Below are 57,671 nucleotides of genomic sequence, written 5' to 3'. Positions count from 1 at the left end.
CCGAACGGAGCCCTCTGTAATGGGGAAAAGCTAGGCTTGTTGCGACAATTTAAACTGCTTAACTTGTTCTTTATAGGCGTCAATGCGATTCGGCGTGATCAGGTTACGCGCATCATCAAGCACGTTAGCGCCTAAGTCATCGGCAATTTGTTGAGCGGTTTTCAGCATCAACTTAAAGTTGTGCTCCGGATCGCCAAAGCACGGCATGGTCATGAAGAACGAGATACCTTTAGTGGTGAACTCAGCAGGATCATCATGTTTGAGTGTGCCTGGGTTCATCATATTGGCGACACTAAACAACACCTTGCCGGTGCCGGAGAGATCGGCATGACGATGGAAAATATCCATCTCGCCATAGATCAATCCATTTTGCTGCATGCTTTCAAATAATTTAGTGCCAATAAACGGCTCGTTACCAGAACAATGAACATTAATGACAATCACTTCGAGCGGTTGTTCTGATTCGGGTTCAGGCTGCGAGTCTGATTCAGCCGGCTTGGCAACATCAATTGGCTCATCAATAACTTGTGGCTCAATGTCTGTTTCTTCAACCGCACGGGTAGAAATTGAGGGAACGTCGACTTCGTCGTCCTCCACTAGTGGAGACTCTGCTTCAGTCTGAGATGGGTAGTTGTCTATAAGAGGATCGGCGACAATCTCATCTTCACCAACAAACCCGGGCTCTTTGCGCTCTTTTTTAATGATTTCAAAATCATCCTCTGGAGCAAAAGCTCGCTCAAGCGTAGCGTCTGTCTCATCCGCGTCATTTTCAAGCTTACCGATGGGTTTATTCCCAAACTTCGCTTTGCCTTCTTTTTTACTTGTCCATAAACCGTGAAACAGCAAAGCCGCTATCGCTATTGCTCCAACTATTATGAGTACAAATCGCAGTTCCTGCATTTTTAGCTCTCGTTGTGTTCGTTACAGCACGCTGATCAGCAGGCCGCAAAGATACGTTAAAACCTTAACTGTGAGTTACTCTACCAAAACTCTGCCCTGTTTTAGAACAACTTAATGTGAGAAGTTCCCCTAATGTTGTGATTTTGAACACGCTTTTTTCTTGTTAAGATACATAGCGTTCGTTTTTACAACAATTGACTTGATATGAATAGACAAACACAACAGCGTTCCGGATTTGGTTATTTCTTCCACGGCATCGAGCTGGCGTTGACTCCCGGCATACGCCGCTTCGTAATTTTTCCACTCCTGGCGAATATTGTCTTGGTGGGTGGGGCGCTATTTTACTTATTTTCAAATCTGGATAGCTGGATCACTCAGTTAATGGGTCAGCTACCCGACTTTCTCTCATGGTTAAGCTATCTGCTATGGCCACTTCTAGTGCTAACGATTCTCGCCACCTTTTCCTATTTTTTTAGCACCTTAGCCAACTTTGTCGCGGCGCCATTTAACGGTCTGCTGGCCGAAAAGGTGGAAGCACATCTGACCGGGCAAAGTGTCAACGATGACGGTCCACTTGCGGTGATAAAAGATACGCCCCGAGTTTTGGCACGCGAATGGCGCAAACTTATATACGTGCTACCTAAGACCATCGGGCTATTTTTGCTGTTGCTGATCCCTGCTTTGGGACAAACCGTCGGCCCTTTCCTATGGTTCATTTTCACCGCTTGGATTCTGGCGATTCAATACTGTGACTATCCGTTCGATAACCACAAAGTTTCGTTCAACGACATGCGTTACAATTTGAAACAAAAACAATCTAAGGCTTACGGCTTTGGCGCACTTATCTCTATCTTCACCACCATTCCGATTATCAATTTAATCGTCATGCCGGTTGCCGTGTGTGGCGCAACATCGATGTGGGTAGCGGAGTTTAAGAAGTAGCGAGAGGCGAGAGGCGAGAGGCGAGAGGCGAGAGGCGAGAGGCGAGAGGCGAGAGGCGAGAATACTATCTCTGCGCAGGCACAAGTCCTGTCAATGCCTTTGCACTAAAGGTTCCATCAACTCACTCCCCAACCCCACCTCTCGCAGGGCAGAGCCCGAGCTAAATTCTCGCAGGACGAAGTCCGGTCTCGGAGCGAAGCGTTCTTTAGGGCGTAGCCCGCTCCTTCCTCTCACCCTTTCATATCATATAACTATTTAATCCTTTTCTCGTTTTTGAAGCTGGCCTAATCTTCTACTCATCAATTATTTCCAACTCTGTTGTGTGTGCTACCGTTGAGCGCATACAAGTGAAACGAAGATGAAGGATCACACCATGAGCAAAATCTACGAAGACAACTCTCAAACGATTGGTAACACCCCGCTAGTACGCCTAAACAAAGTCAGTAACGGTAAGGTACTGGCTAAAATTGAAGCTCGTAACCCAAGCTTCAGCGTTAAATGTCGTATCGGTGCCAACATGATTTGGGAAGCAGAAAAAGCAGGTACGCTAAAACCTGGTGTTGAACTTGTCGAGCCGACAAGTGGTAACACTGGTGTGGCACTGGCTTTCGTTGCTGCTGCTCGTGGTTACAAGTTAACTCTAACAATGCCTGAGTCAATGAGTCTTGAGCGCCGCAAATTGCTTAAAGCACTGGGTGCAAACCTAGAGCTAACTGAAGCGGCGAAAGGCATGAAGGGCGCTATCGCTAAAGCAGAAGAAATCGTCGCGAGCAATCCAGACAAATACCTTCTTCTACAGCAGTTCAACAACCCTGCCAACCCACAGATTCACGAGAAGACCACTGGTCCTGAAATTTGGGAAGCAACGGATGGTGAAGTTGATGTGTTCGTAGCAGGTGTTGGTACTGGCGGTACACTAACCGGTACAAGCCGCTTTATTAAAGGCGAAAAAGGCAAGAACATTGTTTCTGTAGCGGTAGAGCCTGCTGAGTCACCAGTGATTGCTCAAGCGCTAGCAGGCGAAGAAATTCAACCAGCTCCGCACAAAATCCAAGGTATTGGCGCAGGTTTCATCCCTGGCAACCTAGATCTTGAGCTGATTGACCGCGTTGAACCAGTTACTTCAGACGAAGCAATCGCGATGGCTCGCCGTCTAATGGAAGAGGAAGGAATTCTGGCGGGCATTTCATCAGGCGCTGCCGTTGTTGCTGCGAACAGAATTGCAGAACTGCCTGAATTTGCTGGTAAAACTATCGTTACGGTTCTACCAAGCTCTGGCGAACGTTACCTCAGCACGGCACTTTTTGCTGGCATCTTTACCGAGAAAGAGAACCAACAGTAAACTGTGTCAAATCAATTTTTCGTTTAAAAAAGCCCCGTTCAGGGGCTTTTTTGTTGATCCCTGCCCCACCTTTGGTAATATCAGAACTGTTTTATTTCTAGCTGTAAAATAAAACAACATAAGAATTACTATCATTGGCGACAGTCAGCACAGACTGACATCGCGATTGAGATTTTTACAACCGGCTTCAGTTCTGACACGTAATCCACGTCTCGAGACTAGCAGAAACGTTTTTTTATGGTTAAGCTAAAACTGGTTAAGAAACTATCAAAATATAAATCAATTGGGGTATATAACATGTACGAGAAGCAAGTAGAAATCACTGCAGAAAACGGTCTTCACACTCGTCCAGCTGCACAGTTCGTTAAAGAAGCTAAAGCATTCGACGCGGACATCACTGTGACTTCTAACGGCAAAAGCGCTAGCGCGAAGAGCCTTTTCAAGCTACAAACTCTTGGCCTAGTTAAAGGTACAGTAGTTTCTATCTCAGCTGAGGGCCCGCAAGCTCAACAAGCTGTAGACCACCTAGTAGCTCTAATGGACAAGCTACACTAATCCGGTCTCCTATTTTCAAAGCCATTTTGTCAACGCAAAATGGCTTTGTTGGAAATAGGCCAATATATAAGCTACAACTATTCGTTAGCGCACTCATAATTCTCCCGTTTTAAAGTTGACCAATTTAAGGTAAGGCTATGATTTCAGGCATCCTAGCATCTCCTGGTATTGCTATCGGTAAAGCACTACTACTTCAAGAAGATGAAATTGTCCTAAACACAAACACTATTTCTGATGATCAAGTAGAAGCTGAAGTTGCACGTTTCTTCGACGCACGTAACAAGTCAGCGGCTCAACTCGAAACTATCAAGCAGAAAGCACTTGAAACCTTCGGTGAAGAAAAAGAAGCGATCTTTGAAGGTCACATTATGCTTCTTGAAGACGAAGAGCTAGAGGAAGAAATCCTAGCACTGATCAAAAATGACAAGATGCACGCCGATAACGCGATTTACACCGTTATCGAAGAGCAAGCATCAGCTCTAGAATCTCTAGACGACGAATATTTGAAAGAACGTGCGACCGACATCCGCGACATCGGCTCACGTTTTGTGAAAAACGCACTAGGCATCAACATCGTTTCTCTAAGCGATATTGACCAAGAAGTTATCCTAGTTGCTTACGACCTGACTCCATCTGAAACTGCCCAGATCAACCTTGATTACGTGCTAGGTTTTGCTTGTGACATCGGCGGTCGTACTTCTCACACTTCTATCATGGCTCGTTCTCTTGAGCTTCCAGCTATCGTTGGTACTAACGACATCACTAAACAAGTTAAGAACGGCGACATGCTGATTCTTGATGCGATGAACAACAAGATCGTTATCAATCCATCTGAAGCTGAACTCGAAGAAGCAAAAGCTGTTAAAGCGGCGTTCCTTGCTGAAAAAGAAGAGCTTGCCAAGCTGAAAGATCTGCACGCTGAGACGCTAGACGGTCACCGCGTAGAAGTTTGCGGTAACATCGGTACAGTGAAAGACTGTGACGGTATCCTGCGTAACGGCGGTGAAGGCGTTGGCCTATACCGTACTGAGTTCCTATTCATGGATCGTGACGCGCTGCCAACTGAAGAAGAACAGTACCAAGCGTACAAAGAAGTTGCTGAAGCAATGAACGGGGAATCAGTGATCATCCGAACTATGGATATCGGTGGTGACAAAGATCTTCCATACATGGACTTGCCACAAGAGATGAACCCGTTCCTGGGCTGGCGTGCTGTACGTATCAGCTTGGACCGTCGTGAAATCCTCCGTGACCAGTTGCGTGGTATTCTGCGTGCGTCTGCACACGGTAAGCTACGTATCATGTTCCCAATGATCATCTCTGTCGAAGAAATTCGCGAGCTAAAACAAGCGATCGAAGAGTACAAAGCAGAACTACGTGCTGAAGGCCATGCATTCGACGAAGAGATCGAAATCGGTGTAATGGTTGAGACACCAGCAGCCGCTGCTATCGCACCGCACCTTGCAAAAGAAGTGGCCTTCTTCTCTATCGGCACTAACGACCTGACTCAGTACACACTCGCAGTAGACCGTGGTAACGAGATGATTTCTCACCTATACAACCCACTATCTCCAGCAGTACTTACAGTGATCAAGCAAGTTATCGACGCTTCGCACGCTGAAGGTAAATGGACGGGTATGTGTGGTGAGCTTGCAGGTGATGAGCGTGCAACACTACTTCTGCTAGGTATGGGCCTAGATGAGTTCTCTATGAGCGGTATTTCTATCCCTAAAGTGAAGAAAGTGATTCGCAACTCTAACTTCGCAGAAGTGAAAGCGATGGCAGAACACGCGCTATCTCTACCAACAGCAGCAGAAATTGAAGCTGTAGTAGAAAAATTCATCGCAGAGAAAACTCAATAATCAGTTAATTCCAATAAGATAGGCGGCGAAATTTGTCGTCTATCTCGAGAGATTGGTATACTATAATTCGACAGAATTAAATTAAAACGTTAGGAGCATGACACAATGGGTCTGTTTGACAAACTTAAGAAGCTAGTATCTGACGACAGCGCTGACGCGGGTGCAATCGAAATCATCGCACCTCTTTCTGGTGAAATCGTAAACATCGAAGATGTGCCAGATGTTGTTTTCGCTGAGAAAATCGTTGGTGATGGTATCGCTATCAAGCCTGCTGGCAACAAGATGGTAGCTCCTGTTAACGGTACAATTGGTAAGATTTTCGAAACCAACCACGCGTTTTCTATCGAATCTGACGATGGCGTTGAACTGTTTGTTCACTTCGGTATCGATACTGTTGAGCTAAAAGGCGAAGGCTTCACGCGCATCGCTGAAGAAGGTCAATCAGTTAAAGCGGGTGACACTATCATCGAATTCGATCTAGCACTTCTAGAAGAAAAAGCGAAGTCGACTTTGACTCCTGTTGTTATCTCAAACATGGACGAAATCAAAGAGCTGAACAAGCTTTCTGGTTCTGTTGTTGTTGGTGAAACGCCAGTACTACGCGTCACTAAGTAAACTCACTTAGTACCGCATAAGAAAACGCAGCCTATGGCTGCGTTTTTTTGTTGTATAGCAATCAGCACAAATCGACTGGTGTAATTGATTTTATAAACCTAAAGCGTACTTAAGGACTTGAGTCTTAAGCGGGCTGTGTTCCGCGAACTTAAGCGCTGCATTGCGCACCAACTTCACTGGTGCAATATCATTGCTAAACCCTTTATAGAACAGATCCATTCCTGACTGCATTAACAAGTTATCTGGACGTCTGCGTTTTTCATAGTTCGCCAGCGTCTGTTGATTAAGCTCATTTTCCCCGTCACACACATCAAGTAAGGCCTCGACATCCTTGAAGCCGAGATTCACCCCTTGGCCTGCAAGCGGGTTAATGGTGTGCGCGGCATCGCCAACCAGCACGCAGTTATGACGCCAATAGCGCTGAGCGTGGCGCCTAGTTAAAGGGAACGAGCCATGCTGCAACACTTTGATATCACCCAGCTCTTGAGGGAACCCCGCTAGAATCTCTTGGCGTAATTGCGCTAAAGACATCGCAGAGAGCTGACGAATACGCTTCGGGGAATCGTACCAGACCAAAGAACCTTGCCCGACCCATTGCCCCTCTTTTTGCAATGAGCTCAGTGGTAAAAACGAACGTGGTCCGGATGGAGTAAACTGCTGCCAGGTAATGTCCTGTTGTTCGCGCTCTGTTTCCACATTAATTAGCATACAGTGCTGACGGTAGTCCCAAGCAGTGATGCCGATCCGTGCTAATTGACGCACTTTAGAATTAGCCCCGTCTGCGCCAACCACTAACTTGGCAGTCAACGACCCTCCCGAGGCTAAAGTGACGCGATTCACCTCTGCAAACTCAATCGATTCAAGCCTGTCGGGGCAATGAAGCGTGATGTTGTCAAACGAATGTAATTGTTGCCATAGCCCGAGCTGAATCAAACGGTTTTCCACAATAAACCCCAGCTGTTGCATATTGAGGCTATCGGAATGAAAACGAGTACGACACTCAGGGTGTTCCCAAGTTTCCAAGCGGCGGTAAGGACAAACGCGCATGTTGGCGATCGCCTGCCAAGCGCCAAGAGACTCTAAAATGGCCACCGAGTGCTGAGAAATAGCCGACACTCTGATATCTAGCGGTTGTTCCATGGCAAACGGCATAGGTTCCACACCTTCAACCACAACCACACGTCGCCCTTGCTGGGCAAAGCCAATTGCAGTTGCCGCTCCAACCATCCCGCCACCGATGACGGCAACATCAAAATCGCTCATAATTCGTACTTCATCATATTGATTCTTTAGCTATTTTTTATTGTACGTTTTCATCACTAAAATGTAACCAAAAACCTCAAGTCAAATATGGTCAAATCCCTTATGCAATAACGGTTATCACTGATTTCTCCCCAGTACTAGTCAGTCGGTTTTTAAAGCAGTACAATACGCCGCTCGCGAATAAGCGAGATATCAACACCATCAAAAACCTATTCAAGATGGTCCATTGTCACACTGGGCAATTTGCTCCCTTAATTTAAACTAACGATCGAGCGAAACAATGAGTAAGAAACTGCTAATTAAAACCTGGGGCTGCCAGATGAACGAATACGATTCATCTAAAATGGCGGATCTACTGAACGCGGCTAACGGCTACGAGCTAACCGAAGAGCCAGAAGAGGCAGATGTACTACTTCTCAACACCTGTTCTATTCGTGAAAAAGCGCAAGAGAAGGTGTTCCACCAGCTAGGTCGTTGGAAAACGCTTAAAGACAAAAAAGAGGGTGTGGTGATTGGTGTTGGCGGTTGTGTCGCGACCCAAGAAGGCGACCACATTCGTGAGCGCGCACCGTTTGTTGACGTCATTTTTGGCCCACAAACCCTGCACCGCTTGCCAGAGATGATCAAGCAATCTCAATCAGATGACGCGCCGGTTATGGATATCTCGTTCCCAGAGATCGAGAAGTTTGACCGCTTGCCAGAACCACGCGCAGAAGGTGCGACTGCGTTTGTATCGATTATGGAAGGCTGCTCAAAATACTGTACTTACTGCGTTGTGCCATATACTCGCGGTGAAGAAGTGAGCCGTCCTATGGATGACGTTCTATTCGAAATTGCCCAGCTTGCAGAGCAAGGCGTGCGCGAAGTAAACCTGCTAGGGCAAAATGTGAACGCTTATCGTGGTCCAACCCATGACGGCGAAATCTGTACTTTCGCTGAGCTGCTGCGTTTAGTGGCGTCTATTGATGGTATCGACCGTATTCGCTTTACGACCAGCCATCCGCTTGAGTTTACTGACGACATTATCGCGGTTTACGAAGATACGCCTGAGCTTGTGAGCTTCCTGCACCTACCAGTGCAAAGTGGCAGCGATCGCATTCTCACTATGATGAAGCGTCCACACACAGCCATTGAGTACAAATCGATTATTCGTAAGCTGCGTAAAGCGCGTCCAGACATTCAGATCAGTTCTGACTTCATCGTCGGTTTCCCTGGAGAGACAGATAAAGACTTCCAAGACACGATGAAACTGATCAAAGATGTCGACTTCGACATGAGCTTTAGCTTTATTTTCTCACCTCGCCCGGGCACACCTGCAGCAGACTACCCTTGCGACGTATCAGAAGAAGAGAAAAAACAGCGCTTGTACGAATTGCAGCAAACCGTCAACAGCCAAGCGATGCGTTATTCGCGCCTAATGTTAGGCACTGAGCAACGCGTGCTGGTCGAAGGACCATCGAAAAAGAATCTAATGGAGCTTCGCGCACGTACAGAGAATAACCGAGTGGTGAACTTCGAAGGCAGCGCAGACCTGATTGGTCAGTTCGTTGATGTGAAGATCACCGACGTATTTGCCAACTCGTTGCGCGGTGAGCTTGTTCGCACCGAGAAAGACATGGATCTACGTACCATTATTTCACCAACTCAAATGATGGCTCGTACCAAACGTGAAGATGAGCTAGGTGTAGCGACTTTTACACCTTAAGCTTGAAAATGCCTTTCTGAGTGACCATCTTAGATAAGGTATACAGGATCATTGGCCGTCCGGTCTCAATCGGACGGCCATAAATGAGAGGCAACTTTGAGCAATAAAATTGTAACGCTAGAGATCAATCTAGAACCTTCTGATAACCGCCGCTTAGCCAGCTTGTGCGGTCCTTTCGATGACAATATCAAACACTTAGAACGCCGTTTAGGTGTTGAAATCAGCTACCGTGGTAACTTTTTCACTATCGTGGGTAAACCGCATACCAGTGCCGCAGCGTTGGAAATCATCAAAACTCTGTATGTGAACACCGCTCCGGTGCGCGGCAATATCCCCGATATCGAGCCCGATGAAATCCACTTGGCCATCAAAGAGACGGGCGTGTTGGAGCAAGACTTAGGGTCAAGTATTGAGCATGGCAAAGAAGTCTTTATCAAGACCAAAAAAGGCGTAATCAAACCGCGTACACCGAACCAAGGTCAATACTTGATGAACATGGTCACCCATGACATCTCTTTCGGTATTGGTCCTGCCGGTACGGGGAAAACCTATCTCGCGGTCGCAGCCGCTGTTGATGCATTAGAGCGTCAAGAGATCCGCCGCATTCTACTCACTCGTCCAGCGGTCGAAGCGGGTGAAAAGCTCGGTTTTTTGCCTGGCGACTTAAGCCAAAAAGTCGACCCTTACTTGCGCCCACTGTACGATGCGCTATTTGAGATGCTCGGTTTTGAAAAAGTAGAAAAACTGATTGAGCGTAACGTCATTGAAGTCGCGCCACTGGCCTATATGCGTGGTCGTACTCTCAACGATGCGTTTATTATCTTGGACGAAAGCCAAAACACCACGGTGGAACAAATGAAAATGTTCTTAACCCGAATTGGCTTCAACTCGCGCGCGGTTATCACTGGAGATATTACCCAGATCGATTTACCTCGCGGCGCTAAATCTGGTTTACGCCACGCCATCGAAGTGTTGAGTGAAGTGGATGACATTAGCTTCAACTTCTTCCAATCTGACGACGTAGTGCGCCACCCCGTGGTTGCCCGCATTGTCAACGCTTACGAGAAGTGGGAAGCGCAAGACCAAAAAGAGCGCAAAGAGTACGAAAAGAAACGTCGCGAAGAGCGCGAGGCTAAATTGCTTGAAACGGCGAAAGCCGAGCTGTCGAAACAAGTTCAAGCAGAAACCACTGAAGGTAAATAATGACAATCGAACTCGACCTACAACTTGCTGTCGAAGAGCAAAGCGGATTACCAAGCGAGAGCGACATCCTAAACTGGTTGAGCACCACCATCAGCCAGTTTCAGCCCCAAGCTGAGGTGACAGTACGCATCGTGGACGAAGCGGAGAGCCAGCAGCTTAATCGGGATTACCGTGGAAAAGACAAGCCAACTAACGTGCTCTCTTTTCCGTTCGAAGCACCGCCAGGCGTGGAGCTGGACTTATTGGGTGACCTGATTATCTGTCGCCAAGTGGTTGAACGTGAAGCGGATGAGCAAAACAAGCCGCTGATGGCGCACTGGGCGCATATGGTTGTACATGGCAGCCTGCATCTGCTAGGTTATGATCATATCGAAGATGACGAAGCCGAAGAGATGGAGTCACTCGAAACAGAAATCATGCAATCTATGGGCTTTCAAGACCCTTATATTGCAGAGAAACAGTAGCCAACCGAAATCAATAGTGGAAAGCGCGCTTACCACTTTTGGTCTTTTTATTCGGGAGCTACGACGTGTGCTATCACACATCTGATAGCGTTACTAGTTTGAGAAACAATGAACGAAGACAATTCGCCCTCTTCTCTAGAAGGTAAGAAAGAAAAATCTGAAGGTCCGAGTAGAAAGTCCTTCTTCGGACGCCTAGGTCAGTTATTCCAAGGTGAACCTAAAGATCGCCAAGAGCTCGTGGATGTGATTCGCGACTCGGAAGAAAACGACCTGATCGACCATGACACTCGAGATATGCTCGAAGGGGTGATGGAGATCTCCGAAATGCGAGTGCGCGACATCATGTTGCCGCGTTCACAAATGGTCACCGTCGATCGCAGTGACGATCTCGACAACTTAATCAACCTCATCACTGATGCTCAGCACTCTCGCTACCCAGTGATCAGCGAAGATAAAGACCACGTGGAAGGTATTCTGCTTGCGAAGGACTTACTTAAATACTTAGGCTCAGACAGTGAACCTTTTGATATTGAGCAGGTCATACGCCCTGCTGTTGTGGTCCCTGAAAGTAAGCGTGTTGATCGCCTACTCAAAGAGTTCCGTCAAGAGCGCTACCACATGGCTATTGTGGTCGACGAATTTGGCGGGGTCTCAGGCCTGGTCACCATTGAAGATATTTTGGAAGAAATTGTCGGCGAAATCGAAGACGAGTTCGATGACGAGGAAGAGTTGGATATTCGTAAGTTGAGCAAACACACTTTCGCAGTGAAAGCGCTCACCACAATTGAAGAGTTCAATGAAACCTTTGGCACATCTTTCAGCGATGAAGAGGTGGACACCGTAGGTGGCATGGTCATGACCGCATTTGGTCACCTGCCTTCGCGCGGTGAAGTGGTCGGCATTGACGGCTACAACTTCAAAGTCACCGCCGCCGATAACCGCCGTGTGGTTCAGCTTCAAGTCACGATACCAGACGAAGAGTCGGTGCTAGATACCACCGACGAGTAACGCTCATCTCCTAATGGAGAATTCGATGATAAGTACACTGTTTCATCGCCTAAAACGGCCGCTCGCGGCCGTTTTTGTTGGCGCCTCAACCACCCTAGCCTTTGCACCATTCTCTTTATGGCCGCTCGCTATTATTTCCCCCCTGCTACTGCTGTTGCTTATCCACAAGCAGACGCCTAAATATGCGTTTGCCATCGGCTACGCATGGGGCCTAGGACAATTTGCGACGGGGATCAGTTGGGTACATGTCAGCATAGACAACTTTGGCGGCATGCCCAAACCCGCCAGTTTGTTTCTTATGGCACTGCTGGTCGGATACTTAGCGCTGTACAGTGCGTTGTTCTGCTGGAGCCTCAATCGCTGGTTCGCGACTTCAACTCGTACCCGCTGGCTACTTGGCGCCCCGGCCTTGTGGCTAATCTTCGACTGGCTGCGCGGCTGGGTAATGACCGGTTTTCCTTGGTTATGGCTCGGCTACAGTCAGATTGACAGCCCCCTTGGTCATTTCGCGCCAGTAGGCGGTGTCGAACTGATTACTCTGTTGGTGATAATCAGTGCAGCGGGTTTAGGTTATGCACTGCTGCATAAACGTTGGTCTACGCTGATTGTTCCTGCGGTGATTATTGCCACCGGTTTTGGCTTGACCTCCGCTCAATGGGTCACACCTGATACCAACCAGGTCACCAAGGTTGCCCTGATTCAAGGGAATATACCGCAAGCATTGAAATGGAAACCCAGCCAACGCTGGCCGACCATAATGAAATACACCGACCTGACCCGAGAGAACTGGGATGCTGACATCATCATCTGGCCAGAAGCCGCAATTCCCGCGTTTGAGTTCGAGATCTCCTCATTTTTAAGCAATCTCGACTCTGCCGCTGCGATGAATGACAGTGCAGTCATCACAGGGATTGTTAATCAAAGTGAAGATAAAAAGTTCTATAACAGCATCTTAACCTTAGGCAACAAAGCACAACCGGGGTATCGCTATGATATGAATGAGCGCTACCACAAGCATCACCTGCTGCCGTTCGGCGAGTTTGTCCCATTTGAAAGCATTCTACGCCCACTGGCCCCGTTCTTTAACTTACCTATGTCCTCGTTCAGTCGCGGTGAGTTCATTCAGCCAAATATTGAAGCGAATGGAAAACAGATGGCACCAGCACTTTGCTATGAGATTATCTTCAACGAACAAGTGCGGCAAAACATCGACGACGAGACAGACTTTATTCTTACTCTGTCGAACGATGCTTGGTTCGGCCGCTCTATCGGCCCTCTCCAACATATGGAGATTGCACGCATGCGCGCGCTAGAATTTGGCAAACCGGTTATCCGCTCCACCAATAACGGCGTCACGGCTATCACCGACCACATGGGCCGTGTTATCGCTGACATTCCACAATTTGAAACTGGGGTACTGCGCGCCGAAGTTACCTCGACTGAGGGGCAAACGCCATTCCACTTGTGGGGCAGCTGGCCGCTGTATCTATGGGTTATGTTGAGTCTGGTGATAGGTTGGAGATTGCGAGACTAAAGCGAGTGACGAGTGACGAGTGACGAGTGACGAGTGACGAGTGACGAGTGACGAGTGACGAGTGACGAGTGACGAGTGACGAGTGACGAGTGACGAGTGACAGTTTGGAAGGGTTGGCACATTGCGTCAACCCTTTCCTTTTAAGTTCAGATAATTCGTAGCCACACTACCTGCAACTTTTGACTCGCTCACCACAAGCGCCTCTCATAGGGCGCATTCCGAATTCGAAGCGCAGTGTACTCGCATCTCGCAGGGTGGAGCCCCTCTCTCAGCGTCCCTACGGTTTTAATGGCTGGCGACTAAAGCCTTTGCAGCCGCATTTGATGCACGGAATAATAACTGTTGGATGGTTGTACTGAGTCTTGTGGCCGCAGTCGTCACACACTAGGGTGCCTAAGCCGATCACTTCTCCGGCTTGATACAGCCCTTGATGCTCTAGATCTTGAAACAGCTCCACCCACTCAACTTTGGTTCTATCGGTGATTTCCAATAAACCTTGCCAAATCGAATCGGCAATCATCAAGTAAAAGGGGCCTTTTTTTGAATCTTCGTAGTTTTCCGCAAACTCTTTTAAATCAGATTTGACGTAGGCAGAAACCAAAGCCAGTTCGTCTTTGGTTAAGTCATTGGCCGCTTTCGCGACTTGGCCAGACTTCTCCAATACATGATTGACCTCTTCAGGACTGTGCTTCAAGGTTTCAACCACATCCTCAAGCATCTCTTCATACCCTGCTTTTCTTTTCGGCATAAACAACCTCCATAAATCCTTCGCACTGACCTGAACCAATTTGCCTCGTGAGCTAGAAACAACCTTGGGGAAAGGGACGAGACTTGGGATTGGCTATTGTTGTGTACCTTTCCTTTAGGTATTCTATGACGATCTATTAATGTCTGTTCTAACCGAACTCACAAATTCCAAGATAACCGGATATCATCGATGCAAGAGCAATACAACCCGCAAGATATTGAGCAAAAAGTTCAACAGCACTGGGACGACAACAAGACTTTTGTTGTAAGTGAAGACCCAAACAAAGAAAAATTCTACTGTCTATCCATGTTCCCATACCCAAGTGGCCGACTGCACATGGGTCACGTGCGTAACTATACCATCGGTGATGTGGTTTCTCGTTTCCAACGCCTGCAAGGGAAAAACGTGATGCAACCTATTGGTTGGGATGCGTTTGGCCTACCTGCGGAAAACGCAGCAGTGAAGAACAAAACTGCACCTGCACCTTGGACTTACGAAAACATCGAGTACATGAAAAACCAGCTTAAGTTGCTTGGCTTTGGTTACGACTGGAATCGTGAGTTCGCGACCTGTACACCTGAGTACTACCGCTGGGAACAAGAGTTCTTCACTAAACTTTATGAAAAAGGCCTAGTGTACAAGAAGACCTCTTCTGTTAACTGGTGTCCTAACGACCAAACGGTTCTGGCTAACGAGCAGGTGGAAGATGGCTGCTGCTGGCGTTGTGATACTCCAGTAGAGCAAAAAGAAATTCCTCAATGGTTTATTAAGATCACTGAATACGCTCAAGAACTTCTAGACGACTTAGACAACCTAGACGGTTGGCCTGAAATGGTTAAGACCATGCAGCGCAACTGGATTGGTCGCTCTGAAGGGGTAGAGCTTAAGTTTGAAGTCAAAGGTCAACAAGACCTAGAAGTTTATACAACACGCCCTGACACACTAATGGGTGTGACTTACGTCGGTATCGCAGCCGGTCACCCTCTAGCGGCAATCGCAGCAGAGAACAACCCAGAGCTTGCAGCCTTTATCGACGAATGTAAGAACAACAAAGTGGCGGAAGCGGAACTGGCGACAATGGAGAAGAAAGGTATGGCGACCGGCCTTACTGCGATTCACCCATTGAACGGCCGTGAAGTGCCAGTTTACGTGGCTAACTTCGTGCTAATGGACTACGGTACAGGCGCGGTGATGGCAGTACCTGCACACGACCAGCGCGACTTTGAGTTTGCAACTAAGTACGGCCTAGATATCATCCCTGTGATCAAGCCAACTGACGGCAGCGAGCTAAACATTGCTCAAGAAGCGTACACAGAGAAAGGGGTTCTGTTCGACTCTGGTGAGTTTGATGGGCTTGAGTTCCAAGCGGCGTTCGATGCCATCGCAGCGAAACTAGAAGCGGAAGGCAAAGGCACGAAGACTGTCAATTTCCGTCTACGTGACTGGGGGGTCTCTCGTCAGCGTTACTGGGGCGCGCCAATCCCAATGGTGACCACTGAAGACGGTCAGGTTCACCCAGTACCGGCAGACCAACTGCCAGTCATTCTTCCAGAAGACGTGGTTATGGATGGCGTAACTAGCCCAATCAAAGCAGATAAAGAATGGGCGAAGACAACCTTCAACGGCGAACCTGCTCTACGTGAGACAGATACCTTCGATACGTTCATGGAATCTTCTTGGTACTACGCGCGTTACTGTTCACCACAAGCGGACGACATTCTGGATCCTGAAAAAGCGAACTACTGGCTACCAGTAGACCAGTACATCGGTGGTATCGAGCATGCTTGTATGCACCTACTTTACTCTCGCTTCTTCCACAAACTGCTACGTGATGCGGGCTACGTAACCTCTGATGAACCGTTCAAGCAGCTACTATGTCAAGGCATGGTACTAGCGGATGCGTTCTACTTCGAGAACGAGAAAGGCGGTAAAGAGTGGGTGGCACCAACTGACGTAACAGTTGAGCGTGACGGCAAAGGTCGCATAACTTCAGCAAAAGACAACCAAGGTCGTGACGTTGAGCACTCAGGCATGATCAAAATGTCTAAGTCGAAGAACAACGGCATTGACCCACAAGAGATGGTCGACAAATACGGCGCGGACACAGTACGTCTATTTATGATGTTTGCCTCACCTGCGGACATGACGCTTGAATGGCAAGAGTCTGGCGTTGAAGGCGCTAACCGCTTCCTGAAACGTGTATGGAAACTCGTCAACGAACACGCAGCGAAGGGCGCAGCGGAAGCTGTCGATCCAGCAGCGCTTTCTGGTGACCAAAAAGCGCTTCGTCGTGACGTTCACAAGACGATTGCCAAAGTGACGGACGATATTGCACGTCGTCAAACCTTCAACACCGCCATCGCTGCCATCATGGAGCTGATGAACAAGCTAGCCAAAGCGCCACAAGACTCTGCGCAAGACCGCGCTATTCTTGATGAAGCCTTGAAAGCCGTGGTTGCGATGCTTTACCCAATCACTCCGCATATCTCATTTGAAATGTGGGGCGCGCTGGGTGAGTCTGACATCGACAACGCAGCTTGGCCTAGCTACGACGAGCAAGCTCTGGTTGAAGATGAGAAAACCATCGTTGTTCAGGTAAACGGTAAGCTGCGCGCGAAACTAACCGTACCAGCAGACATCTCGAAAGACGACATTGAACAGCTTGGTCTAAACGACGAGAATGTTACTAAGTTCACAAAAGGCAAAACCGTACGTAAAGTTATCTACGTACCGGGCAAACTTCTTAACATAGTGGCGAACTAACTGCTATTCAGTCACTCTAAAAGCAGGGCGTACGGCCCTGCTTTACTTATCTTAAGGTTTTCGCTTAAAGCCTCGCCCTGAGTTAGAATTTTAAGATAAGTATTCCAATAATCATCGAGAGCTACCAGACTATGTTTCCTCAACGAGTACGATCACTATTGAGTTCCCCTTCGCTGAAGATGACCGCGGTCATCCTGAGCGCTTCTTTACTCTCTGCTTGTGGATTTCACCTGCGCGGGGATTACTCTATTCCAGAAGAACTCGAGACCATGTCGCTAACCAGTTACGACCAGTACAGTAGCTTTACTCGTATGATGAAAGGTCAACTGCGTATGAGTGAGATTGACGTCGTCGCTCCTGCTGAGAACATTCCTAACCTACACCTGATTGGTGAAGGGGTTGGCGAGCGCACTCTATCACTTTATCAGAACACCCGCGCTGCGGAGAAAGAGCTCACTTTCCGCGCTTCTTATCGCGTCACTATCCCAGAGTTAGGGGCAAAAACCTTCTCCACCAGCGTAACCAGAAGTTACCTAGACAACCCGCTTACAGCACTGGCGAAATCGGTTGAACGTGACATGATTGAAGACGAAATGCGTAAGTTAGCGGCTTCGCAAATCATTCGCCAGATGGCTCGCCTAAAAGCCGATATTGAAGCGAACGAACTCCTTGAACAAGAGCAAGAAATTCAACTTGGTACGGACGAAGAGCAGTACCGAGTTAAAACGCTCTTCACTGACGAAGCACAAAACAGCGCGCCAACGAACACTCAGCAATAAGCACCATGCGCATTTTCGCCGACCGATTAGCGGAGCAACTGGTCAAACAGCTCCACCCGATCTATCTGATTTTTGGCAATGAACCCCTATTGCTACAAGAGTCACGTGAGGCCATTCAGCAGACGGCGTTTGCCCATGGCTTTGAAGAGCGACACCGCTTTGCTGTCAGTAGTAATCTTGATTGGAACCAGGTGTACGACTGTTGCCAAGCCATGAGTTTATTCTCGGCCAAGCAGGTTATTGAGCTCGAACTGCCTGAAACGGGTGTCAATGCAGCCATCGCCAAAGAGTTGCTGGCCGTGGCCGAACTGATTCATCCTGATGTTTTACTGGTCATCATCGGCAGCAAATTAACCAAAGCGCAAGAGAGTGCAAAGTGGTTCAAAGCCCTTTCTAGCCAAGGGTGTTGGGTGAATTGCCTAACACCTGATATTCAGCGTCTGCCTCAGTTTGTGCAGCAGCGCTGCCGAAAAATGGGCCTACAACCCGATCAAGAAGCCGTTCAGATGCTCGCGCAATGGCATGAAGGTAACTTGTTTGCCTTGAGCCAAAGTCTTGAAAAGCTTGTGCTTCTCTATCCAGACGGCCAGCTCAATTTAGTTCGGCTGGAACATGCGCTAAGTCGCCATAACCATTTCACCGCTTTCCATTGGGTCGATGCCCTATTAGCAGGTAAAGCGAAACGTTCGCAGCGTATTTTGCGTCAGCTAGAGGCCGAAGGGATCGAATCAGTTATCCTGATCCGCACCTTGCAAAAAGAGCTGACACAATTGTTTGCTATGGCCTCACTGCTCAATAGCCAAACCCTGGCACAAGTGTTCGAGCAATATCGAATCTGGCAGTCAAAACGCCCGCTCTACTCCGCTGCGCTGCAAAGACTTAACCCAAGCCTGCTGGCAAAGCAGCTGCAACTCCTAGCTCAAGCTGAAATCACTGCGAAAACCCAATATGAGATCTCATGTTGGCCACTATTGCACCAGCTAAGCTGCCAAATTTGCCTGCCACAAGTGCGGATATAAAAAGCGTGCTATACTTCGCCGCCGTCAAAAAGGGCGACAAGTTAACTAGAAAACCAATGAGGACAACACCTTGCAACTTGAACAGTTAAACGACTTCTTAGTCGACAAAATCGACGATATGAAAGCGCAAGACATCAAAACGATTGATGTTCAAGGTAAATCCAGCATTACTGACTTTATGATTGTGTGTACAGGCACCTCCAAGCGCCACGTTTCTTCGATTGCCGAGCACGTGGCCAAAGAGTCAAAACTGGCTGGCCTTGCACCATTGGGTATCGATGGTGAAGAGCAAGGAGAGTGGGTCGTGCTTGATATGGGCTCGACCATTGTGCATGTTATGCAAGAAGAGCAACGTGAACTCTACCAACTCGAAAAACTTTGGGGTTAAGCGATGAAGATCCAGCTTATCGCTGTCGGCAGTAAGATGCCCAAGTGGGTCGAAGAGGGCTTTCAGGAGTACCGCCGCCGTTTTCCCCACGACATGCCTCTTGAGCTTGTAGAAATAACCGCCGGAAAACGCGGAAAAAATGCCGATATTGCAAGGATTTTGCAAAAAGAAGGCGAAGCCATGTTGGCCGCCGTGCCAAAAGGCAATCGAATTGTTACTCTCGATATCCCGGGCAAAAAGTGGGACACGCCACAACTTGCCCAGCAACTTGAAAGCTGGAAATTAGACGGACGAGATGTCTCGATTTTAATCGGCGGTCCTGAGGGATTGGCACCCGCTTGCAAAGCGGCAGCGGATCAGAGCTGGTCACTCTCTGCGCTAACACTTCCTCACCCGCTGGTCAGAATTGTGATGGCAGAGAGTCTGTATCGCGCGTGGAGTATCACCGCCAACCACCCTTATCATCGAGAATAAGTATAGATGTTACGCAAGCGTACCCAAATAAGGGATTACCATGAAGAAGCGCGGCTATTCAAAAGCCGCGCTATCGTCGCTTTCATTGGTATTGTTGCCATGATGGGCGTGCTGGTGACTAACCTCTATAATATCCAAATCAATCAATACCAAGACTACAAGACCCGCTCTAACGACAACCGTATCAAAGTCGTGCCTATTGCGCCCAACCGAGGCCTGATATACGACCGTAACGGCAAATTGCTGGCTGAAAACCGACCTGTATTTAGCCTGGAAATCATTCCTGAAAAAGTCGATGACATGGACGACACCATTAGTCGCCTGCAACAAATCGTCACTATTACACCAGAGCAAGTAGAGCGTTTCCAAAAAGAGCGTAAACACTCTCGTCGCTTTAAATCGGTGCCTATTTTAACCCAGCTCACTGAGCAGCAAGTGGCGAAGTTCTCCGTTCAACAACACAACTTCCCAGGCGTGGCGATTAATGCGGCCCTCAAACGTCATTACCCTTATGGCGAAGTGCTGACGCACGTAATTGGTTATGTATCTCGAATCAACGACAGAGACATGCAACGTCTGGTTCGTGAAGAAAAAGATGCCAATTATCAAGCCACCCGCGATATCGGCAAACTGGGGATTGAGCGCTTTTATGAAGACCTACTGCACGGCACCGCCGGCTACCAAGAGGTCGAAGTCAACAGTCGTGGCCGTATTATTCGTACACTCAAATATGTGCCTCCCGTTCCAGGCAAAGATATTGTTCTCAACCTAGATATTGATCTTCAACTTTACATACATGATTTGCTTGATGATCGCAGAGGCAGTGTCGTGGTGCTCGATCCGGCCGACAACGGCGTGCTGGCGATGGTTTCCAGCCCAAGTTATGACCCGAACGCTTTTGTCCATGGTATTTCAAGCAAAGCGTATAGCGCCTTGCTTAACGATAAAAACCGGCCATTGGTTAACCGAGCAACGTTAGGAATCTACCCACCCGCGTCGACGATCAAGCCTTTTATGGCGGTCGCTGCGCTACAAGAGGGTGTGATTACCCCCTACACCACACGTAACGATCCAGGTTATTGGAAAATTCCCAACTCCAAAACCCGACCATTCCGTGATTGGCTAGCGTGGGGACATGGCAAGGTGGATATCGTCAAATCCATTGAGGAATCCGTCGATACTTTCTTTTATCAAATTGCTTACGACATGGGCATTGACCGTATATCGCGTTGGATGATGATGTTTGGTTTTGGTGACTACACTGGCCTTGATATCTATGAAGAAAGTAAAGCCAACATGCCAACCCGAGAATGGAAAATGGCGCGTCATCGTGTGCCTTGGTATCAGGGAGACACCATCCCTGTCGGTATCGGTCAAGGGTATTGGACAGCAACCCCGATGCAAATCGCCAAAGCGACGTCTGTGTTAGTCAACCGAGGAACGCGTATCGCCCCTCACCTACTGCGCGCAACCATAGTCAATGGTGAAAAGTTTGCTAAACATGAACTGGAAGATCTAGAAACCTATACTCACCCACCGATAGAGGGCGTGAAAGACCGCTTCTGGGACTTAGCAATTGAAGGCATGCGTTTGGTTAACCATGGCAAAAAAGGAACAGCGCGACGCGCCTTTACCAATATGAGTTATGTGAGCGCCGGCAAGTCGGGAACCGCGCAGGTATTTGGCCTAGCTGAAGACGAAGAATACAACGCTGACGAGATCGCCGAACACCTTCGAGACCATGCGCTATTTACCGGTTTTGCCCCGATAGAAAACCCTGAAGTGATTGTCTCCCTAGTGCTTGAAAACGCGGGGGGCGGCTCTTCACAAGGTGGCCCTGTGGTGCGCAGAATATTCGACCACGTCATTTTAAATAGCGACAAAGAGGAGGCGAAGTAGCCATGGATTTAAACCCAGCCACCGGTCAAAACCGCGCTCTTTTTGAACGCTTTCATTTAGATTTGCCTTTACTACTGGGCATATTGGTTCTGATGGCCTTTGGTCTGGTGGTGATGTATAGCGCCAGCGGACAAAACTTAGCCATGATGGACCGCCAAGCCATGCGCATGGGCTTGTCGCTTGGGGTAATGTTACTGCTGGCCCAAATTCCGCCGCGTACCTATGAAGCGTTAGCACCGCTGATGTTTGTCGGTGGCGTGGTGTTGTTGCTCGGGGTACTGTTTTTTGGTGAGGCGTCAAAAGGAGCGCAGCGCTGGTTAAACTTAGGTTTCGTCCGCTTCCAGCCTTCCGAACTGCTTAAGCTCGCCGTCCCTTTGATGGTGGCAAGATTCATTGGTAAGCGCCCACTTCCGCCGACATTCCAAACCTTGGTTATCTCCTTGGTGATGGTGTTCGTGCCGACGATTTTGATCGCCAAACAACCCGACTTAGGCACATCAATCCTTATCGCTGCCTCGGGGATTTTTGTCATTTTTCTTGCTGGTATCAGTTGGAAAATCATCATTGCCGCAGCGTGTGCTTTAGGCGCCTTTCTGCCCGTTTTGTGGTTCTTTTTGATGCGTGAGTACCAAAAAGTGCGCGTCAGAACGCTGTTTAATCCTGAATCCGATCCACTTGGCGCGGGTTATCATATTATTCAAAGTAAGATCGCGATCGGCTCTGGAGGTATCTCGGGCAAGGGGTGGCTGCAAGGGACTCAGTCTCAGCTCGAATTCCTTCCAGAACGTCACACCGACTTTATCTTCGCGGTGATCGCCGAAGAGTGGGGCTTAATCGGCATCCTTGTTTTGCTCAGTTTGTACCTTTTTATTATTGGCCGAGGCCTAGTCTTAGCCAGCAAAGCACAAACTGCATTTGGTCGAATGATGGCGGGCAGTATCGTATTAAGCTTCTTCGTCTACGTATTTGTAAATATCGGAATGGTAAGTGGGATCTTGCCAGTGGTCGGAGTGCCGCTTCCCTTAATCAGTTACGGTGGTACGTCAATGGTGACCTTGATGGCTGGTTTTGGCATCTTAATGTCCATTCATACGCACCGAAAAGCGTTCTCAAAGGCAATCTAAATGACCAATAAACACCTTGTCGCTGGCGCGATAACGTTATCGGTAATACTCGCAGGCTGCTCCTCTTCTGGGCGCTATAGCATCGCCGACGATGTGGCTCCCGATACCCCCATTAGCGTCGATCATATCGAAGACGCGACACCGCAATATGAGCCATACAGTCGTGGGGGCAATAGCAATTACACCCTGCGAGGTCAGCGCTATACCATCATAAAAGATCCGAAAGGGTTTAAGCAGCAAGGAACTGCCTCTTGGTATGGTAAAAAATTTCATGGCCACCTGACCTCGAACGGCGAAATCTACGACATGTACTCAATGTCTGCAGCGCACAAAGAGCTGCCGATTCCTAGCTATGTCAAAGTCACCAACCAAGACAACGGCAAGACAGCGATTGTTCGAGTCAACGACCGAGGACCTTTCCATCCCGGACGCATCATCGACCTCAGCTACGCGGCAGCGCTTAAGCTTGATGTGTTGAAAACTGGCACAGCGAATGTTGAAATTGAAGTCATCACCGTCGACAGACCGACCACAACTCGGCCAAATAAGGCGCACAGCCAATACATTGTCCAAGTCGCTTCGTCACAACACCAAGATCGGGTTGAAACTTTAGCGCAAAGTCTGAGTCAAATTCTGTCGGTAAAGAGTTATGTCAGTTCATCTGATACATTACATCGCGTACTGCTCGGCCCTTTCGACGATTTTATGTCGACGCAAAAGGCCCTTGAACAAGTCAAGGCACTGGGATATGACAGCGCCTTTATTAAATCTCGTTAGTCCTCAATCCAGTGTTTCCCCTAGGGCGGCACTGATTTGAGTGATTGATTCTGTTAAGATATGGACAGTCAAAGATAAACCTGTAGTCACTATGAAAAAAACAACACTCATTAAATCAGCATTTGCGTCTTCTATTGTGCTTTCTGCAACTTTCGCATCTTCTGCATTCGCATCACCTATCGTCGTCCCTGATGCTCCTCAAATCGCAGCGAAAGGCTATGTGTTGATGGATTACCATTCAGGCAAAGTTCTCGCGCAAAAAGAGATGAATACCAAACTGTCGCCTGCAAGTTTGACCAAGATGATGACCAGCTACGTGATAGGCCAGGAGCTTGAACGCGGTAATATCTCACTGCAAGATGACGTGACCATCAGCAAAAACGCTTGGGCCAAGAACTTCCCTGACTCTTCAAAGATGTTTATCGAAGTGGGCACCACGGTCAAAGTTGAAGATCTCAATCGCGGCATTATTGTTCAGTCAGGTAACGATGCGTGTGTCGCGATGGCAGAGCACATTGCCGGCTCTGAAGATGCCTTTGTCGATTTGATGAACGCTTGGGCTGACACCATTGGTATGAAGGATACCCACTTTGCCAATGTTCACGGTCTGGATAACCCTAACCTGTATTCAACCCCTTACGATATGGCATTACTAGGCAGCGCGCTGATTCGCGACGTACCTGATGAGTACCGTATCTACTCAGAGAAAAAATACACCTACAACGGCATTACCCAATACAACCGCAACGGTCTACTTTGGGATAAGAGCATGAACGTGGATGGCATCAAAACCGGACACACTAGCAACGCCGGTTACAGCTTAGTTAGCTCAGCGACTGAAGGCAAAATGCGTCTCGTTGCGGTTGTAATGGGCACCCGCGATGCCAATGCGCGTAAGTCAGAAAGCAAGAAGCTGCTCAGCTATGGCTTCCGCTTCTTTGAAACAGTAGCACCACACAAAGCGGGTGAAACCTTTGTTGAAGAGAAGATTTGGATGGGCAACAAAGATACAGTCGCTCTTGGTCTTGATCAAGACACCTACGTGACCCTCCCTCGTGGTCAAGCCAAAAGCCTCACTGCAAGTTTCATCCTTGAAAAACAGCTAGAAGCCCCAATTATGAAGGGTGATGTGGTTGGTAAGCTATACTACCAACTAGAAGGTGAAGACATTGCTGAGTACCCACTGCTTGCATTAGAAGATGTGGAGCAAGGCAGCCTATTTAGCCGCCTGTGGGATTACATTGTGATGCTGTTTAAGAGCTTCTTGTAATTCATGCATTTAGTATGAAAAGAGCCGCCTAGCGCGGCTCTTTTCGTTTTTAACCCCCGCGCGTTTACTTGAGTTCGACCTCAATTGTCAGTACTATTCCGCGCTATTCAGACCAATTTTCCAACTTGGAGTAACAACATGCTGAACATTAACTCAGATGCAAAACTGAAAGACCTGCTAGAGTTCCCTTGTTCATTTACCTACAAGGTGATGGGCTACGCTAAGCCAGAGCTACCAGAGAAGGTTTTGGAAGTGATTCAACGTCATGCTCCAGGTGACTACAGCCCAACCGTAAAGCCAAGTGCCAAAGGCAACTATCATTCAGTCTCTATCAACATCACAGCCACATCGATTGAGCAGGTGGAAACCCTATACAAAGAGCTGGGTGAAATCGACATCGTGCGCATGGTTCTCTAATTTTATTTGATGTTATCAATTTTTTTTGAAAGCAGCGGAAGGCTGCTTTCTTCATATATATCAATCAGATAAATAAAAGCCACTTTTTCTAGGGTCAAAAACCTGTGGCTAAGATGTAGTTCATTGACCCGAAGCAGTTTATAATCTTTTCACTTTATTAATCGACGATGGAATAAGGCAATGCATAACCAGCTTGTGGTAAAACATCTGGGAAGACAGGATTACGAGCCGATTTGGCAAGCAATGCATGACTTCACCGATAACCGAACGGAACAGACCGCAGACGAGGTTTGGCTGGTAGAGCACAATCCGGTCTTTACCCAAGGACAAGCAGGAAAAGCAGAACATTTGCTCAACACTGGCGATATTCCCGTCGTACAAAGTGATCGCGGTGGTCAGGTCACCTATCACGGCCCGGGGCAACTGGTTGCCTACTTCCTGATCAACCTACGTCGTAAAAAGCTTGGTGTGCGAGATCTCGTTACCCATATTGAGAACCTCGTAATCAACACCCTTAAAGCATACAATATCGAGTCAACGGCACGGCCAGATGCACCAGGTGTGTACGTCGATGGCAGAAAAATCTGTTCTTTAGGGCTTAGAATCCGTAAAGGGTGTTCATTTCATGGCTTAGCACTGAATGTGAACATGGACCTTTCACCTTTCCAACGCATTAACCCGTGCGGTTATGCGGGGATGGAAATGGTTCAAGTCAGCCAACTAGGTGGACCTGATGATGTCATCCAAGTTGAAAACAAACTAGTCGAAGAGCTAGTCAAACTACTGGGTTATGAACAGGTTGAGTTCATCTCTACCAACAACCACTAGGCCACCAGCAACGAGAAGTAAGAGAAGCATGAGTAAACCAATCCAAATGGAAAAAGGCGTTAAGTATCGTGACGCTGACAAGATGGCACTGATCCCAGTGAAGAATATGCCCGCTGAGCAGAAAGAAGTTCTTCGTAAGCCAGAGTGGATGAAGATCAAACTCCCAGCAGATAGCCAGCGCATTCAAGACATCAAATCAGCGATGCGTAAAAACAACTTGCACTCCGTCTGTGAAGAAGCCTCTTGCCCAAACTTGGCTGAGTGTTTTAACCACGGTACGGCAACCTTTATGATTCTCGGTGCCATTTGTACTCGTCGCTGCCCATTCTGTGATGTTGCCCACGGTCGTCCTCTCGCGCCAGAGGCCGATGAGCCGAAGAAGCTTGCCAAGACCATCCAAGATATGAAGCTCAAATACGTGGTGATCACCTCTGTTGACCGTGACGATCTTCGCGATGGTGGTGCACAGCATTTTGCCGACTGTAACCGCGAGATCCGTGCGCTCAATCCTAACATCAAGATTGAGACCCTAGTCCCAGACTTCCGTGGCCGTATGGATGTCGCGTTGGATCTAATGAAAGACAATCCGCCTGATGTATTCAACCACAACTTGGAAACTGCGCCGCGCCTCTACCGTAAAGCTCGCCCTGGCGCGAACTACAAATGGTCGCTGCAACTGCTACAAAAGTTCAAACAGCAACACCCTGACATCCCGACCAAGTCAGGATTGATGATGGGCCTAGGCGAAACCAAGGAAGAGATCATTGAAGTTCTGAAAGATCTGCGCGCTCATGGTGTGACGATGCTTACCCTAGGTCAATACCTCGCGCCAAGTCGTCATCACTTACCTGTAGAGCGTTATGTGCCGCCGTCTGAGTTTGACGAGTTGAAAGAGATTGCCCTTGATCTTGGCTTCACCCATGCCGCCTGTGGTCCATTTGTTCGTTCGTCGTACCATGCGGATCTTCAAGCTCAAGGTATTGAAGTCGGTTAATCCGCTCTCCTTTAGATACTGATTAAGCCAGCGAACACCGCTGGCTTTTTTATTGTTGAATGAGATGCCACAGTTATATAGTCTTAGCTTAAGCAACAACTACTAAGATGATATGTATTAAACCGACAATCCAAGGAATTATTATGAAAACATTTGGACTGATAGCGCTAACAACGTTGGTTGCAGTGACGGCGGGCTGTGCGAGCAACACCGAACAAGACAATTTCCGCGAAGCGTCATTCGAGCTGTGCAATACCGAGGTTGATATTTACTCAGTCAGTGATGATGGTCGAGTGCGCATTGTCTGTTCCGATGGCTCTAAATTCGCGCTAACCAGTGAAGACACCTTGGAAACGATGCGTGACATCAATATCGATTATTGTGACGGTGAAGGATTAGGCAAGTTTAACGAAAGTAGCAAATACTACTCGTTTAGATGTAAATCTGGCACCCTACTCAGCCTACCTAAATAGAGAAAAAGTGCGCTGATAAAAGGTTGATGTGAACACATCAGCCTTTTTTGTTTCTCGAACTTGAGTAATCTTTCAGACGCCCGATTTCCTACGGATACAAAAAAGCCCCATCACAAGATGAGGCTTCAATTCATTTTCAAAGTAGTTGGCTGAAATACTAGGAGGGCACGCGGAGTTCACAAGTGTCAATGAGCATGCCCGACAACGAAATTGAGTCAACTATGACGAAAATTACGCGTAAACAGGTAGACGCTTACAAATCTCAAGTACTTTTGCTTTTGTCGCTTCGATAACGTCTTGGTTGCCGATGTTATCTAGAACGTCACACATCCAGTTTGCCAACTCTTTCGCATCGTCTTCAGTAAAACCGCGGCGAGTGATTGCTGGTGTACCTACACGGATACCAGAAGTGACAAACGGGCTACGTGGATCGTTTGGCACTGAGTTTTTGTTTACGGTAATGTTGGCTGCACCAAGTGCGGCATCCGCATCTTTACCTGTGATGTCTTTGTCGATCAAATCAACTAGGAACAGGTGGTTTTCAGTGCCGTTAGACACAATCTTGTAACCACGCTCTTGGAACTGAGCAACCATCGCTTTGGCATTTTTAACCACGCGCGCTTGGTACGCTTTAAACTCAGGCTCCATCGCCTCTTTGAACGCGACCGCTTTACCGGCGATAACGTGCATTAGCGGGCCACCTTGACCACCAGGGAAGACAGCAGAGTTAAGCTTTTTGTACATCTCTTCGCCAGCGTTCGACAGGATTAGACCACCACGTGGGCCTGCTAGCGTCTTGTGAGTTGTAGTAGTCACAACATGTGCATGAGGCACTGGTGTTGGGTATTCACCAGCAGCAATCAGACCAGCGACGTGCGCCATATCAACGAATAGGTAAGCGTCAACTTTGTCTGCGATTTCACGCATGCGCTTCCAATCAACGATTTGTGAGTAAGCAGAAAAACCACCGATGATCATCTTAGGTTTGTGCTCAACTGCAAGTTGCTCCATCTCATCGTAGTTGATTTGACCAGCTTCATCGATGCCGTAAGGGATAACGTTGTAGTGTTTGCCAGAGAAGTTGACTGGTGAACCGTGAGTTAAGTGACCACCGTGCGCTAGGCTCATACCAAGTACTGTGTCACCAGGGTTCAGTAGCGCCATGTATACTGCGCTGTTTGCTTGAGAACCAGAGTGAGGCTGAACGTTGGCGTATTCACAACCAAATAGCTGACAAGCACGGTCAATAGCAAGAGCTTCTGCTTTATCTACGTATTCACAACCGCCGTAGTAACGCTTGCCTGGGTAACCTTCAGCGTATTTGTTCGTTAGCTGAGAGCCTTGCGCTTCCATTACACGTGGACTGGTGTAGTTTTCAGAAGCGATAAGTTCAATGTGTTCTTCCTGGCGAAGAGTTTCTTCTTGGATTGCTGCGAACAGTTCCGCATCGTAATCGGCGATGTTCATATCACGCTTTAGCATCTGTATCTCCTGACTCAGATTAAGACTTAAAGTAGTAAAACTGATTTTGACCCTAATAATCCACGCATTTTTATTCGCGCAAACGTTTGCATCGAGCTAATGACGCGCATTCTACAGAATTTGATCTACGTCATAAAGAGAAAAATACACTTTTTCTCATGCAGTTTTTTCATAATGCTTTACAAGGAATGTCATGTTGACCATTTTTCTCAGATCACACTGCGAAAAGTGTCAATTCTCTCCTTTACACTCCGTAAAACGATAATTACATAGGTTTACCTTAATTTTCACCCTCAAGCTACCGAAATCCGCATTTTTTAAATAGTATGCACGCCATTAATTGCTGTATAAATTTAAAATTGATGGAAAAACACTCACGTAAAGAAGACTGGGTCGCAATATTGACCGGCACTTTCCTTGTCGCCCAAGGATTTTTCTTCCTCCAGTCGGCTTCATTGCTCACCGGTGGAACTGCCGGCTTAGCGCTGCTGGTCAGTCAGTTCAGTTCTTTATCACTTGGCATGCTCTATTTTATTGCCAATAGCCCGTTCTACCTGCTGGCGTGGCGACGCTTTGGCTCGCGCTTTGCCGTGAACAGTGCCATTTCCGGAGCGCTCGTGTCTATTTTTACTGATCATCTCTACCTTGTGATCAGCCTAGATAGTATTAACCCCGTATACTGCGCCGTTGCTGGTGGACTATTGATGGGATTGGGCATGCTCATTCTGTTTCGCCATCGCTCAAGCTTGGGCGGCTTTAATGTGCTGTGCCTGTTCATTCAAGACAAATTTGGCATTTCGGTAGGCAAATCGCAGTTAACGATCGACATCGGGATCCTGGTGACCTCGCTATTTTTTGTTTCACCACAAACCATATTGCTGTCGATCGTCGGTGCAGTGGCATTGAACTTAGTTTTGGCGATGAATCATAAGCCAACACGCTACTCGGTTAATTACGGATAGAGAGAAGCGAGAAGCGAGAAGCGAGAAGCGAGAAGCGAGAAGCGAGAAGCGAGAAGCGAGAAGCGAGAAGCGAGAAGCGAGAAGCGAGAAGCGAGAAGCGAGAAGCGAGAAGCGAGAAGCGAGAAGCGAGAAGCGAGAAGCGAGAAGCGAGAAGCGAGAAGCGAGAAGCGAGAAGCGAGAAAATCTTGGAAGGGTTGACACACAGTGTCAACCCTTCTGTTTTAAAATCAGGAAATTAGACTAAAAAATAAGCCAGCACTGCCTGCACTTTTCGACTCGCTCATCCCCCCACCCTCTCGAAGGGCGCAGCCCGTTCTAAATTCTCGCAGGACGAAGTCCGTTCTCTAGTTCAGTTCACCATGTGAACTTCGAGCTTTGACATCATGGCTAAGTTCTTTGTCTAGCTCTGCCGCAACATGGCCCGGTGACTGAGTATGTCCCGAGATTAAGCGGTACATCGCAGGAATCACGAACAGGGTCACTATGGTCGCAAAGCCCATACCAAAGAAGATGACCGTACCCACCGAAACACGGCTCTCATATCCAGCTCCGGTGGACAAAATCAGTGGGATTGCGCCCGCTAGCGTCGTAAATGCCGTCATCATAATCGGCCTCAAGCGTCGCGCCGATGCATCAATGATCGCTTTCTCAAACTCAATGCCACGGTCACGTAACTGGTTGGCAAACTCGACAATCAAGATGCCGTTCTTGGTGACCATACCAATCAACATAATCATGCCGATTTGGCTGTAGATATTGAGCCCTTGCTGCATAACAACCAGGCCCAGAAAGCCCCCAAATACGCCCATTGGTACAGTAAACATCACCACTAAGGGGTTGATAAAGCTTTCAAACTGCGCCGCGAGTACTAGGTATGCCACTAACAGTGCCAGTGCAAACACCACCAATACACTCGACTGGTTCTCTTTGTAATCTTTTGATTCCCCAGAGTAGCTGACTGAGATATCGCCAGGAAGCAGCTCTATCGCTTGCTGATCCAAATAATCGAGCGCCTCACCCAAGGTGTAGCCATCCGACAGATTTGCGGTAATCGTGACAGACTTTTGCTTGTTATAGTGAGACAAACGAATCGAAGACGCGACCTCCTCAATCTTGGTCACAGCATCGAGCGTCACCAACTCTCCCGACGCCGTTCTCATGTAGATTTGGCTCAAGTCCGACGCATTGTTAAAGCTGTTCTCATCACCACGCAAGTAAACATCATACTCCTCACCACGCTCGACATAAGTAGTTTCACTCTTACCACCAAGCATAATTTCTAAGGTATCGGAGATGTCCTTGACGCTGATGCCAAGCTCTGCAGCGCGCTGCTTGTCAATCGTGACCACAAGCTCTGGTGTTTTCTCTGAGTAGTTGATATCCGCCCCTTCCATATAAGGCGACTCTTCGGCCAACTGCTCAAGCTTTTCTGCCCAAGATTTAAGCTCAGAGTAATCAGAACCACCAAGCACAAACTGAACCGGCTCACTAGAACCCCCTCTAAAGCCAGGCATGAATGGAAAGATGCGCACATCCGCGATGCCCGACAACGCTTTCCTCACCTGCCCCAACGCTTGTTGAGCGGTGACATCTCGATCACTCCAGTCTTCTAAGATCATGATCACGAAGCCAGTTTGGTCTCCGGCATTGCCGCCAAACGCGGGCGATTGGATACTGAACGACTTCAAGAATCCTTGACCAAGAAGTGGCAGTAAGCGCTGCTCGATCTCATCCATATTCGCAGCCATGCGATTGTAACTGGTCGCATCCGCTCCACGTGCAAAGGCAAAAATAACGCCTCGGTCTTCTGACGGAGTTAACTGGGATGGCACTTGCTGCATCAATCCCCAACTGCCTGCTACACACGCCAAGATAATGATTGGCGCCAGCCACTTACCGCGCAGCGCTATCGTCAATGCGCGGCGATACCCTGACTCTAAGCGGCCAAACATACGTTCAATAAACAAGTTGAAGCGGCTAGGTTTGACGTTTGCCTTGAGCAGCTTACTGCCTAGTACTGGGGTTAGAGTGAGAGCGATAAGCGACGAAAAGATAACAGCCATAGCAAGCAATACCGAAAACTCGGTAAATAGTAGGCCGACCATGCCATCCATAAAGGAGATAGGTAAAAACACCATCACCAATACTAAGGTGGTCGCCACTACCGCAAACCCTACCTCGCGTGCGCCTTTGTACGCGGCAAGCAGCGGTTTTTCGCCTCTTTCGATATGATGGAAAATATTCTCAACGACCACAATCGCATCATCGACCACCAATCCGATCGATAGAATCAGCGCCATCAGGGTGATCAAGTTAATCGAAAAACCAAAATAATAAGCCGCGATAAACGAAGAGATCAGCGACACTGGTACCGTTACCGCTGGGATCAAGGTCGCTCTTGCTTGACCAATGAAGATGTACAGCACCAAAATCACTAGGCCACCGGTGATAAACAGGGTGTTATACACTTCGGAAATAGAACGGTCGATAAACACGGTTGAGTCATAATCGATGGCTAAACGTGTCCCTTCCGGCAAAAACTGCTGAATGTCGTCAACCTGCTTATGCACACGCTCAGCCACTTCGAGTGGGTTGGCATCGGATTGCGGCACGATCCCCATACTGACGTTGACCACACCATCACTCTTAAAGGTTGAGTTCTCGTTCTCGGCACCGATAAAGACGTCTGCCACATCTCGTAGATAGATAGGTGTGTTGTCACTCGCGCGCTTGACCACAAGATATTCAAAGTCTTCGGCTTGGTTATAGCTACGTGCAGTTCGGACCGACATCACGATTTGGTCGTTGCGCACTTCACCGCCAGGACTCTCAATATTCTCATTGCGCAGCGCTGTGGTAATGTCAGTCGTTGTAACGCCACGGCCCGCCATTTGGTCAGGCTTAAGCTTGACGTACATCACCTTGTACAGCCCACCGGAGACATCGACCGAACTCACACCGGAAATCAAGCTAAAACGGTCCAGTAACACTCTTTCGACGTAATCCGTCAGTTGAGTGCGGTCCATCTCCGATGAGCTCAAGTTGATGTACAGTGAGGCTTGCCCAGAACCGTTATTTTTAAAGACCACAGGATCGTCGGCTTCATCTGGCAACGCTCGTTGAGCACGCGCCACCGCATCACGAACGTCGCTTACCCCCGTATTGAGGTCATAACCGAGCTCAAAAGTGATGGTAATGCGCGACATACTGTTGCGCGTGGTCGACTCTATCTCATCGATACCACTGATCCCCGATAACTGATCTTCGAGGACCGAGGTGATCTGGCTTTCGATAATGGTCGCAGACGCCCCTTCGTAGCGCGTGCTGATCGACACCACCGGGCTTTCAATATCCGGCATCTCTCGCACCGCGAGTTTACTAAACGAGACAATACCAAACACACATAGCAGTAAACTCAATACCACCGCCGCCACAGGGCGTTTAACCGAAACATCTGACAGCAGCATTAGTTGCCCCCTTGCGTCGGCTCAGATTTAGCGGTTTGGGTTAGCTCAGTCACGGCAACGCCATCACGCATATTGACAATACCTTGCACAACGATCTTATCGCCAATCGATAGGCCTTCTTCAATGACCACTTGGTTTTCGACTCGGGCACCGAGCTTAACTTCAGTGCGGGTGGCTTTGTTGTTGTCGCCGACTACATAGACGTAGCGCTTAGTCCCTGAATACTCGAGCGCTTGTACGGGAATGATTGGCGCTTCCATCGGTGGGAAGTCCATATCAGCAGACACCAGCATGCCGGGTTTAAGAGCTAAATCAGAATTAGAAAAATGGATGCGCACTCTCAGGTTTAACGTCTGCTGGTTGATGCGCGAATCGATAGCCACCAGCTCACCAGTAAACGCTTTACCAGGCCAAGCAGCGGTCGTCGCGGTGACCGTCATGCCTTTTTCTAACTGCCCTAGATAACGCTCTGGCACTTGCAAATCGAGCTGCATCACCGACAAGTTATCTAAGGACAACAACTCACTACCGGAGGTAACCAACTTACCGCGGCTAAAATCGATAAAACCCACTGTGCCGGCAAACGGTGCGCTAATATGTAAATCATTGAGATTGGCGTTGGCGGCATCAAGTCGAGCTTGAGCGATATCCACTGCAGCTTTTTGCGCGTTGATCGCCGTTTGGGTGATCGCATTGCTTTTCACCAAACGCTCGTACTCTTGCAATACGCGCTGCTGATCTCTTAGATAGGCCCTGGCCTCTGCCACTGCGGCGAGCGCTTTGTCATCATCAAGCTTGACTAAGATCTGGTCTTTGCTCACTTGCTGATTGGCTTTCACCGCAATCACGTCGATTTTCCCCGTTACTTCCGACGAGATCATCACCGATTGTTCGGCCTCTAACTTACCAACCAATACCAACGACTGTGACACTTTGTGTGTCTGTACTTGCTCTGTCACCACCGTCACCGCTGACGCACCGGGTCGGTTGGCTTGCGCATTCGGCACTGCGACGAACATAGACACCGACAGAAGGCTCAGAATAATTTTACTTTTCATGTTTTTTTGATTCTGCATTAATAAACTCTAAGTATTGTAGCCAGTTATACGCTTTAAAAACGTCAAGGAATGTAAAGAGTGAGAAATAATATGTAAGGAAAACCGTTGATTGTTTGGCCTTTTAGCTTAATTTCCAGCAACCTTGTCCAAAAAGGCACCATTCAACGTAAAATTCTACGAAAAACTCTTTACAGCTTTTCCGAGTTTGCTATGATGCGCTCCGCACTTGAGCAATGCGTTGGGAAAACATTGTCTCAAGCTTGTTCCGATTGAGAGCAAGAAAACACCCTGGAGGGGTTCCCGAGTGGCCAAAGGGATCAGACTGTAAATCTGCTGGCACTGCCTTCGATGGTTCGAATCCGTCCCCCTCCACCATATTCTTTCTTGTGACTATCCTTGGGATAGCTTGTGAGAAACGCTTGAACAGTGTGTTGGGAAAACACTGCCAAGGATAAAATACCCTGGAGGGGTTCCCGAGTGGCCAAAGGGATCAGACTGTAAATCTGCTGGCACTGCCTTCGATGGTTCGAATCCGTCCCCCTCCACCATATTCTTTCTTGTGACTATCTTTGGGATAGTTTGTGGGAAACGCTTGAACAGTGTGTTGGGAAAACACTGCCAAGGATAAAATACCCTGGAGGGGTTCCCGAGTGGCCAAAGGGATCAGACTGTAAATCTGCTGGCACTGCCTTCGATGGTTCGAATCCGTCCCCCTCCACCATATTCTTTCTTGTGACTATCCTTGGGATAGCTTGTGAGAAACACTTGAACAGTGTGTTGGGAAAACACTGCCAAGGATAAAACACCCGGAGGGGTTCCCGAGTGGCCAAAGGGATCAGACTGTAAATCTGCTGGCACTGCCTTCGATGGTTCGAATCCGTCCCCCTCCACCATATTAAAAAAACCAGCTCATCGAGCTGGTTTTTTTGTACCTATGATATGGGCATATGGGTTTCTCTTTCTCGCTCCGCATAAAAAAGCCCCGACTCGCGGGGCGTAAGTTAACTAACACTTTAAGGGGGGGTTAGTTTTCTAAGAGCAAAATACGCGTCTCGTATGGTCTTAACTTCTGCAGCTCATTGACCTCTTGAGGTAAGTCTTGATAGTTACCCAATAGATAACGTGCCTTAGCAACATCGAAATCACTTGGCAGCACACATTCGGCTTGTTCGCCATAGTAGTTGTTTAAACAGATGAGCGTTTGCTCAGACGAACAACGCTGGTAACCAAACACTGCGCAGTGGTCTGGATAGAGATCAAGATAATCGCCAGTGGTGATCACCTTCACTTCTTTGCGCAGCTCAATCAGCTTTTGATAAAAATAGAACACCGAACTCGGGTCTTGCTCTGCTTGCAACGCATTAAGTTCACGATAATTGGTTGCAACTTCAAGCCAAGGCTGCCCCTTGGAGAAGCCAGCATAGGGTTCTTTGTTCCATTGCATTGGCGTGCGCGAATTATCACGTGATTTTTGAGCCAATATCTCTAGCATTGTCTGTGGATCGACACCTTGTTGATTGACCATGATGTCATACATGTTGGTACTTTCGACATCACGATACTGCTCAATCGAGGTGTAACCTGGATTGGTCATGCCAATTTCTTCGCCTTGGTAGATGTAAGGTGTGCCTTGCATCATATGTATCGACGCCGCCAGCATCTTAGCCGACTCGACGCGGTACTGGTTATCGTTACCCAAACGGCTGACCACACGCGGCTGATCGTGGTTACACCAAAAAAGCGCTCCCCACCCTTTGCCGTTAAGCCCGGTTTGCCAGTGATTAAAAATCTGTTTCAGTTGCAAAAAGTCAAACGGCGCTTTGGTCCACTTTTCGCCATTCGGATAGTCGGCTTTAAGGTGGTGGAAATTGAACACCATCGACAGCTCTTTGCCATCGAGTGAAGAGTATTGCTGACAATGCTCAAGCGTTGTCGACGACATTTCACCCACGGTCACGCTACCATATTTCTGAAATACCGCTTGGCTTATCTCTTGTAAGTATTGATGAACGCGCGGCCCATCGGTATAGAATCGGCGACCATCACCGATATCATCATTAGGAAAATCTTGCTGTTTCGAAATCAGGTTAATCACGTCTAGACGGAAGCCATCAACCCCTTTTTCAGCCCAGTAGCTGATCACCTCTTTTACTTCGGCTCTGACTTTAGGGTTCTCCCAATTCAAATCAGCCTGCTGTTTGGCAAACAAGTGCAGATAGTATTGACCAGTGGCTTCATCGAGCGCCCAAGCGCTGCCGCCAAATTTCGATTGCCAGTTATTCGGTACTTCCCCATCAACAGGGTCACGCCAAATGTAGTAGTCGCGATAAGGACTCTGTTTATCGCCCAGCGCCGACTGAAACCAGTGATGTTCAGTCGAGGTATGGTTGACCACTATGTCCATGATGATGCGCAATCCACGTTGATGGGCTTGTTCAAGCAGTTGGTCAAAGTCGGCCATAGTGCCAAAATCTGGATTGATTGCGTAGTAATCGGAGATATCGTAACCGTTGTCGACCATGGGAGACTGATAAACCGGGGTTAACCAAATCGCATCGACACCTAAGCGCTTGAGATAGTCCAGCTTAGAAATGATCCCCTGAATATCGCCCGTACCTTTGCTCCCACTGTCACAAAAACTCTTTGGATAGATCTGATAAATCGAGGCGGTTTTCCACCAGTTAGGATCCTGAGTGATGACTGTCATGACTGAACTCACTTACCGAAAATTTGCTGAATAACAGGAGCGGCAATGGCCGCTCCTAAAGAGTGATTGTCTTGATTAGGCGCTGACTGGCTCTAACTCGCCTTTTGATTGAGCACGCTTGTAGAAGAACAGAGTCAACGCGGCAGGAAGCGCGATGGCTACCAGCATGGCAATCGCATAGATTCCCCAAAACTGTGGCTGGATAGAGAGAATACCTGGCAAACCACCGACGCCGATACCGTTCGCCATCACACCCGCACTTCCACATATCGCTGCGGCAATGGCACTACCAATCATCGCGCTTAACATCGGGAACTTGTATTTAAGGTTAATGCCGTACATGGCAGGCTCAGTAACCCCAAGGTAAGCAGAGATAGCGGCAGGTACTGAAATGTCACGCTCACCATGCTTTTTACTGATAATAATGATACCCACTACCGCAGACGCTTGAGCAATATTAGATAGCGCAATCAGAGGCCAGATTGGCGTGCCGCCTAAATCTTGCATCAGTTGTAGGTCAACTGCGTTAGTCGTGTGGTGGATACCAGTGATCACTAATGGTGCGTAGAGGAAACCAAAGATCATTGAACCAATGACGGCAAAATCTCCTGTCATTGCTGCTTTCGCCGCAAATGCCACGCCATCACCTAACACACGGCCAAATGGACCGATAAGCGAGTGAGCGAGTACCACAGAGACGATGATAGACACAAACGGAACAACGACTAAGTAAAGGTACGACGGTACAATTCGCTTCAAGTTGGTTTCAATAAACGCCAGTGCCATACCCGCTAGCATTGCCGGGATCACCTGGGCTTGATAACCGACTTTTTCAATCACAAACAGACCGAAGTCCCACACTTCAGGCGCTTGCTTACCGATCAAGTAAGCGTTCATTAACTGTGGCGAAACCAGTGTCACACCCAAGGTAATACCAAGGATCGGCGTTCCGCCCAGTTTTTTCACGGTAGACCAACAAACACCGACAGGTAGGAAGAAGAAAATCGCCTCGCCAATCAGCCACAAGAAGCTGTGTACCGTCGCCCAGAACTGACTGATTTCTGTGAGTGATTGGCCATCAAACATCTTGATGTCACCAATCACATTGCGGAAGCCTAGGATTAGACCACCAGTGATGATGGCAGGAAGCAGCGGTACAAAAATTTCAGCAAGATGGGAGATACCGCGCTCAAGCAAGTTCATGTTTTGACGTGCTGCGAGCTTGGCTTCGTCTTTTGATGCCTCACTCTTACCAGACAGCTCAATCAATACCTTGTACACTTCATCGACTTCAGTCCCGATAACCACCTGAAACTGACCCGCATTGGTGAAGCAGCCCTTGACTATCGGCAAGGCTTCCAGCGCTTTTTGGTCCGCTTTATCTGTTTGGTTCAATACAAAACGTAGTCGCGTTAGGCAGTGACTGACGCTAGCGATGTTGTCACGTCCACCGACTAACTCAATCAGACGCTCCACTTCTTGTTTCGCAATCTTACTCATATCCATGTCCACCCTAATTGGATTCTCATTCTTGTTCAGTTCACACTGACAGGTTTACTTTTATATTTATGGGAACATTCCCATTTATGATTATTATAGTGTCAGATCTATCGAAAGATAAAAATGGGAACAGTCCCATTAATTGAATGAGATCACAGTATAATTTTAAAACAGTTTGAAAATAATGACTTAAATTGAGATAGGTTCTTGGGTTAGGTGAATCTTGTCAATTTCACCATTAATTTGAGATATCAATAACTTAGCAGCCTTCTCTCCTGCTAAAGCATACCCAGGGTCAATACTGAACACTTTGGGAAACAGGAATGAGAGCAGCTCATTGCCCCCCACCCCGGTCACGACCACGTCTTCTCGGTTGAGTTCTTGCAGCCGCTTGATCACCCCCAAGGCTAGGGTATCGCTTGCACAAACAATGGCTTGGGTTTTGTCTGTCAGCACATCGTCGACCAGTAGATAGGCACTCTCATGACTGAGTTGCCCTGTGCGATGATTGGGCGTTAGCCCTTTTTGCTGACACCAGTTTAGATACGCCGCTAAACGAACCTGACCTGTGGTTTTATCACTCGGATCAACGCCGATAAATGCGATTTGAGAAAGCTGTTTGCCCTCTAGGTATTGCAACGCTTTAACGATAACTTGGTTGTTATCGTAATTGATCGATGAGACCTGCTGAGTATCCATGGCAATCACCACACTGTGGTTGTTCCAACTGGCAAGCTTAGAGAGGTCAAAATCACTAAAGCCAAACACGATAACACCATCAACACTGCGTTTTTTTAACACGTCTAGGTGTTCATTGGTCTTATAGCGGTCAAACTGACTCTCCATGATCACCACATCGTAGCCAGCGGCATACAGCGTTGAGAGCATACTGCTGACAGCCTTGTTTTCCGATGGAGAGTCCAGACGCGAGATAATCACACCAACCACTTTCTGACTGCCGCCCCGCATCGACTGCGCCGATTTGGACGGTACATAACCAGACTCTTGGATCACCTGCTCGACTTTAGCCCGAGTTTCAGGCTTGACTTTAGGGTCATTGGTCAACACGCGCGAGACAGTCGATTTACCGACACCAGACAAACGAGCAATATCAAGAATAGTGAGTTTCTTAGTCATAGCCTACTGATTTTGTTAAATATAGCGCCAACATAGTGGCGCCGTTTTCCCCCAATAGTAAAGCAATTACTGGGTAAGGCAATTTTTGTGTACCTGCCGCCCAACCTCTAGACGAGCTTGGTTGCCCTTAGTGTAAAGAGTGTTCGGGTTGGGTTTTTCGGTGGTTTGATCATCAAGGATATATTTGGTCCCAGAGCCGGACGCCACTTGCATAAGACGAAAATCCCCTCGCTCTGTGCGCAACAATGCCGCTGGGGTATTGGGCATATAAGCCACTTGGAAAGTGTATTGAGATTCGCATTGATAGAAAAGAAAATCGCCTTGAAACACCTCTTCTCTCACCACGCGATCATCAGCACAGCCGATAAGCATCCCCGTAAGTGCGAATGCGGTTAGCAAACGTAGCATAGTCACCTCCAGACAAAACAAAAGCCGCACTGGCGGCTCTATAGTCAAACTATTTCGCTAGAAAAGCAGGGACTTCTTTAATGCTGTCTAGCACCACTGTGGCAAGGGCCTGGCCTTTCTCGGTAACTGGCTTACCGGTGCGGACCAAGATTTTGGTCCCGACGCCAGCGGCTTCGGCAGCCATAAGATCTTCTGCTTTGTCGCCCACCATGACCGAATTTTCCATATCAATCTTTAGAAAATCACGTGCTGAGAAAAACATACCGGGTTTAGGTTTACGACAATCGCAATCTTCTTTGTATTTACCAACCCCATGCTCTGGATGATGTGGGCAATAATAAATCCCATCGAACTCAACCCCATTGTCGACAAAGTTCCAATCCATCCATTGAGTCAGAGACAGAAAGCGATCTTCACTGAACTTACCACGGGCAATACCGGACTGATTAGTCACCAGAACAAGTTGATAACCCATCTGTTTCAACTGTTTAGCGGCTTCAAATACCCCATCGATAAACTCAAAGTCATGTTCATCATGGACGTAACCGTGGTCGACATTAATCACGCCGTCACGATCTAAAAAGACTGCGGGTTTGGCCAAAATATGTTTCTCATTTCACTAGTTTTATTACTCAGATTATACCTGAGTCACTTCAATATGCCATCTTGACGGCATCAAGCCAGTCGCTATATGTCATTCATGACTAACTCATTCCGATTGGTTTTAGCGAAAAATACGTTTAGACGTCTAGACGTAAAAATATCTATTGACACTAAAACCACAAACCCATAGCATCCTCTACTAAATGAGATGTAGCTCAACATAATCATCTGCTGCTCATCCAAACTGATAACGGGTTTCTCAATGATTGAAATTAATCAAGTAAATAAGGTTTTCTATCAAGGCAATAAGGAGATTCACGCCTTGAAAGAGATCAACCTGACCATTCCTCAGGGAACCATTTTTGGTGTTATTGGCTCATCAGGAGCAGGGAAAAGTACCCTTATTCGCTGTGTAAACATGCTTGAAGCCCCTACCAGCGGCTCAATTGTGGTAGACGGTGTCGACCTTACTCAACTGAGCAAATCTCAATTGAGCGAAGCGCGTCGTAACATTGGCATGATCTTTCAGCACTTTAACTTACTCTCTTCACGCACAGTGTTTGGCAACGTCGCACTGCCGCTGGAGTTAGCGGGTAAAGATAAAACGCAAATCGAATCCAAAGTCACCGAACTGCTAAAACTGGTCGGTTTGGCCGACAAACACGAAAGCTACCCAGCAAACCTAAGTGGCGGTCAGAAGCAGCGTGTGGCGATTGCGCGTGCACTCGCATCGGATCCTAAAGTTCTGCTGTGTGATGAAGCGACCAGTGCGCTCGATCCGGCCACCACACAATCGATTTTAGAACTGCTAAAAGAGATCAACCGCAAACTCAACATCACCATGCTGTTAATTACCCATGAGATGGACGTTGTGAAAAGCATCTGTCATCAAGTGGCGATCATTGGCGGTGGCGAGTTGGTTGAAAAAGGCACCGTCGGGGAGATATTTGCTCACCCGAAAACAGACCTGGCTCATGAGTTTATTCGTTCTACGCTGGATCTATCGATTCCCGAAGATTACCAAGCACGTCTGCAACCGACTCGTGTTGAAGGCAGTTACCCGCTGGTGCGCCTTGAATTCACCGGCGCAACCGTGGATGCGCCACTTATGACTCAAATCGCACGCAAATTTAACATCGATGTCTCTATTTTAAGTTCAGATCTCGACTACGCGGGCGGCGTCAAGTTCGGCATGATGGTGGCTGAACTATTTGGTAATGAACAAGATGACAACGCAGCCATTGAGTTCCTGCGTGACCACAACGTAAAAGTAGAGGTGCTGGGTTATGTCCTTTAATGAAATTTCACAGTGGTTAAGCCTTAACAGCAAGTTGCTGCTCGGTGCAACCTGGGAAACCCTATACATGGTGGCCGTTGCTGGGATTGTTGGCTTTGCGGTAGGCATTCCTCTCGGGGTTATTCTACACACTACTAAAAAGGGCGGTCTGCTAGAAAACACCAAGTTAAACAGTGTGCTTGGCGCTATCGTCAACATTGGACGCTCTGTGCCTTTCTTAGTGTTGATGGTGGCAATCATTCCGGTCACAAAGCTGTTGGTCGGCACCTTTATCGGCACAACAGCGGCCATTGTGCCACTGACGATTGGCGCAATCCCATTTGTTGCTCGCTTAATTGAGGGTGCGCTATTGGAAGTGCCTACCGGCTTAGTCGAAGCAGCGCAATCTATGGGCGCGACGCCGATGCAGATCATCAGCAAAGTGCTACTGCCAGAAGCGATGCCAACTATAGTCAACTCAGTGACCATTACACTGGTCACCCTAGTCAGCTACTCAGCGATGGCAGGTACGGTGGGTGGCGGCGGTCTTGGCGATGTGGCAATTCGCTACGGATTCCACCGCTATGATGTGGTGATCATGGCCGTAACGGTAGTGATGCTGATTGTGCTGGTACAAATTATTCAATCCATTGGTGATGCGATCGTTCGTCGTGTTGACCACAGATAAACAACCAATAAATTATAAATTCACAGATTTATTCATAAGGAGATAGTGATGAAATTCAGTCTTAAAGGTCTTTTGACTATCGCAGCCGCAGCGTCGGCACTCGTTCTAGCAGGCTGTGGTGAGCAAGCGGCAGACACCAGCAAAATCAAAGTGGGTGTCATGGCTGGCGCAGAAGCACAAGTAGCAGAAGTGGCAGCGAAAGTCGCGAAAGAGCAGTATGGTCTTGATGTTGAACTGGTCACTTTCACAGATTACGTGACGCCAAACGCAGCGCTTGATGATGGTTCAATCGATATCAATGCGTTCCAACATAAGCCATATCTAGATCAGCAAGTGGCAGACCGTGGTTACAAACTAACGATTGCTGGCAACACGTTTGTTTACCCAATTGCAGGTTACTCTAAGCAAGTTCAATCTGTGGACGAGATCCAAGATGGCGCTCGTATCGCGGTACCAAACGATCCGACCAACCTAGGTCGTTCACTGCTACTTCTTGAACAGCAAGGTCTACTCAAGCTACGTGAAAATGTGGGTCTACTAGCCACGGTACGCGATATCGTTGAGAACCCAAAAAACATCACTATCGTAGAGCTAGACGCTGCTCAGCTTCCACGCTCACTGGATGATGTAGCGCTGTCAGTAATCAATACGACTTACGCGAGCTCAATCAACCTAACTCCTCAAAAAGACGGCGTTTTTGTTGAAGATAAAGAGTCTCCATACGTTAACCTGATTGTGGCTCGTGAAGACAATGTCCAAGCTGAGAATGTACAAAACTTCGTCAAGGCTTACCAAACCGACGAGGTTTACCAAGCAGCCTCTGACATTTTCCAAGGCGGCGTAGTAAAAGGCTGGTAATTCCCGGCGTTCACTCCCATTTTGCTCAAGGCTGACATTCTGTGTCAGCCTTTTATTTTCGCTGCTGGCGCAACTGTTGAAAATAGGCATCGATTAACGCTTGATAACGACCATCTTGCTTCATCTGCCGCAAAACCTCATCAAACCGCTTGAGCAAAGCTTGATGACCACGCCGCTGAGAAAAAGCGATATAGCTTGCCGTAGCCTCCAATGGAGGAGACAAAACCTGCAACTCTTGCTCAAGCCCCTCGGTAACCAAAATACTTCGCGCTCCAAACTCATTGTTGACCCAAACATCAACTCTTCCCGCTCTGACTAAGCGAGCACATTCCTCTGCACTGTCGCGTTTAAAAACACGACGAAATCGATTCTCAACAAGTAAATTGTCAAACTGATTGCCATAACTCACTCGATTGACCACACAAAGCGCCAGAGTCGAATGATCTTGGGTAAAAAAATCTTGGCTGGCTATCGAAGAAGATGAACGGACAACTAAACTGATATTTTGAACGAACAACACCTGATCACTGAAGTGTGCAAAACGCTCTCGGCTTGGTGTTTTGAAAGCGGTAAAAATGGCATCTGCTCGGCCATACTCAACTAAACTCAACGCCCTAGCCCAAGGCAAAACTTCAATAGTGATAGGTTGATTAAGCTCTGCAAATATCGACTCCACCAATTTGATCGCAACTCCTGACAGTTTATCCTGACGAAATTCGATATAAGGTGGGTAGTCGAGCGTTACCAGTTGAATAGGCGTTTGCGCGAACGCAGGTAAGCAGGCCATCACACAAAAAGATGTTAATCGCTGTAGAAACTGCCTCATTCGTCTACCTCGCCGACTTCCCAGCATCCGACCATCCAAAGTCTACTTTGTAATCCGCTGTACTCTCATAAGTAAAGTCGCCTCTCGACGCTTGTCAAACCGAGCCTTGGTATGCTCCACGCGTAAAAAAGCCGGAGCTCACTGCTCCGGCTTTGATGAAATTAAGTTTAACCTGAAAATTAAGGTGTGTAGTAAGTTGCTGCGCCAGGACCAACAGGTAGACCAAACACAAACACCCAAAGGTAGAACAGCAGACTCCAACCAACGATAAAGCAGATTGAGTACGGCAGCATGGTCGCGATCAGCGTACCGATACCTAGGTTCTTCATGTAACGAGTTGCCACAGCCAAGATCAGACCGAAGTAGCTCATCATCGGCGTAATGATGTTGGTGGTTGAGTCACCGATACGGTACGCCGCCTGGATAGTCTCTGGCGCGTAACCTACCAGCATTAGCATAGGCACGAAGATAGGCGCTGTGACTGCCCACTGTGCCGAAGCTGAACCGATCATCAGGTTAATGAAGCCACACATCAGGATAAATGCGAAGAACAGCATCGGGCCAGTCAAACCAATCTCTTGTAGGAAGCTAGCACCAGCAACCGCGAATACTTGCCCGAAGTTAGTCCACTTGAAAAATGCAACAAATTGAGCTGCGAAGAACACCAGTACAATGTACATGCCCATCGAAGACATAGACTTGGCCATTGCATCAATCACGTCGCGGTCAGTCTTCATTGTGCCAACCACTTTGCCGTAGACAAAGCCTGGAATCGCAAAGAACACAAAGATAAAGGCAACAATACTCTTAAGGAATGGCGAGCCAGCGACCGTGCCGGTATCAGAGCGCAGAATACCGTCAGCAGGAACAATCGTCCACGCAAGGAGTGCCGATACAACAAGAACAGCAACACCCGCGAGCTTGAGACCTTTCTTCTCGATCTCGCTCAGCTTACCCATCTTATCTTGCGATAGATCTTCCGATGCTTCTTCATCGTTGTATTTGCCCAGTTTCGGCTCAACGATTTTCTCAGTAACGAACGCACCCATTCCGGCAATAAAGAACGTCGATACAAACATGAAGTACCAGTTCACTTCTGGCCCAACGGTGTAAGTCGGATCGATCATTTGCGCTGCAGTTTCTGTAATACCAGACAGCAGTGGATCAACAGTACCAATCAATAGGTTAGCCGAGTAACCGCCAGAAACACCGGCAAACGCTGCCGCCAAACCAGCAAGTGGGTGACGACCAAGTGAGTGGAATAGCATCGCCGCTAGCGGAATCAATACCACGTAACCCAGCTCAGACGCCGTGTTAGAGATAATACCCGCAAACACCACAGTCACCGTGACCATACGCTTTGACGCACCCATCACCATGCCACGCATCGCAGCAGACAACAGACCCGAGTACTCAGCGATCGCTACACCCAGCATGGCCACTAAAACGGTACCTAACGGTGCAAAGCCCACAAAGTTTTTAACGAGATTGGTAACAATGAGCTCTAGACCGTCTGCATTAAGCAGGCTAACGACATGAATCATGCCATCTGCGGCACGACCTTTGGCACCCTCAGGGCGAGGATCCATGACTGCTACTTCAAAAAAGCCCGCAATACCAGATAGGACCAAGATCGCTAAGCAGAAGATAGCAAATAGAGTGATTGGATGGGGCAATAGGTTCCCCAAATATTCAACAGCGTCTAAGAAACGCGTAAATAGCGGCTTCTTAGGTGAATTTTGTTTAATCGAAGCAGATGAACTCATCTGTTCCCTCCTTGTAGTTTTTCCTATGCAAATGTGACAAAAATGTTCCAAATGCCGGCGAGAGGGTACTCGACAAAACACTCAATTAGAAATACAAAATGTTACCAAATGTGTAAATGATCATATTTTTTAACGCCCAATGCACAAATAATTAGCAAATAACTTCAGTTATAAAGCAAAAAATAAAATTATAGTTCGTATCAAACCATACGTACTGTTTATATGTTGTTCGGTAACTTATTGATTAATAGAACAGCCGGCCGTTGACGCAAAACAAAAAAACGCCCAACAAAACATTGAGCGCAACTTAACGTGAGAAGAGGTGAATCGGCTTGCACTAATCGACGATAGTAACAACGTGTTTACAGGAATAGCGCACTATTTCTGTACCGCTTTAAACCTAGGGTTAGCTTTGCATATCACATACAGACGCCCTCTTCTTTTGACGACTTGGCAATCAGGGTGACGACTCTTGGCACTTTTCAACGATTTGACCACTTTCATCTACTTATTTCCTTGTTCAAACTGACTAAAACGACGTCTGAAGTTAGCCACGCGCCCTTCTTTCTGAACCACGCGTTGTTTGCCGGTATAGAAAGGATGAGACTTCGACGAGACCTCAACTGTGAAATAGGGATAGGTTTTGCCATCACTCCATTCGATAGTGCGATTGGTTTGTAACGTTGAGCCAATCAAAAAATACTCATCGACACTGGTATCGTGAAACACAACCGTTCGATACTCAGGGTGGATATTCGCTTGCATAGTTAATCTACCTCAAATGTTATGTTATAACATATTAATTAATAATCATTATCAACAAGATTTACAAGCTTTTTTTGTGTTACTTTTGCTGAATAAGTTGTCCCAGAGTGCAAACATCATGTATTCCATAGAGCCAATCGGTTTTATTGAAAGCCCGTATAAAGAGAAATTCGCCGTACCACGTCAGCCACGTTTAGTGCCCGCCGCGTGCTCTCGCGTTAAGTTACTCGGAAAAGCCAATTGCCCAGAAGCACTGAGAGGCATCGAACAGTTCTCTCATGTCTGGTTACTCTTTCTGTTTGACCAGAATTTACAAGCCGGATGGAAACCAACCGTGCGCCCACCCAGACTGGGCGGTAATGAACGTATTGGTGTATTTGCTTCACGCTCAACCTTTAGGCCCAATGGCATCGGCATGTCTGCGGTAGAAGTCAAAGGGGTAACCAAACAAGGAGAGCAGATCTATTTAGATCTTGGCAGTGTCGACTTAGTGGATGGCACCCCTATTGTCGATATCAAACCCTATATCCCTTACAGCGACCAGGTGAACGAAGCCAGTGGCGGCTACGCGGAACACGAGCCAACCACGCTCACTGTCAGTTTCTCAGCAGAGGCTCTAGCTGTACTCAAACTGCGCCCACAACAAGAGATGGAAGCGAAAGTAATAGAGCAAGTACTGGCGCAAGACCCCCGCCCGGCCTACAAGAGAGCCAAGCCCGATAGCAAAGAGTACGCGGTCAACTTGTTCGATCTAAACGTTAAATTTATCGTCGCAGACAACTTAGTAACGGTTACCGCGATTGAACGCTTTTGACAAAGCCAAATGGCTGATATTATAGGCGGCTAACTTTATTCCCTGTGTAGATAGGGAATGTCTGTCAAACATTAGAAACGGATACCATAGAATGCGTACCAGTAACTATCTTCTTTCTACTCTGAAGGAGACTCCAAACGACGCAGAAGTAGTGAGCCACCAGCTCATGCTACGAGCAGGTATGATCCGTAAGCTGGCTTCAGGTCTTTATACTTGGCTGCCTACCGGTCTACGTGTGTTGCGTAAAGTCGAAAACATCGTTCGTCAAGAAATCGATAATGCAGGTGCAGTCGAAACCTTGATGCCCGTTGTGCAGCCGTTTGAACTATGGGAAGAAACCGGTCGATCAGAGAAGATGGGCCCTGAGTTACTTCGCTTTACTGACCGCCATGTGCGTCCGTTTGTGCTTAGCCCAACGGCAGAAGAGGTGATCACTAGCTTGGTGCGTAATGAAGTGAGCTCTTACAAACAGCTACCGCTTAACCTGTACCAAATTCAAACCAAGTTCCGTGATGAACGTCGTCCGCGCTTTGGCGTTATGCGCTCTCGTGAGTTCTCGATGATGGATGCGTACAGCTTCGACATCGATAAAGAGGGCTTGCAAAAATCCTACGATGCGATGCACGACGCGTACTGCAAAGCTTTCGACCGCATGGGCTTAGACTACCGTCCAGTTCTTGCTGACAGCGGCGCGATTGGTGGCAGTGGCTCACAAGAGTTCCACGTACTGGCTGAAAGCGGTGAAGATCTTATCGCCTTCTCAACTGAGTCAGATTACGCGGCCAACATTGAAAAAGCAGAAGCCCTAGCTCCAGCCGATGCAGCACCCGCACCGACTCAAGAGATGACTTTAGTCGATACGCCAAACGCGAAAACCATCGCAGAGCTGGTTGAACAGTTTGAGCTACCGATTGAAAAAACCGTTAAGACGCTATTTGTAAAAGCCTCGGACGAAATGGAAGCGCCGATTATTGCGCTGATTATTCGTGGCGATCACGAGCTTAACGAAGTGAAAGCGGAGAACCTTGCTCAAGTCGCCGCACCACTCGAGATGGCATCGGAAGAAGAAATTCGTGCGCTGATCGGTGCAGGCCCAGGCTCACTTGGCCCAGTCGGTCTTAAACTGCCTTTCATCGTTGACCGCAGCGTTGCTGTTATGAGTGATTTTGGCGCTGGTGCCAACATTGATGACAAACACTACTTTGGCATTAACTGGGGTCGTGATGTCGAGCTTGGTCAAGTTGAAGACCTGCGCAATGTGGTTGAAGGCGACCCTAGCCCATGTGGTCAAGGTACCATTCAGCTTAAACGCGGTATCGAAGTGGGTCATATTTTCCAGCTAGGCAATACCTACTCGGCAGCGATGAACTGTGGTGTACTTGGTCCTGATGGCAAGAACACTATCCTAGAGATGGGCTGTTACGGTATTGGTATTACCCGAGTCGTGGCAGCGGCGATTGAGCAAAACCACGATCAATACGGCATCATCTGGCCTGACGCACTGGCTCCGTTCCAAGTGGCTATTGTTCCGATGAACATGCACAAGTCAGAAGAAGTGCAGCAAGCGGCTGAAAAGCTATACGCTGAGCTAACGGCTCTAGGTATTGATGTGCTGTTTGATGACCGCAAAGAGCGCCCAGGCGTGATGTTCTCGGATATGGAGCTGATTGGCGTGCCGCACACCATCATCATCGGTGACCGCAGCATGAAAGAAGGCAACTTCGAGTATAAAAACCGTCGTACTGGTGAAAAAACACCAGTTGCAATGGCGGACATCGTTGAACACGTTAAAGCTCAAATTGCTTAAGCTGACAGCGAGAAATGCAAAAGGCCGATGGAAACATCGGCCTTTTTTATGCGAGAAGCACTCTTTAAGCTACTCCAGTGGCTCGGTGGGCGCTTGGCTGGCGACCTTCTTCGGAGCAAATGGCACATCGGTTAACTGATCGGCGTTGCCATCAACAATCTCACCAAAGTGCAAAATGCCGAATTCACCCGGTTTCATTCGGTGCCACTGCTCATTGTCAGTCAGCGGTTGGGTAGCAATCACAGAGACAATGTCATTGGGTGTGGTCTCTTCTTGGAAGTTAATTTCTACGTCTTCATCAATCAAAGAGGCTTTGCCAAACGGCGCACGGCGAGTGATCCAATAGAGGTGATTGGTGCAATAAGTCATCACATACTCACCATCGGAAAGCAGCATATTAAACACACCTTTCTGCTTTAGCAGCTCACAGCACTGCGCGACAAAACGAAACACTCCGATCATATCTTGCGGTGGTTCTGGGTAACGGTCTTCCATCTGTTTCAGTAGCCAACAGAAGGCAAGCTCGCTATCGGTTTGGCCGACAGGACGATGGCGCCCGGTATGCAAATCTTGATAGTCACTCAGTTGACCATTGTGGGCAAAGGTCCAGTAGCGTCCCCATAATTCTCGCGTAAACGGGTGGGTGTTCTCTAAATTCACGCCACCACGATTGGCTTGGCGAATATGGCTAATGACTGCGCGGCTTTTTATCGGGTAGTTTTGTACTAATTCGGCAATTTTCGACTGGCAACTTGGGTTTGGGTCTTTAAAGTTACGAAAGCCTTTTCCTTCATAGAAGGTGATACCCCAACCATCGCGGTGCGGGCCGGTCTTCCCTCCTCGCTGCATCAGGCCAGTAAAACTGAAACAGATATCAGTTGGTACGTTGGCGCTCATTCCGAGCAATTCACACATGGTTTACGACTCTCCTTAGCAAACCTCAGTATCGGCATCACTGCCGATACTGCTTCTGTTGGTGTTGGACTATGCTTCCATCTCTTTTTCAATCAATTGGATCACGATATGGATGATCTTAATATGAATTTCTTGGATGCGATCCGCATAGCCAAAATGTGGCACGCGAATTTCGATATCAGCGAGTCCAGCCATTTTGCCGCCATCTTTACCGGTCAACGCAATGGTTTTCATTCCTTTCGCTTGCGCCGCTTCAATGGCTTTTAGAATGTTGCCCGAGTTACCAGATGTCGACAAACCAAACAGTACGTCTCCTTTTACGCCAACCGCTTCGACATAGCGAGAGAAAACATAGTCATAGCCAAAGTCGTTGCTCACACATGAAAGGTGACTTGGGTCTGAAATCGCAATGCCAGGCAGACCAGGACGGTTTTCTCGGTAACGCCCTGTTAGCTCTTCTGCGAAGTGCATGGCGTCACAGTGAGAGCCGCCGTTACCACAAGAGAGCACTTTCCCCCCTTGCTTAAAGGAATCAGCAATCATTTTCGCTGCTGCTTCAATCTGAGCGATATTTTGCGCATCGCTCAAAAACTTATTCAGTACGTCAGCCGCTTCCGTCAATTCACTTTTAATTAAATCCTGGTACATAGGTTTGTCTCTAATCGTTGTAATAGGGGTTCTGCAATCAATACAGAAAGCGTTATTTACAGAGTTTACCCAAACATTCGAGGCTGTCGATAGCTTGTTGAGAACAAATGCGCTTTTGTCACCTCTGTGCGCGCATAAATCGGGCACCACTTAGCATTTTTAGACTTATCACTCTATCTGGATCACTTTTTGAACAATTGGTGGTTTTACATTTTATTAATATTTTGATTACACTTAACTGGTTAGACCTCTTACTAGATATCGACGTATAACAAACCAATAATCGTCGTAAAAGGAAAACAAATATGGACATCTTGCTCTCAATACTCGGCTTTACCGTCGTCTTGGCTGCCTGCCTATACCATCGCAGCTCACTTTTTACTTCTATTGCTGCGCTCACGGCGACAATGATCCTACTGTCGATTTTTGGCAGTGTCGGTTCCGTCAGTTGGTTGCTGTATGTGGCCGCCACTGCTGTGCTCGCGGTGCCGTCTTTGCGCCAATCAGTGATCAGTAAAAAAGCGTTAGCAGTATTCAAGAAAGTGCTACCGGCCATGTCTCAAACAGAAAAAGAGGCATTGGATGCCGGCACCGTGTGGTGGGAAGCCGAGCTGTTCAAAGGCAAACCTGACTGGAACAAACTACACCAGATCAAAGACCCGCAACTGAGCGCTGAAGAACAAGCGTTTCTCGATGGCCCGGTTAACGAAGTGTGTGCCATGGTCAACGATTATCAAGTGACTCACGAGCTAGCCGACTTGCCTCCGCACGTTTGGCAGTACCTAAAAGACAACAAGTTCTTTGCCATGATCATCAAGAAAAAATATGGTGGCTTGGAATTCTCAGCGTACGCCCAATCTTTGGTGTTGCAAAAGCTAACCGGTGTCTCTGGTGTTCTGTCATCGACAGTCGGCGTGCCTAACTCGTTAGGCCCTGGTGAACTGTTGCAACACTACGGTACTACCGAACAAAAAGACTATTACCTACCTCGCCTCGCTGAAGGTAAAGAGATCCCTTGTTTCGCTCTAACCAGTCCAGAAGCAGGTTCAGATGCGGGCTCTATTCCGGATTTTGGTGTGGTGTGCAAAGGCGAATGGCAAGGCAAAGAAGTACTTGGTATGCGCCTTACGTGGAACAAACGTTACATTACTCTTGCTCCTGTCGCTACAGTACTCGGCCTTGCTTTCAAGCTGCGCGACCCTGATGGTCTGCTAGGTGAGACACCAGAGCTCGGTATTACCTGTGCGCTGATTCCAACCGACCTAGAAGGGGTCGAAATTGGTAACCGCCACTTCCCGCTGAACGTGCCGTTCCAAAATGGTCCAACTCGCGCCAAGGATCTATTTGTCCCGCTCGATTTCATTATCGGTGGCCCCAAAATGGCTGGCCAAGGCTGGCGTATGTTGGTTGAGTGTCTATCCGTTGGCCGTGGTATTACGCTACCTTCAAACTCAACCGGTGGCATCAAAACAGCCGCACTGGCAACCGGTGCTTATGCCCGTATTCGTCGCCAGTTCAAACAACCTATCGGCCACATGGAAGGGGTTGAGGAGCCATTGGCACGCTTAGGGGGTAATGCTTACGTCATGGATGCAGCCAGTGCCCTGACTGTTGCAGGTATCGACTTAGGCGAAAAACCATCAGTGATCTCAGCTATCGTTAAATACCACTGTACTCACCGTGGTCAACAAAGCATCATTGACGCGATGGACATTGTCGGCGGTAAAGGCATTTGTATGGGTCCATCTAACTTCCTTGCCCGAGGGTACCAAGGTGCCCCTATTGCGGTAACAGTTGAAGGCGCAAACATTCTGACTCGTTCGATGATCATCTTTGGCCAAGGTGCCATTCGTTGTCATCCTTATGTACTTGAAGAGATGAATGCTGCTTATTCTGACAGTTCAGATGCCTTGGATAAGTTCGACGCCGCACTCGCTGGTCACGTGAGCTTTACCTTGAGTAACTTAGTGCGCAGCTTCTGGCTAGGACTTACCGACGGCCGCTTTTCTAGCGCGCCAACAAGTGATGCCACCAAGCGTTACTATCAGCAGCTTAACCGCTACAGTGCCAACATCGCGTTCTTGTCCGACATCTCAATGGCTGTGCTCGGCGGCTCTCTGAAACGTAAGGAGCGCTTGTCAGCTCGTTTAGGGGATATTTTGAGCCAACTCTACTTGAGTTCAGCTACCTTGAAGCGTTTCGAAAGTGAAGGACGCCAGCAGACTGACTTAGCGCTCGTTCATTGGGGACTGCAAGATAGCTTGAAACAGACCGAGCAGGCGATTGATGAGTTTTTAGCTAACTTCCCTAACAAGCTATTGGCGAAAGTGCTAAGAGTGATGATTCTGCCGTTTGGTCGTGTGCGTAAAGCCCCAAATGACAAACTGGACAGCCAAGTGGCTCAAATTTTACAAACACCAAACGAAACACGCTCTCGCATTGGTCGCAACCAATACTTAACCGCCAGCGAGTTCAACCCGGCGGGTAAGATTGAGCACGCGCTCGGTGTTATCCTCTCTGCCGAACCTCTGTTCGACAAAGTGTGCAAAGAGACGGGGCAACGTCGTCCATTCTTGCGCTTGGATGAAGTCGCAGAACTTGGTTTAGAGCAAGGCATTTTGGATAAAGCTGAGGCAGAACTTCTGAAACAAGCCGAGCAGCAGCGTTTGTATGTGATTAATGTCGATGACTTTAGTCCAGAGCAACTTGCGGCAAAGCCACTCCCCGCGCCGACGCCTAAAATGGAAGAGGTCGCGTAACCGGCTGAACTACTCGCATCAAAAAGGGCTGCCAGCTGGCAGCCCTTTGTTTTATCAGTCAATCTACTGTTCTCTGTTATACCAATCCCCACCTCAGCGATTTCGTCGATATTGTTGCCGTTTCTATCAGCAGCGCTGAAGCCTCAACCGACAAGAAGTTTACTTCTTTGGCATCTCTAGCTGCATTTCAGGTATCGCTTGCTTGCTGGCTTTAAGCTTACTGCGGATAAACCAAACCACTAAACCGAGTAATAGCGCGATAATGTTCCCGACGGCGATAATAATCATAGTGCGCGTACGTTTCTCTTCGCGCATTTTGATCAGTTGCATCTCTTCCATCAATTTCTGCTGTTTCAGGCGCTCTTCTTCCTGCAAACGACGGGTTTCGGCAATATCCACCTCTTTAACCACGCTGTAAGTATGCTCTGTCAGTGGGAAAATAAGCGGACGCTCAGAGCCCATCTCAGTGGCAAACACTTTGCCCGTCCATGAGTAAAGGCCAATATCAGCGCTATAAGGAATATCCAGTTCGAGCTTACTACTCTCTGGTTCCGATGAGCCTTGCACCGTCAGTTTGTCTTCGTTGGGGCTAATATGTTCGACGTGCCCAGCGATGGAGCCTGGTTTTATCATCCCTTGCTCACCAGAGAACACCAATTTGTTGCTCATTCCCTCTTCACGTGACTGGATAAAGGTCGATTGAATCGGTGACGGGTAGACCAACACTTCTTGCTCCTGAGCGCGCAGGAACACCCCGTTCCCAGAGGTAATCCGCACTCGGTACTTACCCGGTTCACTAGAAATCGGCAAACCTACGGTAAAAATACCATCACCGGCGACTTCATCGAGATCTTGGCCATCGTCAGCGAACTCGCCAATCACCTCTGGAATCGGCCGTGCCTCTTTGACTAATGTCTCTTCATTCTCAATAAACTTAGTGAAGGTGACTTTGAGTTTGACTCGGTCGAGAAAGTCTCTGAGCACAAGTGGCTCGCCATCAGAGGTCAAGCGCGCATTAAATTTGAGTGACTCACCTTGATACAGGCGGTTAGGTAACATGTCGGTAGACAGCTCAAGGTGGGAAATGAGCTTAATTTTATTTTTCGGTGTGACTTTACCAATGGCTTGCCAAGGACCTGGCATCGGATTATCAATAGAAATAATATCCATCGATGACTCCTGATACCAACGTACGTTATCTGGGCTGCGCCAAGCGTAGTACTTTTTACCATCAGGGCGCACCAATACCACCGGCTGTGAACTTTGCGCCCGGTAAATCACAAAGGTGATCTGTTTGATCGACGGATCAACGCGAAAACGGTTATCGAGTAGAGACATTGAGGAACCATCTGCGCTAACAGCAAGCGCACTCCAAAATAGGGCTATGACTGCAATCCAGTTCCTCAACATCCTTTCTCCTACTGACGCCAGAGACAGCTTCCGCTTTTCTCGACAATATCTAATCTATTTTGGTGGGCTTCTAATTCATCGGCAGAAGCATGCAAAACCTTTAGCGGTTTCCGTCCGCTGGCGACACGTTTTATCTCTTCACCGCCACTATCATTGGCGCTTCCTGCGTTAAATTGCAATGAGGTTTGTCCGCCCGTCATCAACAAATAGACATCGGCGAGAATCTCCGCATCGAGCAATGCGCCGTGCAAGGTTCGATGTGAGTTATCAATACCGTATCTATCACATAAGATGTCGAGGTTGTTCCGCTTGCCCGGGAAGATCTTCTTCGCCATGGCCAGGGTATCGGTCACTTTACAGTAATCGACCGTCTTGCCAATGCTGGCGTCGAGCATTGCAAACTCATGGTCCATAAAGCCGACGTCGAAGGGCGCATTGTGTGCGACCAGTTCCGCGCCTTTAATGAACTCGAGAAATTCACTGTGTACATCGCGATAGTCTGGCTTATCAACCAAGAACTCGTCGGTAATACCATGGACTTCCACCGCATCAGGTTGGATCTCACGATCTGGCTTGATGTAAACGTGAAAATGTCGTCCTGTCAGTTTACGGTTAATGATCTCAACCGCACCGATTTCGATAATCCGATGCCCTTGATAGTGAGGGCCACCTTCACGGTTCATACCTGTCGTTTCGGTATCGAGAACGACAATACGATGCTGGTTTGAATTGTTGCTAGTATTCATAACAAAATGTGTGTCAGACTATGCCAATAATATGCTTAACCCAATAGTATCAAATCATGACGAAACAGGTGGAAATTTTCACTGATGGCTCTTGTTTAGGCAACCCGGGGCCTGGGGGCTACGGCATCGTGCTGCGTTACAAGCAAACCGAAAAAACCTTAGCTAAGGGCTACACGCTCACCACCAATAACCGCATGGAAATGATGGCCACCATCGTCGCTCTGAAAACCCTCAAAGAGCCGTGCAATGTCATCCTCACCACCGACAGTCAATACGTTCGCCAAGGGATCACCCAGTGGATCCACAACTGGAAAAAGCGCGGCTGGAAAACCGCCGATAAAAAGCCGGTCAAAAATGCCGACTTATGGCAAGCGCTCGATGCCGAAACTCAGCGTCACCAAATCGACTGGCGTTGGGTCAAGGGGCACGCAGGCCATCGCGAAAACGAGATGTGCGATGAGCTCGCTCGCGCTGCCGCAGAAAACCCAACCGAAGAAGACAGCGGATACATCGCTGCCAACTAACCTTGTCGATGTTGACGGCTCGACAGCTTGTAATTGACGCCCAGTGGCGTCAATTTTCGTTTTAGCTTCCAGTGCGGCTTCAATGGTTTAAGTGGATAGGTTCGTTTTCGCGCCACAATAAAGTACAAGCTGCCCATCGGCGCCGCCCAATCACCTAAACTGTTTTCTAACCAAGTCCACATAGTGCGATAGCGCTGCATAGGAAATAACGCATAGCGGTCACACTCAATAACCTGATAGTTCAATAGTCCTAACCAGTCCTTGACTCGATTCGGGGTAAACATCCGCCCACTCCAAGGCAAATTGTTTTTTCTCCACGGCATCAAACTTGCCAACCCGGTGAAACTCAACGGGTTGAAACCAGTAATAATCAGATAGCCATCATCCATCATCACTCGGTCAACTTCGCGCAGTAGACGGTGAGGATCGCTGCAGTAATCAAGTTGATGAGCCACCAGCACGGTATCAAAACTTTTTTCAATAAAAGGGAGTTCATAACAGTCGGCGATGACGTTGTGTAAGGGATTGTGCGTATCGAGATGAACTTGATGTTGAATGTTGCAATTGAAGCTGGTTAACTCACAACTGAGGCCGCCGAGTTTGAGCAGATGATAACCAAATAACTTCGGACACCACTCGTCGATGCGCGTTTGGATAGACTCACTGACCCATTGGCCATTCTTAAGCTGAGACCATGAATGAGGCTTTTCAAACTTCTTCTTGCTACGCGCTGGCTTCATAGTTAACCTGCTTCACTCTGCTAACGGGAGAAACAACCATGTTGAATATCAAAAGCATACCCGCATTTAACGATAATTACATCTGGCTAATTGAAAATAGCGATCAGCGTTGTGCAGTAGTTGACCCAGGTGATGCCGCTCCAGTTTTAGCTTACCTAGAACGGCACCAACTGAGTTTGGAAGCGATATTAATTACCCATCACCATAATGACCATATTGGTGGCGTGTCCGAGTTAGTGCGCCAGTTTCCGAATGTCGATGTGGTCGGCCCAGCTAATGAGCCCATTCCAACCTTAACCCACGCGGTTGATCCCGGAGAGCAGATCGAGCTGTTCGATGAAGTGTTTCTGGTCCTCGGCTTAGAAGGTCACACCGCAGGTCACATTGGTTATGTCGGCGATGGAAAACTGTTTTGTGGCGATGTACTTTTTTCTGCCGGCTGTGGACGTGTCTTTGAAG

52 protein-coding genes and 4 tRNA genes (1 of these 56 only partly in view) are annotated in these 57,671 nt (G+C 48.0%); 36 read left to right on the top strand and 20 right to left on the bottom strand.

Annotation, left to right across the window (positions count from 1 at the left end; genetic code table 11):
* Positions 1-30 precede the first annotated feature (30 nt).
* Positions 31-900 (bottom strand): cell division protein ZipA, encoded by an 870-nt coding sequence (gene zipA, locus MTO69_RS03505; RefSeq protein ID WP_248331178.1) that lies wholly within the window; start codon positions 898-900, stop codon positions 31-33.
* A gap of 204 nt (positions 901-1,104) precedes the next feature.
* On the opposite strand from zipA, the gene cysZ reads away from it, so the two are divergent.
* The 5 genes from cysZ to crr all read left to right on the top strand — a co-directional run bounded on the left by cysZ (position 1,105) and on the right by crr (position 6,216).
* Positions 1,105-1,842, top strand: coding sequence for a sulfate transporter CysZ (cysZ, locus tag MTO69_RS03500; protein WP_248331176.1), 738 nt, complete (start codon positions 1,105-1,107; stop codon positions 1,840-1,842).
* 373 nt (positions 1,843-2,215) lie between these two features.
* Positions 2,216-3,184 carry a cysteine synthase A gene (gene cysK / locus MTO69_RS03495; protein ID WP_248331174.1) on the top strand — a complete coding sequence of 323 codons (969 nt, stop codon included), beginning with the start codon at positions 2,216-2,218 and terminating at the stop codon, positions 3,182-3,184.
* 297 nt (positions 3,185-3,481) lie between these two features.
* Positions 3,482-3,739, top strand: coding sequence for an HPr family phosphocarrier protein (locus MTO69_RS03490; RefSeq protein WP_248331172.1), 258 nt, complete (start codon positions 3,482-3,484; stop codon positions 3,737-3,739).
* A 137-nt stretch (positions 3,740-3,876) separates the two neighbouring features.
* On the top strand, positions 3,877-5,601 hold the full coding sequence (gene ptsI / locus MTO69_RS03485; protein WP_248331170.1) for a phosphoenolpyruvate-protein phosphotransferase PtsI: 1,725 nt from the start codon (positions 3,877-3,879) through the stop codon (positions 5,599-5,601).
* Positions 5,602-5,706: 105 nt separating this feature from the next.
* Positions 5,707-6,216, top strand: coding sequence for a PTS glucose transporter subunit IIA (gene crr, locus MTO69_RS03480; protein WP_248331168.1), 510 nt, complete (start codon positions 5,707-5,709; stop codon positions 6,214-6,216).
* Between the two features lie 90 nt (positions 6,217-6,306).
* On the opposite strand, the gene MTO69_RS03475 is transcribed toward crr, so the two are convergent.
* The gene (locus MTO69_RS03475) at positions 6,307-7,479 is read right to left on the bottom strand and encodes a 2-octaprenyl-3-methyl-6-methoxy-1,4-benzoquinol hydroxylase (protein WP_248331167.1); all 1,173 of its coding nucleotides are present in this window, start codon (positions 7,477-7,479) and stop codon (positions 6,307-6,309) included.
* Between the two features lie 280 nt (positions 7,480-7,759).
* On the opposite strand from MTO69_RS03475, the gene miaB reads away from it, so the two are divergent.
* From miaB to lnt, 5 genes are all read left to right on the top strand, one after another.
* Positions 7,760-9,184, top strand: a complete 1,425-nt coding sequence (gene miaB, locus MTO69_RS03470) for a tRNA (N6-isopentenyl adenosine(37)-C2)-methylthiotransferase MiaB (RefSeq protein ID WP_248331165.1) — start codon at positions 7,760-7,762, stop codon at positions 9,182-9,184.
* 96 nt (positions 9,185-9,280) lie between these two features.
* Entirely contained in the window at positions 9,281-10,387 is a 1,107-nt protein-coding gene (locus MTO69_RS03465; protein ID WP_248331163.1) for a PhoH family protein, read from the top strand.
* The gene (gene ybeY, locus MTO69_RS03460; RefSeq protein WP_248331161.1) at positions 10,387-10,851 is read left to right on the top strand and encodes an rRNA maturation RNase YbeY; all 465 of its coding nucleotides are present in this window, start codon (positions 10,387-10,389) and stop codon (positions 10,849-10,851) included. The genes MTO69_RS03465 and ybeY overlap by 1 nt, the downstream gene beginning before the upstream one ends.
* Positions 10,852-10,959: 108 nt before the next feature.
* Positions 10,960-11,859, top strand: coding sequence for a CNNM family magnesium/cobalt transport protein CorC (gene corC, locus MTO69_RS03455; RefSeq protein ID WP_248331159.1), 900 nt, complete (start codon positions 10,960-10,962; stop codon positions 11,857-11,859).
* A 25-nt stretch (positions 11,860-11,884) separates the two neighbouring features.
* Positions 11,885-13,393, top strand: a complete 1,509-nt coding sequence (gene lnt, locus MTO69_RS03450) for an apolipoprotein N-acyltransferase (RefSeq protein ID WP_248331157.1) — start codon at positions 11,885-11,887, stop codon at positions 13,391-13,393.
* A 277-nt stretch (positions 13,394-13,670) separates the two neighbouring features.
* Here the strand turns inward: lnt and MTO69_RS03445 are convergent, their stop codons facing one another.
* Complete coding sequence (locus MTO69_RS03445; protein ID WP_248331155.1) at positions 13,671-14,141, bottom strand: zinc ribbon-containing protein; 471 nt, start codon at positions 14,139-14,141, stop codon at positions 13,671-13,673.
* 189 nt (positions 14,142-14,330) lie between these two features.
* On the opposite strand from MTO69_RS03445, the gene leuS reads away from it, so the two are divergent.
* From leuS to MTO69_RS03380, 13 genes are all read left to right on the top strand, one after another.
* On the top strand, positions 14,331-16,904 hold the full coding sequence (gene leuS / locus MTO69_RS03440) for a leucine--tRNA ligase (RefSeq protein WP_248331153.1): 2,574 nt from the start codon (positions 14,331-14,333) through the stop codon (positions 16,902-16,904).
* A 131-nt stretch (positions 16,905-17,035) separates the two neighbouring features.
* Positions 17,036-17,683, top strand: a complete 648-nt coding sequence (gene lptE / locus MTO69_RS03435; protein WP_248331151.1) for an LPS assembly lipoprotein LptE — start codon at positions 17,036-17,038, stop codon at positions 17,681-17,683.
* Between the two features lie 5 nt (positions 17,684-17,688).
* A complete protein-coding gene (holA, locus tag MTO69_RS03430; RefSeq protein ID WP_248331149.1) occupies positions 17,689-18,702 on the top strand; it encodes a DNA polymerase III subunit delta in 1,014 nt (337 codons plus the stop codon).
* A gap of 70 nt (positions 18,703-18,772) precedes the next feature.
* A complete protein-coding gene (rsfS, locus tag MTO69_RS03425; RefSeq protein WP_248331147.1) occupies positions 18,773-19,090 on the top strand; it encodes a ribosome silencing factor in 318 nt (105 codons plus the stop codon).
* 3 nt (positions 19,091-19,093) lie between these two features.
* The gene (gene rlmH / locus MTO69_RS03420; RefSeq protein ID WP_248331145.1) at positions 19,094-19,564 is read left to right on the top strand and encodes a 23S rRNA (pseudouridine(1915)-N(3))-methyltransferase RlmH; all 471 of its coding nucleotides are present in this window, start codon (positions 19,094-19,096) and stop codon (positions 19,562-19,564) included.
* A 6-nt stretch (positions 19,565-19,570) separates the two neighbouring features.
* Positions 19,571-21,463, top strand: a complete 1,893-nt coding sequence (mrdA, locus tag MTO69_RS03415; protein ID WP_248331143.1) for a penicillin-binding protein 2 — start codon at positions 19,571-19,573, stop codon at positions 21,461-21,463.
* A 2-nt stretch (positions 21,464-21,465) separates the two neighbouring features.
* Complete coding sequence (gene rodA, locus MTO69_RS03410; protein WP_248331141.1) at positions 21,466-22,587, top strand: rod shape-determining protein RodA; 1,122 nt, start codon at positions 21,466-21,468, stop codon at positions 22,585-22,587.
* Entirely contained in the window at positions 22,588-23,364 is a 777-nt protein-coding gene (locus tag MTO69_RS03405; protein WP_248331139.1) for a septal ring lytic transglycosylase RlpA family protein, read from the top strand. It begins immediately after the preceding gene.
* Between the two features lie 91 nt (positions 23,365-23,455).
* Positions 23,456-24,634 (top strand): serine hydrolase, encoded by a 1,179-nt coding sequence (locus MTO69_RS03400; RefSeq protein ID WP_248331137.1) that lies wholly within the window; start codon positions 23,456-23,458, stop codon positions 24,632-24,634.
* Between the two features lie 138 nt (positions 24,635-24,772).
* Entirely contained in the window at positions 24,773-25,051 is a 279-nt protein-coding gene (gene ybeD, locus MTO69_RS03395; protein WP_006881648.1) for a DUF493 family protein YbeD, read from the top strand.
* A 180-nt stretch (positions 25,052-25,231) separates the two neighbouring features.
* Complete coding sequence (gene lipB / locus MTO69_RS03390) at positions 25,232-25,879, top strand: lipoyl(octanoyl) transferase LipB (RefSeq protein ID WP_248331135.1); 648 nt, start codon at positions 25,232-25,234, stop codon at positions 25,877-25,879.
* A 28-nt stretch (positions 25,880-25,907) separates the two neighbouring features.
* Positions 25,908-26,873 (top strand): lipoyl synthase, encoded by a 966-nt coding sequence (gene lipA / locus MTO69_RS03385; RefSeq protein WP_248331133.1) that lies wholly within the window; start codon positions 25,908-25,910, stop codon positions 26,871-26,873.
* 143 nt (positions 26,874-27,016) lie between these two features.
* Positions 27,017-27,346: a hypothetical protein gene (locus MTO69_RS03380; protein ID WP_248331131.1), complete on the top strand. Its 330-nt coding sequence runs from the start codon at positions 27,017-27,019 to the stop codon at positions 27,344-27,346.
* 231 nt (positions 27,347-27,577) lie between these two features.
* Here MTO69_RS03380 and glyA read toward each other — a convergent pair whose 3' ends face one another.
* Complete coding sequence (gene glyA / locus MTO69_RS03375; RefSeq protein WP_248331130.1) at positions 27,578-28,828, bottom strand: serine hydroxymethyltransferase; 1,251 nt, start codon at positions 28,826-28,828, stop codon at positions 27,578-27,580.
* A gap of 362 nt (positions 28,829-29,190) precedes the next feature.
* Here glyA and MTO69_RS03370 point away from each other — a divergent pair, with 362 nt between their 5' ends.
* Positions 29,191-29,790: a YitT family protein gene (locus MTO69_RS03370; RefSeq protein ID WP_248331128.1), complete on the top strand. Its 600-nt coding sequence runs from the start codon at positions 29,191-29,193 to the stop codon at positions 29,788-29,790.
* A 344-nt stretch (positions 29,791-30,134) separates the two neighbouring features.
* On the opposite strand, the gene vexH is transcribed toward MTO69_RS03370, so the two are convergent.
* Both vexH and MTO69_RS03360 read right to left on the bottom strand, forming a co-directional pair.
* Positions 30,135-33,257 carry a multidrug efflux RND transporter permease subunit gene (gene vexH, locus MTO69_RS03365; protein WP_248331126.1) on the bottom strand — a complete coding sequence of 1,041 codons (3,123 nt, stop codon included), beginning with the start codon at positions 33,255-33,257 and terminating at the stop codon, positions 30,135-30,137.
* Entirely contained in the window at positions 33,257-34,315 is a 1,059-nt protein-coding gene (locus MTO69_RS03360; RefSeq protein WP_248331124.1) for an efflux RND transporter periplasmic adaptor subunit, read from the bottom strand. Before MTO69_RS03360 ends, vexH begins: the two co-directional genes overlap by 1 nt.
* 290 nt (positions 34,316-34,605) lie before the next feature.
* Here MTO69_RS03360 and MTO69_RS03355 point away from each other — a divergent pair.
* The 4 genes from MTO69_RS03355 to MTO69_RS03340 all read left to right on the top strand — a co-directional run bounded on the left by MTO69_RS03355 (position 34,606) and on the right by MTO69_RS03340 (position 35,208).
* Positions 34,606-34,690, top strand: a tRNA-Tyr gene (locus MTO69_RS03355).
* Between the two features lie 88 nt (positions 34,691-34,778).
* A tRNA-Tyr gene (locus tag MTO69_RS03350) sits at positions 34,779-34,863 on the top strand.
* 88 nt (positions 34,864-34,951) lie between these two features.
* Positions 34,952-35,036, top strand: a tRNA-Tyr gene (locus MTO69_RS03345).
* 87 nt (positions 35,037-35,123) lie between these two features.
* Positions 35,124-35,208, top strand: a tRNA-Tyr gene (locus tag MTO69_RS03340).
* 131 nt (positions 35,209-35,339) lie between these two features.
* Here MTO69_RS03340 and treC read toward each other — a convergent pair.
* The 5 genes from treC to gmhB all read right to left on the bottom strand — a co-directional run bounded on the left by treC (position 35,340) and on the right by gmhB (position 40,668).
* Positions 35,340-37,022 carry an alpha,alpha-phosphotrehalase gene (gene treC, locus MTO69_RS03335; protein WP_248331122.1) on the bottom strand — a complete coding sequence of 561 codons (1,683 nt, stop codon included), beginning with the start codon at positions 37,020-37,022 and terminating at the stop codon, positions 35,340-35,342.
* 75 nt (positions 37,023-37,097) lie between these two features.
* The gene (gene treB / locus MTO69_RS03330; RefSeq protein WP_248331120.1) at positions 37,098-38,522 is read right to left on the bottom strand and encodes a PTS trehalose transporter subunit IIBC; all 1,425 of its coding nucleotides are present in this window, start codon (positions 38,520-38,522) and stop codon (positions 37,098-37,100) included.
* A 189-nt stretch (positions 38,523-38,711) separates the two neighbouring features.
* Complete coding sequence (gene treR, locus MTO69_RS03325) at positions 38,712-39,659, bottom strand: trehalose operon repressor TreR (protein ID WP_248331118.1); 948 nt, start codon at positions 39,657-39,659, stop codon at positions 38,712-38,714.
* Positions 39,660-39,725: 66 nt separating this feature from the next.
* Positions 39,726-40,067, bottom strand: a complete 342-nt coding sequence (locus tag MTO69_RS03320) for an MliC family protein (protein ID WP_248331116.1) — start codon at positions 40,065-40,067, stop codon at positions 39,726-39,728.
* A gap of 49 nt (positions 40,068-40,116) precedes the next feature.
* Positions 40,117-40,668 carry a D-glycero-beta-D-manno-heptose 1,7-bisphosphate 7-phosphatase gene (gene gmhB, locus MTO69_RS03315; RefSeq protein ID WP_248331114.1) on the bottom strand — a complete coding sequence of 184 codons (552 nt, stop codon included), beginning with the start codon at positions 40,666-40,668 and terminating at the stop codon, positions 40,117-40,119.
* Positions 40,669-40,932: 264 nt separating this feature from the next.
* Here gmhB and metN point away from each other — a divergent pair, with 264 nt between their 5' ends.
* Genes metN through MTO69_RS03300 form a run of 3 tightly spaced genes read left to right on the top strand, consistent with a single transcriptional unit; the run spans position 40,933 to position 43,492 of the window.
* Complete coding sequence (gene metN / locus MTO69_RS03310; protein ID WP_248331112.1) at positions 40,933-41,967, top strand: methionine ABC transporter ATP-binding protein MetN; 1,035 nt, start codon at positions 40,933-40,935, stop codon at positions 41,965-41,967.
* Positions 41,957-42,634: a methionine ABC transporter permease gene (locus MTO69_RS03305; RefSeq protein WP_248331110.1), complete on the top strand. Its 678-nt coding sequence runs from the start codon at positions 41,957-41,959 to the stop codon at positions 42,632-42,634. Before metN ends, MTO69_RS03305 begins: the two co-directional genes overlap by 11 nt.
* A 48-nt stretch (positions 42,635-42,682) precedes the next feature.
* Positions 42,683-43,492, top strand: a complete 810-nt coding sequence (locus MTO69_RS03300; RefSeq protein ID WP_248331108.1) for a MetQ/NlpA family lipoprotein — start codon at positions 42,683-42,685, stop codon at positions 43,490-43,492.
* 52 nt (positions 43,493-43,544) lie between these two features.
* Here MTO69_RS03300 and MTO69_RS03295 read toward each other — a convergent pair whose 3' ends face one another.
* The 4 genes from MTO69_RS03295 to MTO69_RS03280 form a co-directional block, all read right to left on the bottom strand.
* Positions 43,545-44,318, bottom strand: a complete 774-nt coding sequence (locus MTO69_RS03295) for a substrate-binding periplasmic protein (protein WP_248331106.1) — start codon at positions 44,316-44,318, stop codon at positions 43,545-43,547.
* A gap of 179 nt (positions 44,319-44,497) precedes the next feature.
* Positions 44,498-46,084, bottom strand: a complete 1,587-nt coding sequence (locus MTO69_RS03290) for an AbgT family transporter (RefSeq protein ID WP_248331104.1) — start codon at positions 46,082-46,084, stop codon at positions 44,498-44,500.
* A 378-nt stretch (positions 46,085-46,462) separates the two neighbouring features.
* Positions 46,463-46,588, bottom strand: coding sequence for a type B 50S ribosomal protein L36 (gene ykgO, locus MTO69_RS03285; protein ID WP_074191703.1), 126 nt, complete (start codon positions 46,586-46,588; stop codon positions 46,463-46,465).
* Complete coding sequence (locus MTO69_RS03280) at positions 46,589-46,849, bottom strand: type B 50S ribosomal protein L31 (protein ID WP_248331102.1); 261 nt, start codon at positions 46,847-46,849, stop codon at positions 46,589-46,591.
* 118 nt (positions 46,850-46,967) lie between these two features.
* Here MTO69_RS03280 and tsaA point away from each other — a divergent pair, with 118 nt between their 5' ends.
* The gene (tsaA, locus tag MTO69_RS03275) at positions 46,968-47,663 is read left to right on the top strand and encodes a tRNA (N6-threonylcarbamoyladenosine(37)-N6)-methyltransferase TrmO (protein ID WP_248331100.1); all 696 of its coding nucleotides are present in this window, start codon (positions 46,968-46,970) and stop codon (positions 47,661-47,663) included.
* A 91-nt stretch (positions 47,664-47,754) separates the two neighbouring features.
* Positions 47,755-49,470 carry a proline--tRNA ligase gene (locus MTO69_RS03270; protein WP_248331098.1) on the top strand — a complete coding sequence of 572 codons (1,716 nt, stop codon included), beginning with the start codon at positions 47,755-47,757 and terminating at the stop codon, positions 49,468-49,470.
* A gap of 69 nt (positions 49,471-49,539) precedes the next feature.
* On the opposite strand, the gene MTO69_RS03265 is transcribed toward MTO69_RS03270, so the two are convergent.
* Positions 49,540-50,385, bottom strand: coding sequence for a class II glutamine amidotransferase (locus MTO69_RS03265; protein WP_248331096.1), 846 nt, complete (start codon positions 50,383-50,385; stop codon positions 49,540-49,542).
* Between the two features lie 69 nt (positions 50,386-50,454).
* Positions 50,455-51,033, bottom strand: coding sequence for a D-sedoheptulose 7-phosphate isomerase (lpcA, locus tag MTO69_RS03260; RefSeq protein ID WP_248331094.1), 579 nt, complete (start codon positions 51,031-51,033; stop codon positions 50,455-50,457).
* 305 nt (positions 51,034-51,338) lie between these two features.
* Between lpcA and fadE the strand changes: the two genes are divergently transcribed.
* Positions 51,339-53,792, top strand: a complete 2,454-nt coding sequence (gene fadE, locus MTO69_RS03255; RefSeq protein ID WP_248331092.1) for an acyl-CoA dehydrogenase FadE — start codon at positions 51,339-51,341, stop codon at positions 53,790-53,792.
* A gap of 159 nt (positions 53,793-53,951) precedes the next feature.
* Here the strand turns inward: fadE and MTO69_RS03250 are convergent, their stop codons facing one another.
* A complete protein-coding gene (locus MTO69_RS03250; RefSeq protein WP_248331090.1) occupies positions 53,952-55,202 on the bottom strand; it encodes a TIGR03503 family protein in 1,251 nt (416 codons plus the stop codon).
* An 8-nt stretch (positions 55,203-55,210) separates the two neighbouring features.
* A complete protein-coding gene (dnaQ, locus tag MTO69_RS03245) occupies positions 55,211-55,948 on the bottom strand; it encodes a DNA polymerase III subunit epsilon (protein ID WP_248331088.1) in 738 nt (245 codons plus the stop codon).
* A gap of 56 nt (positions 55,949-56,004) precedes the next feature.
* Between dnaQ and rnhA the strand changes: the two genes are divergently transcribed.
* Complete coding sequence (gene rnhA, locus MTO69_RS03240; RefSeq protein ID WP_248331087.1) at positions 56,005-56,472, top strand: ribonuclease HI; 468 nt, start codon at positions 56,005-56,007, stop codon at positions 56,470-56,472.
* On the opposite strand, the gene MTO69_RS03235 is transcribed toward rnhA, so the two are convergent.
* Entirely contained in the window at positions 56,469-57,212 is a 744-nt protein-coding gene (locus MTO69_RS03235; protein ID WP_248331085.1) for a class I SAM-dependent methyltransferase, read from the bottom strand. The genes rnhA and MTO69_RS03235 overlap by 4 nt on opposite strands.
* 38 nt (positions 57,213-57,250) lie before the next feature.
* Here MTO69_RS03235 and gloB point away from each other — a divergent pair, with 38 nt between their 5' ends.
* Positions 57,251-57,671 carry the 5' portion of a hydroxyacylglutathione hydrolase gene (gloB, locus tag MTO69_RS03230; protein WP_248331083.1) on the top strand. The gene runs 338 nt beyond the window's last position, so only the first 421 of its 759 coding nucleotides appear in the window; it begins with the start codon at positions 57,251-57,253; its stop codon lies beyond the right edge, outside the window.

Origin of the sequence: Vibrio sinaloensis (genome assembly GCF_023195835.1) — a bacterium.
Lineage (GTDB): Bacteria > Pseudomonadota > Gammaproteobacteria > Enterobacterales > Vibrionaceae > Vibrio > Vibrio sinaloensis_C.
This window is presented reverse-complemented; position numbering and strand designations above follow the sequence as displayed.

What these genes read in the sequence shown, in the direction of transcription:
- MTO69_RS03445 (WP_248331155.1), bottom strand. Translation starts at nt 14,141, where the DNA reads ATGCCGAAAAGAAAAGCAGGGTATGAAGAGATGCTTGAGGATGTGGTT.
- MTO69_RS03235 (WP_248331085.1), bottom strand. Translation starts at nt 57,212, where the DNA reads ATGAAGCCAGCGCGTAGCAAGAAGAAGTTTGAAAAGCCTCATTCATGG.
- MTO69_RS03360 (WP_248331124.1), bottom strand. Translation starts at nt 34,315, where the DNA reads ATGAAAAGTAAAATTATTCTGAGCCTTCTGTCGGTGTCTATGTTCGTC.
- MTO69_RS03370 (WP_248331128.1), top strand. Translation starts at nt 29,191, where the DNA reads ATGGAAAAACACTCACGTAAAGAAGACTGGGTCGCAATATTGACCGGC.
- vexH (WP_248331126.1), bottom strand. Translation starts at nt 33,257, where the DNA reads ATGCTGCTGTCAGATGTTTCGGTTAAACGCCCTGTGGCGGCGGTGGTA.
- MTO69_RS03380 (WP_248331131.1), top strand. Translation starts at nt 27,017, where the DNA reads ATGAAAACATTTGGACTGATAGCGCTAACAACGTTGGTTGCAGTGACG.
- MTO69_RS03305 (WP_248331110.1), top strand. Translation starts at nt 41,957, where the DNA reads ATGTCCTTTAATGAAATTTCACAGTGGTTAAGCCTTAACAGCAAGTTG.
- lipA (WP_248331133.1), top strand. Translation starts at nt 25,908, where the DNA reads ATGAGTAAACCAATCCAAATGGAAAAAGGCGTTAAGTATCGTGACGCT.
- treB (WP_248331120.1), bottom strand. Translation starts at nt 38,522, where the DNA reads ATGAGTAAGATTGCGAAACAAGAAGTGGAGCGTCTGATTGAGTTAGTC.
- MTO69_RS03295 (WP_248331106.1), bottom strand. Translation starts at nt 44,318, where the DNA reads ATGAGGCAGTTTCTACAGCGATTAACATCTTTTTGTGTGATGGCCTGC.
- rnhA (WP_248331087.1), top strand. Translation starts at nt 56,005, where the DNA reads ATGACGAAACAGGTGGAAATTTTCACTGATGGCTCTTGTTTAGGCAAC.
- cysK (WP_248331174.1), top strand. Translation starts at nt 2,216, where the DNA reads ATGAGCAAAATCTACGAAGACAACTCTCAAACGATTGGTAACACCCCG.
- holA (WP_248331149.1), top strand. Translation starts at nt 17,689, where the DNA reads ATGCGCATTTTCGCCGACCGATTAGCGGAGCAACTGGTCAAACAGCTC.
- rlmH (WP_248331145.1), top strand. Translation starts at nt 19,094, where the DNA reads ATGAAGATCCAGCTTATCGCTGTCGGCAGTAAGATGCCCAAGTGGGTC.
- treR (WP_248331118.1), bottom strand. Translation starts at nt 39,659, where the DNA reads ATGACTAAGAAACTCACTATTCTTGATATTGCTCGTTTGTCTGGTGTC.
- mrdA (WP_248331143.1), top strand. Translation starts at nt 19,571, where the DNA reads ATGTTACGCAAGCGTACCCAAATAAGGGATTACCATGAAGAAGCGCGG.
- corC (WP_248331159.1), top strand. Translation starts at nt 10,960, where the DNA reads ATGAACGAAGACAATTCGCCCTCTTCTCTAGAAGGTAAGAAAGAAAAA.
- ptsI (WP_248331170.1), top strand. Translation starts at nt 3,877, where the DNA reads ATGATTTCAGGCATCCTAGCATCTCCTGGTATTGCTATCGGTAAAGCA.
- rodA (WP_248331141.1), top strand. Translation starts at nt 21,466, where the DNA reads ATGGATTTAAACCCAGCCACCGGTCAAAACCGCGCTCTTTTTGAACGC.
- MTO69_RS03280 (WP_248331102.1), bottom strand. Translation starts at nt 46,849, where the DNA reads ATGCAAGCGAATATCCACCCTGAGTATCGAACGGTTGTGTTTCACGAT.
- leuS (WP_248331153.1), top strand. Translation starts at nt 14,331, where the DNA reads ATGCAAGAGCAATACAACCCGCAAGATATTGAGCAAAAAGTTCAACAG.
- MTO69_RS03300 (WP_248331108.1), top strand. Translation starts at nt 42,683, where the DNA reads ATGAAATTCAGTCTTAAAGGTCTTTTGACTATCGCAGCCGCAGCGTCG.
- MTO69_RS03320 (WP_248331116.1), bottom strand. Translation starts at nt 40,067, where the DNA reads ATGCTACGTTTGCTAACCGCATTCGCACTTACGGGGATGCTTATCGGC.
- MTO69_RS03490 (WP_248331172.1), top strand. Translation starts at nt 3,482, where the DNA reads ATGTACGAGAAGCAAGTAGAAATCACTGCAGAAAACGGTCTTCACACT.
- MTO69_RS03290 (WP_248331104.1), bottom strand. Translation starts at nt 46,084, where the DNA reads ATGAGTTCATCTGCTTCGATTAAACAAAATTCACCTAAGAAGCCGCTA.
- zipA (WP_248331178.1), bottom strand. Translation starts at nt 900, where the DNA reads ATGCAGGAACTGCGATTTGTACTCATAATAGTTGGAGCAATAGCGATA.
- MTO69_RS03475 (WP_248331167.1), bottom strand. Translation starts at nt 7,479, where the DNA reads ATGAGCGATTTTGATGTTGCCGTCATCGGTGGCGGGATGGTTGGAGCG.
- crr (WP_248331168.1), top strand. Translation starts at nt 5,707, where the DNA reads ATGGGTCTGTTTGACAAACTTAAGAAGCTAGTATCTGACGACAGCGCT.
- MTO69_RS03265 (WP_248331096.1), bottom strand. Translation starts at nt 50,385, where the DNA reads ATGTGTGAATTGCTCGGAATGAGCGCCAACGTACCAACTGATATCTGT.
- treC (WP_248331122.1), bottom strand. Translation starts at nt 37,022, where the DNA reads ATGACAGTCATCACTCAGGATCCTAACTGGTGGAAAACCGCCTCGATT.
- metN (WP_248331112.1), top strand. Translation starts at nt 40,933, where the DNA reads ATGATTGAAATTAATCAAGTAAATAAGGTTTTCTATCAAGGCAATAAG.
- MTO69_RS03250 (WP_248331090.1), bottom strand. Translation starts at nt 55,202, where the DNA reads ATGTTGAGGAACTGGATTGCAGTCATAGCCCTATTTTGGAGTGCGCTT.
- MTO69_RS03400 (WP_248331137.1), top strand. Translation starts at nt 23,456, where the DNA reads ATGAAAAAAACAACACTCATTAAATCAGCATTTGCGTCTTCTATTGTG.
- lptE (WP_248331151.1), top strand. Translation starts at nt 17,036, where the DNA reads ATGTTTCCTCAACGAGTACGATCACTATTGAGTTCCCCTTCGCTGAAG.
- ykgO (WP_074191703.1), bottom strand. Translation starts at nt 46,588, where the DNA reads ATGAAAGTGGTCAAATCGTTGAAAAGTGCCAAGAGTCGTCACCCTGAT.
- lnt (WP_248331157.1), top strand. Translation starts at nt 11,885, where the DNA reads ATGATAAGTACACTGTTTCATCGCCTAAAACGGCCGCTCGCGGCCGTT.
- miaB (WP_248331165.1), top strand. Translation starts at nt 7,760, where the DNA reads ATGAGTAAGAAACTGCTAATTAAAACCTGGGGCTGCCAGATGAACGAA.
- cysZ (WP_248331176.1), top strand. Translation starts at nt 1,105, where the DNA reads ATGAATAGACAAACACAACAGCGTTCCGGATTTGGTTATTTCTTCCAC.
- glyA (WP_248331130.1), bottom strand. Translation starts at nt 28,828, where the DNA reads ATGCTAAAGCGTGATATGAACATCGCCGATTACGATGCGGAACTGTTC.
- tsaA (WP_248331100.1), top strand. Translation starts at nt 46,968, where the DNA reads ATGTATTCCATAGAGCCAATCGGTTTTATTGAAAGCCCGTATAAAGAG.
- MTO69_RS03405 (WP_248331139.1), top strand. Translation starts at nt 22,588, where the DNA reads ATGACCAATAAACACCTTGTCGCTGGCGCGATAACGTTATCGGTAATA.
- lipB (WP_248331135.1), top strand. Translation starts at nt 25,232, where the DNA reads ATGCATAACCAGCTTGTGGTAAAACATCTGGGAAGACAGGATTACGAG.
- lpcA (WP_248331094.1), bottom strand. Translation starts at nt 51,033, where the DNA reads ATGTACCAGGATTTAATTAAAAGTGAATTGACGGAAGCGGCTGACGTA.
- MTO69_RS03270 (WP_248331098.1), top strand. Translation starts at nt 47,755, where the DNA reads ATGCGTACCAGTAACTATCTTCTTTCTACTCTGAAGGAGACTCCAAAC.
- ybeD (WP_006881648.1), top strand. Translation starts at nt 24,773, where the DNA reads ATGCTGAACATTAACTCAGATGCAAAACTGAAAGACCTGCTAGAGTTC.
- fadE (WP_248331092.1), top strand. Translation starts at nt 51,339, where the DNA reads ATGGACATCTTGCTCTCAATACTCGGCTTTACCGTCGTCTTGGCTGCC.
- dnaQ (WP_248331088.1), bottom strand. Translation starts at nt 55,948, where the DNA reads ATGAATACTAGCAACAATTCAAACCAGCATCGTATTGTCGTTCTCGAT.
- ybeY (WP_248331161.1), top strand. Translation starts at nt 10,387, where the DNA reads ATGACAATCGAACTCGACCTACAACTTGCTGTCGAAGAGCAAAGCGGA.